Genomic DNA, 57,671 nt, shown 5'->3' with positions numbered 1-57,671 from the left:
GTTTTTCCTTTCTTTTTAAGCTCTATACCATTATTATTTGTAAGGTTTTTAGCCTTAATAATATTTAAATTTCAATTGCTTATAAATTAATCTAAATGATTAAAGCTAAGTTAATAGTTTGTAAATATCAAATGGCGCTTCATTAACAAATTGGAAGATTCATTAAATGAGTGATGCAATTCAAGTACACCCCGAATATAATTATAAGGTTGTTCGGCAGTTTGCAGTGATGACCGTTATTTGGGGGATCATTGGCATGAGTCTAGGCGTTTTAATCGCTGCTCAGCTGTATTGGCCTGCCCTAAATTTCGATACCCCCTGGTTAACCTTTTCACGCCTTCGTCCTCTTCACACTAATGCGGTGATTTTTGCATTTGGTGGTTGTGCCTTATTTGCTACTTCTTATTACGTTGTGCAACGAACATCACAGGTACGAGTGTTCAGTGATAAGTTAGCTGCCTTCACGTTTTGGGGTTGGCAGACAGTTATTGTATTGGCCGTCATTACTTTGCCACTGGGTCTTACCTCTTCTAAAGAATACGCGGAACTTGAATGGCCAATCGATATACTGATTGCTTTAGTTTGGTCAGCTTACGTAGTGAACTTTTTTGGTACTATGGTTATTCGTAAGGTTTCACACATTTATGTAGCAAACTGGTTCTTTGGGGCCTTTATGTTAACGGTGTTGGTATTACATGTCGGTAACAGCATGGTTGTGCCGGTGTCACTTACTAAGTCTTATTCAATATACGCTGGTGCTGTTGATGCGATGATGCAGTGGTGGTACGGACACAACGCAGTAGGTTTTTTCTTAACTGCTGGATTTTTAGGTATGATGTATTATTTTGTGCCTAAACAAGCAGGTCGTCCGGTCTATTCGTATCGCCTTTCTGTTGTTCACTTTTGGGCCCTTATTTCTTTGTACATCTGGGCTGGCCCTCACCACCTGCACTACACTGCTCTACCTGACTGGACTCAGTCCCTAGGCATGGCAATGTCTGTCATTTTATTTGTTCCCTCATGGGGAGGTATGATCAACGGTATTATGACCTTATCAGGCGCATGGCATAAGCTACGCACCGATCCAATCTTACGCTTCTTAGTGGTTTCCTTATCGTTTTACGGTATGTCGACTTTCGAAGGCCCCATGATGGCAATTAAGACGGTTAATGCTTTATCGCATTATACCGATTGGACAATCGGCCACGTTCACTCAGGTGCCTTGGGTTGGGTGGCTATGGTATCTATCGGTTCCATCTATCATCTAATTCCGGTGTTGTTTAATCGCGAACGCATGTACAGCACCTACCTGATTAATGTGCATTTCTGGTTAGCCACTATCGGGGTTGTTCTTTACATCGTAGCTATGTGGATGTCAGGTGTATTACAAGGTCTTATGTGGCGCGCCATTAATGCTGATGGCACTTTAACTTATAGTTTTGTTGAGTCTTTAGAAGCGTCTAAACCGTTCTATCTGGTTCGTTTCATCGGTGGTGTTTTTGTAGTGGTTGGTATGCTGATAATGGCCTATAACTGTTACCGCACTATTAAAGGTGATACGCAAGAAACTGCTGACGACAAAGCTTTACAGGCCGCATAAGGAATTTAATCGATGAAAAATGCACATGAATTAGTTGAAAAAAATGTCGGTTTGTTAACAATTTTGATTTTGGTCGCCATTAGCTTAGGGGGCGCAGCTCAAATTACGCCCCTGATGTTTCAGCAACAAACTATGACACCGGTAGATGGATTAGAGCCCTACACAGCCCTGCAAATGGAAGGAAGAGATATTTTCATTCGCGAAGGCTGCGTAGGTTGTCACAGTCAAATGATCCGCCCGTTTCGTTCAGAAACAGAACGTTATGGCCATTATTCAGTGGCGGGTGAATCTGTTTGGGAGCATCCTTTCTTATGGGGTTCAAAACGAACAGGGCCTGACTTAGCCCGTGTCGGGGGACGTTACAGTGATGAATGGCATAGAGTACATTTAATCAATCCCCGCAATGTAGTTCCTGAGTCTAATATGCCTGGCTTCCCTTGGTTGGCCGAAAACAAATTAGACGGTAACTTGACTGCTAAAAAGCTCTCAGTATTCAGAGATTTTGGAGTGCCTTATACCGATGAGGATATAGCTGGTGCCAAAGAAGCTGTCGTGGGAAAAACTGAGATGGAGGCAATCATTGCTTATCTTCAGTCTCGCGGCACTGCGTTGAAATAATATGGATTACGCAGTTAGCGGTAGTATTTTTACAGTTTTAGTATTTGTTTGTTTTATCGGCATAGTGGTGTGGGCATTTAGCAAGAAATCAAAAAAGCGTTTTGATGAAGCACAAAATTTGATTTTTGATGATGAGCCATCCACTAACAAGCAGGAGTCAAAGCTAGATGAGTAGTTTTTGGAGCATTTGGATCTCAGTGATTACACTGGGTAGTATATTAGGTTGTTTTTTATTGTTACGTTGGTGTCTCTCCAATAAAACTGGTGTAGACGAAGGCGATGATATGCATCATGAATTTGATGGTATTATCGAAATCAATAATCAACTGCCCCGTTGGTGGACGATCTTATTTTATATTTGTATTGTCTGGGCCTTGTTGTATTTATTACTTTACCCAGGTTTAGGTAACTTTAAAGGTTTATTGAATTGGCAAAGTTCGAACCAAACAATCTTATCTTTGGCCGAATCTAAGGCAGCCGTTGAACAAAATAAGGTCGATAGTGTCATCAGTCAATATGACCGTGAAGTCGATCAAGCTAATGCTTTGTTTGAACCTATCTTTGATGGCTATTTTGCTAGACCGATAACTGAATTGGCTCTCGACCCTGAAGCTTTGAAAGTCGGACAGCGATTATTTAGTCAAAACTGCTCCCAATGTCATGGTTCTGATGCTCGCGGTCAACGTGGCTTTCCTAACCTGACAGATAATGATTGGTTATATGGTGGTTCTCCAGAAAAAATCACTGAAACTTTGATTAATGGTCGCAATGCTATGATGCCTGCTTGGCTCGATAGCATGGGCGCTGATGGCATAGAAGAAGTGGTCCAATACACTTTGAGCCTGAGTGGTCGTAAGGTAGATGAATCCCTTGCTGCTAAAGGAAAGGATCGATTTGTTGCTTGTGCTGCCTGCCACGGTGCTGATGGCAAAGGGAATCAGTTAGTGGGTGCTCCTAACTTAACAGATGATGTTTGGTTATATGGTAATTCTCATGAAAAAGTAACGGAAACCCTAACCTATGGTAGAAACGGAGTTATGCCTGCCTTCAAAAACACCCTAGGCGAAAAGAAGATCCATTTAGTCGCAGCCTACGTTTACAGTTTGTCACAAGATAAATAGTGAATAGAAACGATAACAAGCCTCGGTTTAGCCGGGGCTTTTTTTATTAATATCAATCAACAATTATAGTTAATTCTGGAAATCAAACATGCAACATAAAGCTGAAAAGCGCCATTGGTATAAACAGTTTTGGCCTTGGTTTCTAATCGCCTTCCCTCTTTCTTCTATGGTACTGAGTTTTACTATGATGAAATTAGCATTTACCGGTAAAGATAGCTTAGTCATAGACGATTATTACAAAGAGGGCCGGTCAATAAATATGGATTTACATAAGTTCCAGGAAGCAAAAGTACGTGATATTGAAGCCAAACTATTATTTGCTAGTAATACGATAGAGTTGGTATTTCTTAAGGGTAACTTGGATGATGGTTCTGCATTAACTCTAGATTTTTTTCATTCAACACAGGAGTCCAAAGACTTTAAAACGGTATTATTCAAAGATGCTTCTGGAAAATATACAGGTTCTTTCGATCAAGACCTAGCAGGAAAATGGCGTATTAGTTTGCACCCACATGATGAGCTTTGGAAAATACAGCAGCTGGTATCGCTACCACAAAGTGAAGCCGTGGACTTTAAACCCTGAGTAAAACATGCAGCAACCTTGTTATCATTGTGGTACCCCAAATCCAAATACTCAATATCAGGCAGTTGTACTTAATGAACTACGGTATTTTTGTTGTCCAGGATGTCAAGCGGTTGCCGAAGCCATCGTCAGCAATGGACTTGAAAATTACTACAGTTTTCGCAGTGAAATGGCTGAGAAAGTGGCAGACAATAACAGCGAAATTTTCCAATCCCTGCAACTTTTCGATGATGATAATATCACTGAAGAATTTGTTCATCACAGTGGCGACAGTAAAGAAGTTCAGCTAAGTATAGCCGGCATCAATTGCGCGGCCTGTGGGTGGTTATTAGAAAAGCAATTATCTAAACTTGAAGGAATTAACAAGGTTGGAGCTAATGTCACCAGTAAACGGCTAATAATACAATGGGACGAGAAGCAACTAAAGTTAAGTCAAATACTACGTAAAATTCAACAGATTGGTTACATAGCCAAGCCTTTTCAAGAAGAACAACACGAAGCTCTGCACCAACAAGAAAACAAAACATTACTCAAACGCTTAGGTTTGTCGGGTTTAATGACCATGCAAGTCATGATGCTAAATTTGGGAGTATTTTTTGACGTATTTGGCCAGATTGATGCAGCAACCAAACAGTACTTTAATTGGATTAGTTTGATACTAAGCACGCCTGTTGCATTCTATTCTGCCATGGGTTTTTACTTAAGTGCCTGGCGTGCGCTGAAAGCCCGAACAGTGAATATGGACGTGCCTATTAGTTTTGCACTGATTTCAATCTATGTTTCCGGTTTATATGCGACATCAACTGCCAATGGACAAACCTATTTTGAATCCTTGTGTATGTTTGTGTTTCTGTTGTTAATCAGCCGTTTTTTGGAACAAAACGCGCGTTTCAAAGCGGCACAAATTTCAGCAAATTTGTTGAGTCATATGCCAACAACCGCAACATTAGTCTGTGACGAGGGCCATAAGACTGTGCTGGCTAAACAATTAAAAATAGGACAACGGGTTTTGGTCAAGGTCGGCGACGTGGTACCTATTGATGGTTTAGTGCTTGAAGGTATGGGTCAGGTGAATGAATCGATGTTAACCGGTGAGTTTCAGCTGATAAGCAAACGCGCCGATGATCCTGTGTATGCCGGCACTATTAATCAAGTAGGTACGATGGTAATAGTGGTACAAAATGAATTAAAAGACTCAGTCGCCAGCCAGATAAACCAGTTGCAGAACCGAGCTTTATTGGCAAAACCAAAGGTAGCAAATTTTGCTGATAGAACAGCCCATCATTTTGTCTTATTTGTACTGATTATTGCCGCTTTAACCTATGTAGCTTGGTTATTTATTCAACCTGAAAACGCTTTTTGGGTCATGATTTCAGTCTTAATCGCAACCTGTCCTTGTGCTCTCGGTTTAGCCACGCCTGTCAGTTTAACTTGCACGGTAGGTTATTTGAATAAACGGGGCGTATTAATAAAACGAGCTGATGTCCTAGAACAGTTGACTACGGTTGATTGGGTGGGCTTAGATAAAACAGGCACACTAACAGAGGGACAATTTGTTATAAAAAAATTGGTTAATTATAGCGAGTTAACTGATGATCGTATTCTAAGCTTAGCTGCGAGTTTAGAGCAATTTTCGTCGCACCCTATCGCTGCTGTATTTAAACAATACAGTAACATACTAAAAGTCGAACAAGCTCAGGAACATATTGCCAAAGGGATCAGCGGTATTATTAACGATGTAAATTATAGCATCGGCTCAGCACGCCTGCTGCCAAACCCAAGTGACCCGTCTCTGGCACAATTTAATGTCTTTCTATTGCAAGAGCAGCAGCTCTTGGCAGCATTTATACTAAGTGATGCCATTCGCCCTGAAAGTGCTGCGGTGGTCAGTCAACTTGCTCCTTTACATATTAGTTTACTCAGTGGTGATAATAGCCAAACGGTAGAATTAGTCGCCAATGAATTGAATATAGACGATTGGCACGCCCAACTTGATCCGCAACAAAAATTAGACTTCATCAAACAGGCACAAGCTTTAGGTCATCAAGTACTGATGATTGGCGATGGAATCAATGATGCTCCAGTGCTCGCCCAAGCCGATGTATCTATTACTTTAGGCATTGGCACTGATTTGGCAAAATCATCCTCAGATATTATTTTGCTTGAAAATTCCTTACAAAAAATACCACTTATTATCAGGCAAGCGATAAGAACTCAGCGTAACATAAAGCAAAATATTGCTTGGGCAACAGCGTATAATTTATTAGTGTTACCATTAGCAATTAGTGGTTCGTTAAGCCCCTTAATCGCGGTGATTGGTATGTCAGTGAGCTCACTCATAGTGGTAGCCAATGCCACTCGTTTATTAAAATAATTAGGCTATCGTTATGAATGTTATTTATGTGCTGATCCCCTTAGCCATCATTTTGGTGTGTATCGCAATTGCTGTGTTTTTTTGGGCAGTTAAGACAAATCAATTTGATGACTTAGAGCGTCATGGCCACAGTATTTTATTTGACGATGATATAAAAAAGGCCGAGCCTCAAACAAAGCACAATAAAGACAGTGTCGATAACGCGGAAAATAATGACCGACCTTAGTTTTATCTCAGCTTTTTTGATAGGCATAGCAGGTAGCGTTCATTGTGTGGGAATGTGTGGTGGTATTGTTGGGGCGTTAAGCTTTGCCATTCCTAAACAACAATCCAACCATTTATATATATTGTCTTATAATATTGGCCGAATATTGAGTTATGCCCTAGCTGGTGCCCTTGTCGGCTTACTTGGCCAATTAGTTAGCCATAACAGCCACACTGGCGTCATTGTTTTGCAGCTAATTAGTGGAATATTTTTAATTTTATTGGCAAGTTATATAGGCGGTTGGTGGCACGGCTTACTCGTCGTCGAGAAAATGGGGAAATATCTCTGGAAGTTTATCAGTCCACACTCCAAGCGCTTTATTCCGTTTAAATCGCCTTTAAGTGCCCTACCTTACGGTATGTTATGGGGCTGGTTGCCCTGTGGATTAGTTTATTCTACTTTAACCTGGTCATTAGCTAGCGGCAGCGCATTTGATGGTGCGATTATCATGTTTGCTTTTGGTCTAGGCACTCTACCTGCCATGTTTTTAATGGCTTTGGGCTTCAAGCAAATCCAGCAGGTCGTTACCCATGTATTGTTTAAACAAGCTATTGCTTTCAGTTTGATGCTTTACGGCTTATTTACCATCGTTAAGGCATTAGGATTGCCATTTTAAACATAAAATGTTTTCTCCAAGTTATTGGCAAATAATAGGATATCTTCATACACTTAGCTTAAATTTAATGTTAATTCAAATATTTCAATAGGACACATTGTATGAACTTTCAAAAAATTCTAGCGGTGATTGATAGTAATATTGAACAACAAAAATCCTTGGCAAGAGCCATAGAGATATCGCAAAAAACAGGTGCCAGTATTACCGCGTTTTTGACCATCTATGATTTCTCTTATGAAATGACCACAATGTTGTCTATGGATGAACGTGAAACAATGCGGCAAGCGGTAGTCGATGACCGTACCGAATGGCTTGCTAGTTTAATCAATGCTGATTTTGCCACTAGCCAGTGCACTATTGACATAAAAGTGGTGTGGCATAATCGTCCCTATGAAAGCATTATTTATGAGGTAATTGACAAAGGCTATGACCTTATTGTTAAAGGTACGCAACAACATAGCATATTACAGTCGGTTATTTTTACGCCTACTGACTGGCACATCATGCGCAAGGCTCCCGTGCCAGTATTGTTGGTCAAAGAACATGATTGGCCAATCGGCGGCAAGATCCTCGCAGCTCTCAATTTGGGTGCGGATATAGATGAACATAAATCTCTTAACCAGCAAATTACCAACCATGCCCTGCAATTTGCATCGCTATTGAAATCTGAACTGCATTTAGTCAACGCTTATCCGGGCACACCTAGCAATATCGTGATTGAAATCCCTGAATTTGACCCGACCCATTATAATCAAACGATCCGTCAACATCATGTTGATGCCATGCAAGCTCTAGCTCAACAACACAATATTTCATTCCAACACTGCCATGTTGACGAAGGTTTACCCGAAGACGTTATTCCAAAGTATGAACAACAACTTGACGCTGAACTTGTGGTACTAGGTACCGTAGGGAGACAAGGCATTTCAGCCGCATTAATTGGCAATACAGCTGAACATGTTATTGATAAATTAAATTGTGATGTATTGGCCATTAAACCCGATGGTTTTGTATGCCCTATTCGCTTATAAACGTTAGCTAAGTGTCAAACTATGCTAAATCTCCGTGCTTTAGAGCTAAGTATTGAGTGCTTTAATACGCTTTCTAACTTCTTAATATATCAAGAGCATCTGAAGTTAGATTGTTATGCGAAATCTGGCTAAACACAGGAAAGCAACTATTTGAGCTCCCCCGTGGCAAACCAATGTGCACATTCGGGACCGAGCTTTGATTCTGCAGACTGCTCATAATTCGTAACCTGTTTTGCAGAAAGCGTTTCACGCCACCGACCATTAGTGCCTTTATGAATAAATGTCTCTGCGCCCCCTTCCCAAAACGCCCCTCCAAGAGGAACACTCTTTGAAGCATTGGCCTTCATATAGTCGAAACTACAATGCTTTAATATATTTTCCCACTTCGATTCTTCGATGGGTGTGCCAATGAATTTTGCAATGCGGCGAATTTCACCCGGCATATCTGTCTTTAAATTTGCAAAATGCACCATGTGCACGTTTGGCAAATTCCGAACGGCCCACCATGTGCGGGCATTGTCCCAGAACGACCAAAATGGAAAGCCGTCTTTTTCCAACCAACTGTCGAAATACTGAGAGATCGACGAGCATGGTGGTTCGATTCCTGAACCAATTCTGCCTGGCGTATTATTAAGGGCGTCATACCATGCTCCGTTAGCATTAAGATGATGGTTATGAAGGCTCCAAATAACATCACGCCCGTCTCGACCGATGTAGATGTACTTAGCCTTTGGTGAGAATACCAGGGCATCCACAGGCAAATGGGTTTTTACGAATCGACGATGGGTCTGTGCTTCGACCTCAGGCAACTTGACATCTTTCGGAGGCACTCGCAAGTCCATCCAGGGCGACATCTGAGCAACTTCTAAGCCCTTCTCTCCTGAGAACAGTAGCTGAGACACAATTTGCTGCATCCAAGTCGTCCCTGATTTGGCATAGGTTGAAATGACAATGTCGTCGTCACGAAATACAAAGTCATTCCAGATTGTCGAATCAAAATGATGGTTGTGAAACTCTCTTGTCTTCACTGGAAAAATAACTTTATTCATGAGGTCAAAACCTTGTCTACAGATTGCGGGCCAAGCCTAGCACAAGGAAGTTGTGATGTTAGTGAATTTTGTGTATTTTTTACGCAAGAGGTGCCAATATTAGAAAATCCTTTGGTGGTTGTAGTGGGCGCACTGCTTATTCTTCGGTCAAATGCATGAATGCATTTCATAAATCTGCGTAGTGAAGAAGACTCGGAGTATCCTCAAGACAACTTATGAAGCGCAAGCTTTAATGAGTTGGCAGAGTTAACCTAGTGCGACACCTTGTGTCCAAGATATAGAAATCACGTGTTCGAACACCGCAAATGATGTAGCTAGGCGAATATGCGCTATTTGGATTTCTATTGTTCTGTAAAATGAAGCCCGACGGCCTGTAATTGATGCTTGCCGGAGTAGTAGTCTTACTCCTGAACAGAGGTTTTGGTTAAAAAATTAAACATTAGCTTAACGTTGCGCATGCCTTTTTGTTTAATCAACTGAGCTATTAATTGATGCAAATGCTACTTAGCTGCCCGCTACAATTATAACGACTGCCTTGGCCCCCTCAACCAGCTTAAAAACGAAATTCAAAGAAAGGTAGTTTCTTGTAAACGATGAAACTAATTGATCGGATGTGACACTTTGTTAGTCAGCAAATACTAAGTTAAGCGCAGTCCCCCTGACAGGCTTTTTCTATAACTACTTAAGGCAGGCACTAGGGCCAGTAAACACGCAAAACCTACAGCCAAGCCCATATAAGTCATTGTAGCCATGGGATCAGGTACGGCACTAATAACAAAAGCATAGTGCTGTATTAAATAAGGTTGCACAAAAACCAAAGCGATGATTAGCATAATATAACCGGTGATACAGCCAAATAGAGTGATCAAAAAGGCTTCACTTTCAACTAAAAAGACGATGACCCAAGGGCTAGCACCTAGTGCTCTGAGGATAGCGAGCTCTCTTTGACGCTCACGCATAGAGGCTAACAACATCGTCATCATCCCGATTAACGATGCAACCAGCACTAAAATAGCGATTACTCTTAAACTCATTTCTACCGCAGACATAAGTTGCCATAGCTCACGCAGGGCTACGCCTGGCAATATAGCGCTTAATGGCTCCATGGAGCTTTGACTTATGCTGCGTTGTAAACTGAGAAGACTAATCTTATTGCTAACCCCAAATAAAGCGGCACTAATAACACTGGGTGGTTCAGCCTCAGCCTCATGTTCTTCTGCTTCATGAGAATGATGAGCCCCCACATCATGCAGCTTATCTACTGATCCAAGCGGTATATATATCGCCCGATCGATTGGTGTTCCCGTGGTGTTGAGAATGCCTACTACTTTAAAAGGGTGGTCTTTATGCTGAGTAAAACTTACCTTGCCAGCCCCATGAGAAAGAATAATTTGTTGATTGAGTTGATAGCCAAACTCTTGAGCGACAGATGCACCTATTACCAACTCATCACCGTGATCAAACAACTGGCCTTTATTAAGGCTTAATGCTTCTTTTTCTGCAAACTTCACGTGTTCAAAATAGTCTGAAGTAGTGCCAACTACTGCATAACCCCTATGTGAATCGCCTAATACAATGGGCACAGCCCATGATACTTTGGGATCAGATGCCAAAGTTGTAAAGCTTTGCCATGAGACATTATTACTGGGATATCCTATTCTGAATATTGAAAAAAGTAGTAAATTTAACTGACTGGTACGACTACCCACGATGAGATCAACGCCTGACACTGAACGCTCAAAGCTTTGCCTGACCTGTAATTCGATGTGACTTACACTAACGAGTACCAACATACTAATCGCGATAGAAAAACAAGTAAGAAGCACCATCCATTTACGTGAAAATAAACTGGCTAATATCAATTTAAATAACATCATGTTAATCAATTTTCCTGTTAGACAATCAGATTAGATAAATCAAGCTGCTGCGAAAAATGATGTGCAAGACCTCGATCATGACTAACAAACACCACAGTACTGTCTTGAGCGCAATCTAACAATAACTGGATAAATTGGTCACGTAACTCACTATCTAAGGCTGATGTCGGCTCATCGGCAATAATAAGCTTGGGTTGGTTAAGTAAGGCTCTAACCAGTGCAATTCGTTGTTGTTGTCCGACACTCATTTGACTGGCTGATTGACCAAGTAGCTCTGCACTTAGCTGCAATTTTTCACATAACTGAGTGAGTAAATCTGCCTGTTTGGCTTTATCTTTTGAACAAAAATAACTACCTAACTGAATATTTTGTATTCCACTGAGGTAGGGCAATAAATTGAACTGTTGGAATATCATGCCGATGTTGTTTGCTCTAAATTGATCTCTCTTCGAAGCAGACAACAAATTTAATTCATGGCCTAGCACCTTTAATTGGCCTGAATACCCGCTTATAACACCACTTAAAATATTTAATAAGGTGGATTTTCCACTGCCAGATTGCCCATACAAAAATAGTTTTTGTCCCGTTTTAACTTGCCAAGTAGGTATATTCAAGGCAAAGGAACTGTGATTATCCCAATTAAATTTTAATTCTGTGATGTCTATCGCTAGTTCCATGGCAGGCCGCTACAACGTTGATGTGTTTGTGGATTAATCAAATTTAAACAATAACTATTAAAAAGGAAGTCTAAATCACTGATTTTTATTAACGTATTTTCCGTTATAATTGCACAACGCTAGATGCAATAACAGTATTTTTAAGACGAGCAAATGAGTCAGATTTCAGCCCTAGACAGCAAAAAGAAATATAGTTTCAACAAATTAGAAAAAAGACTACGTCGTTCTACCGGTCAAGCAATCTCCGACTTTAATATGATTGAAGACGGTGACAAAGTGATGGTATGTTTATCTGGCGGCAAAGACAGTTACACCATGTTAGATGTGTTGCTGTATATGCAAAGAGTCGCGCCGATTAAATTTAGTATCATTGCCGTAAACCTTGATCAAAAACAACCTGGCTTTCCTGAACATATATTGCCAAATTATCTTACTCAATTGGGGGTCGACTTTAAAATAGTAGAAGAAGACACCTACTCTATTGTGTTAGATAAAATTCCAGCAGGTAAAACCACTTGCTCATTATGTTCGCGGCTCAGAAGAGGTATTTTGTATCGAACAGCAACTGAGTTAGGCGCGACCAAAATTGCCTTAGGCCACCATCGTGATGACCTACTAGAAACTCTATTTTTAAATATGTTCTACGGTGGTCAATTAAAATCAATGCCGCCTAAACTGGTTAGTGATGACGGCAAACAAATAGTGATCCGTCCCCTAGCCTACTGTAGTGAAAAAGATATAGCCCGTTATTCAACTGTCATGGAATTTCCAATCATTCCGTGCAACTTATGTGGCTCGCAAGATAATCTACAACGCGTTGCCATAAAAGCGATGTTAAATGATTGGGACAAGCGATTTCCAGGCCGAATTGAGTCAATGTTCAGATCACTGCAAAATATAACGCCTTCACATTTAGCGGATAATAAGCTGTTTAATTTCAGTGGGCTTAAAACCCAATTAACACCATTTGAAGATGGTGATATTGGCTTTGATCCCCCATTAATTTCTCCCATGGAACATCTCGAGGATAATTTGGACACAACAAGCGTGCAAATCATTAATCTATAAAATGCACAAGTTGCGAAGGCAAGGAATATTCAAATGAAAATAGGGTTAGCATTAGGCAGCGGAGCATCGAGAGGTTGGGCTCACATTGGGGTGATTCAAGCACTTGAAGAGTTGGGCATTAAAATTGATATTGTTGCAGGGTGCTCCATCGGCGCCTACGTCGGGGCGGCGTATGCTTCAGGTAAATTAGAACCCTTATCAGATTGGGTAAAAAGTTTAACAGAATGGCAAGTATTTGCACTGATGGGTGTGGGCTTTTATCGAGGCGGTTTAGTCAGTGGTTTAAAAGTATTCAAAGCCTTAGAAGATAATTTTGCCTTTGATGATTTTAATAAACTACACAAACCATTTGCGGCAGTTGCCACAGATTTATACAGTGGGCGTGAAGTTAACTTCACTCAAGGTTCGGTTATTGAGGCGGTGAGAGCGTCATGCGCTATCCCTGGTTTATTTCCGCCAGTTTGCATAAACAAGCGCTGGTTAGTTGACGGTGGTGTTGTTAATCCAGTACCCGTCAACTTATGCCGTTTACTGGGTGCAGATATTGTATTCGCGATTAACTTAAGTGCTGATTTTCGTCCCCAGTCTTTGTTGCAAGACCAGTTGGAGCACGAGAGAAATCAACAAAAAACCTCTGACTTTTTTAAACGTAGTCAAAATCAAATTCAAAATTGGTTTAAAAAAGGCAGCAAGTCAAATGACGAAAACTTGGATTATGCGCCGGATGCTGAACCGCAAGATTTAACAGCAGAAAGTGAAATAAACATATTAGATCAGGCCAATGCTGAAGAACCTGTCTCTGAAGATAATCCTACTACAGTTGCCTTACCTACCCCCTCAATACTCAATGCCATGTCCGGTTCCTTAGACATATTGCAAGGTCGAGTAACACGGTCGAGGCTAGCCGGCGATCCTCCCGATATACTGATAGAGCCGCAATTGCGTGATTTTGGCATGATGGAATTTTACCGAGCAAACGAACTGATAGAAGAAGGCCGCAATAGCGTTACGCGTATCGCCGATCAGATCAAGTATCAACTTAGATTAAGCACTTAACCCCAATGTGAGTAAGCATAAAGCCTTGGTCTTCATCCAAGGCTTTACATACATAGATATTGAGCAAATCACTTACAAATCTCGAGCTAAAACGAGCCGCTTACTGCCTAACGAGTCCATTGATTCTGATAGGTGTTTGGCTAAAGTTCAGCCCTTGTTTTGCTTGTTCAATCGCTTCATCTGAGACATCAACTTCCTGCTTTTTTATGACCACATCTTTATTGTGTTCAAGTAAGGTTGGTGTTTCAGCAAAGGTAAATTTAAGCCCGTCACTACTTGGCATCATAAAAGACAAAAAACTGCCCATATCACTAAAAAATTGCTTATATTGAGCTGACAATAAAATGAGTTCTTGCTGCTTATAGCTAGATTTCAAATATTCAGCTTTGGTTTCAAGCTGCACCGACATATCGCATTGGTTTGCTGGCTGTTGTAAATCTATCGTGACAAATGCATTAGCTAGTTTTAAGGCTTTTTCAGTAGGTAAGGTAAAACGATGATATTGATCAATGGTCAGCGGAATAGTCATTTTTTGGGTCACAATCGTTGCTTGATTAATATCACACAAGTAACTTTCCCCCGCTTTTTTAAAACCAAAAGAAAACTGCAAGGCGTTTAGTTCTTCCTTATCAATTTTTTTTAAGTGGGTATAAAAACGCGAATACTCCACGTCAATCTGCTCTGCGACAGTCGTTTGCGCCAGTAAAATAAGGGTTAGCAGTAACTTTTTCATGCGGATAAATTCATATATTTACGATTCACTCTTATCATGCTTAATATTTCGTCAATGTAGTCTTGACCTCTAATAGAATAACTATGGAGCCCTTGGGCCAGTGCTTCAGCAGTTATAGGACGATTTCTAGCTCTCAACTTCGCTCTTACATCGCGCAGCTCAGCGTAGGCATAATGCCTATTCAAATTTCTAATATATGTCATCACAGCATGAGACATATTGCGAAACTTTGCCACTTCGTGAGCCTCATCATCTCCCCTTAGAGTTGGCACAAATCCACAGCCTTTTTTAAAACACCACAAGCCAAAAAAATTGTAGCCATTTTGTGCAAACCGCGAAGTTCCCCAAGCAGATTCGTTTGCTGCTTGAACCAAAATTAATGCTGGAGGAATAATATCAACGCGCTTGACTAGCTCTTTTAATAAAGCCGGTGTCGATTCTTCGTCTTCTAACTGATATTTAATCGCCAATTTATCTAAAACTTGGCGATGTCGAACACTCAGGGTTGGCGATTGGGCAAATTGATTAGACAGAGACAATACAATCTCACGTTCTCGAAGTACTATAGTATTCTGGCGTCTAATTTCAGGTAATAAATAGCTAAAAAATTGTTTCTTTTTCTCTGTTATATCTTCAATTTCTGCAAAATTGGGTACTTTTTTATAGATAATCTCCAAAGGTGGCACTTCCATATGTTCCATACTGACTATGTCATTTGAAACATCTTCGGGTTCAACCTTGGTTTTAAAAAAAATAGCAGCGAGACCAATGATTAAGAAACTAATTAAAATAATCAGTCGATAATTTACTTTCGCTTTGTGCTTGCTTTTATGTTTAGGCATCAAAGACTGAGTCACTTTCTTTTTCATTAATTACCTCTGTATCTTGCCGCTTTACTTGAATGCCAAACAACTCACGGTATAGAACCCCTTTCAAATTAAAATAAAATGGAATAATCCAAATATAAGCTAATCCAAAAGTAAACATCCCTGCGATAAACATCATAAAAGCAGCCATATAAAATATACTGAGATGCAACCAGTATCGATTAAATACTCGAATAGATTGCAATATAGCTTGGCTCGGTGGCAGCTGTTTTTCTACATATAACATCATCGAAAAACCTGTGGCTAGTCCAAGATAAAGGCCTGGCAAAAGAAATAATGCAAAACCCAAGTAAACTATGACTAATATCAATACCGCTATAAAAATAACCAGTGCTGAATTTATAATCCGGCGTAATACCTTAGAAAATGCCGGGCGCTCACCTACACTGTGGGATATACCAGTCATAAACATAGCAGCCACTAATGGTGCTGTTATAACGGTCACCACAATCTGTAAAGCAAGCTGAACATTGGGTGGTGCGACTGCCCAATCTTGAACATCAAAAATCTGTTCCAAAATTGCTATGCACAATAGTACTACGCCGAAAATAAGTAGGGACCCTTGCAGCAAGCTGCCCTTGCGTGTTTGACTGATGTTCCAAGCTTCTTTTGCAAGCGCCGTCATATCAAGATTAGCCTTGCCCTGTAGGCTGTTTTCAATACTACCACCTACATTGTCATATTTATTATGTTCCACGCTGTCGCCTTTATAAAAATTTAAATCATTGAAAATATTGACAATTAGGCTGTCATTGCCAATTTAACTGCTAATAGTATTAGTACAGTACCCATTACTCTATCAAACCAGTAACCTTTGGCCGACAAAAAGCTGCGCACTTTTTTAGAGCTTAAAAAATAGGATAAACAACAAAACCACAAGCCTGTTGCAACGCAGAGATACAAGCCATAAATCATTTTGACCTGGTTAGGCGTGTCTGGAGAAACCGCAACGGCAAATACCGATAAGAAAAATAAAGTCGCCTTGGGATTTAAGCCATTGGTTAGTAGACCAACCCAAAATGCTTTTTTATCTGAAATAATCAACTGATTCGTTTGCTGGGGGTCGTGTTTTAAATTCGTCTGTGGGCCACTTTTTAGTGCCCCCCAACCGATATATAACAAGTAAGCTGCCGCGGCATAACTCAATAAGGTAAATACGCCTGGCGTGTTTTTTATTAATAAACCTATGCCTAACAATGAATACGCAACATGCACTAAGATACCAAGGCCAATACCAACACTGGTATACATTGCGGCTCTGCGCCCGTAGCTAATGCTATGCTTTAATACCACTGCAAAATCAGGACCTGGACTTGCTACAGCCAAAAGATGCACGCTGGCAATGGTTAAAAATTCTAGCCAATATTGAGAAAAAAGATCCGACATTAATGCTGCTCTAATTAGTAATTGTGTTAAAGAAACGCGGCACTATAACACTTGCTAGACCATAATGGTGCTGGGCAAACTGATTTGTACCTGAGCTAGGTTCTAAATTTAGTTCTACGCTATGTGCGCCAGCTCGATTGGCAAGTGCCACAAAACCCGCTGCAGGATAAACATTACCCGAAGTACCGATGGAAACAAATAGATCACAGTTGCTTATCGCCTCTGCTATTTCATCCATATAATGCGGAATTTCACCAAACCAAACTATATCGGGCCGCATTCTATTGCTGGGATAACAGCACGTACAATCCAATTTTTGATCAAAATCTCCCGTTATATTTATGGCTTTACCACTCACAATACAACGAGCTCGCTGCAAAACACCGTGCATATGTCGCACATTTTTACTGCCTGCTCGCTCATGCAAATTATCAACATTTTGCGTCACAAGTAGTAAACCATTTCCGATCATTTTCTCAATATTGGCCAGTGCGAAATGAGCTAAATTAGGACTGACATCAGCAGACAACAGTTGTTTGCGCCGGGCATTATAAAAGTCATAAACGAGCTGCGGACAACGCTCGAAACCTTGTGGCGTGGCAACATCCTCAATCGTATGATCATTCCACAAACCATTACTGTCACGAAAGGTTTTTATACCAGATTCCGCTGAAATACCTGCCCCAGTTAACACCACTATGCGTTGATAATTCATCAATTAATTACGCTTTATTTTTTAGATAATGTTAACACTTGGAGTTTATAAAAAATAGCCAAGCCCCCTTAAGCATTGTAGTCCTGTTAAAAGCATTTTATGCTGCCTGTATTCTTCGTTATGGTTATCAACATTTTGTCTACATCAACTCTGCCCTTTACTCAAAGAATCGAGCGACTTTATGGGGAATTATCGCCTAATGGTCGAAAGTTAGCCGATCATTTGTTACATAATTCACAAGATATTATTACCTGTACGGTAGCTGAACTAGCAACAATCACGCAAACATCAAAAGCCACTGTAAGTCGTTTTTTTAGGCAACTTGGTTACGATTCTCATTTTGATGTAAAACGTGAAATGAATGAATTAAGAGCGTCCGGTTACCCTATCAGTACTTACAGTTCAGATATCACAGGGTATAAAGCAGAACTTAATAGGCTAAAACAGACTTTTGATAATATTGATAATCAGCAATTGTTACAATTTATCGACGACATTGTGCAGGCCAAGCGCATTACCTTAGTTGGTTTTCGCAATAGCTATCCTGTGGCTTTGCATTTTCGCCAACAACTGCTGCAAATAAAAACTGGCGTAAGGGTACTGCCCTACCCAGGTCAAAGTATCAGTGAAGACCTAGAAGATATCGCTGCTGATGAACTGATTATTTTTATAGGTTTCAGGCGGCGTCCAAGAATTTTTGCCAGTTTGCTAAAACAATTTAGCCAACACAAAGTCGCTCTTTTTGCTGATCCTTCGGGTCAGGTCTATAAAGACAACACACATTACTTATTTATTTGTCAATTAGGCCAAGAACAGGCATTAGATAGCTATGCGGCGCCGATGAGTTTAATTTCAGTCATCTGTAATAAGGTGTTAAGTACTCAAACCAGCCAGGGCCAAAAAAGAATTGCAAATATTTCTGCACGCTTTAGTTTGCTTGATGAACTCGAATAAGGGGCTTGATGTTATATTTATTGCCTGAAACCACTTGTTTCACTTGACTATGGCATGAAACAATTGTTTCATTAGACTATATTTTAACAAACACTAACTCCATAATGCAGCATAAAAGCGTCAGCAGTCCTTATATACTGAAGTTTACTCCCCCCTTACGCGGAGAAGGACAACCTTTAGCTCAACTTAGTGTTGCAGTCAAAGATCTATTTCACATAGCAGGTTATCCAACCACAGCAGGTAATCCCGATTGGTGTAGTACTCATGCTATACCAAAAACAACATCGCCTATCGTGACTGCTTTACAAAATAATGGCGCTAGCATAGTGGGTAAAACCATTACAGATGAATTAGCCTATAGTTTAAATGGTCAAAATATACACTATGGCACCCCCATTAACCCCCGCAACTCAGCACTTTTACCCGGGGGCTCGAGTAGTGGATCAGCAGTTGCAGTGGCGCAAGGCAGCGCTGACATAGGTCTTGGCACAGATACCGGTGGCTCAATTCGGGTTCCAGCTAGTTATAACGGCCTATTTGGTTTACGTCCAAGTCATGGTGTTTTGTCTACTGAACATATGGTTGGTTTAGCACCTAGTTTTGATACGGTTGGCTGGATGACCCGAGATCTAGTGACATTAAGTAAGGTTGCTAACGTACTATTAACTGCGTTAGAGCAAAAGCCCATCGGTCAAATTGTGCGCTTGGGCTACAGTCGTGAGATTAATTCGGCTTGTGCTCAGCAATCAAGCATCAATAAGGTACTTGATACAACTAAAACCAAGGCGAGTTTGACTTGGGTAGAATTGTCCTCAGTGCTAAATTTCAGCAACTTAGAAGAAGTTGCTGGAGCATTCAGAACTTTGCAAGGGGCTGAGATTTGGGCGACCCATGGACAATGGATTGAAAAGCACCAACCAACGTTTGCTGCGGATATTGCCGCGCGATTTGAGTGGTGTCGCGGCATTACACCCAAACAACAGCATCAAGCACTAACAATACAACATCAATTTAAACAACAAATTGATAAGGTATTTGCATTAGTAGACTTTGTTGTGCTTCCCACTACACCAGGCAGAGCGCCAGCCTTAAACCTTAATGACGCTGATTTGGCTCGCTACCGAAATACCTTGTTGTCTATGACTTGTATCGCGGGAATGGCTGGATTGCCTCAGTTACACCTGCCGTTGCAAGAAGAATTAAATGAGCCCATGGGTATTTCAATTATTGGCGCTAAATATCATGATCATCAACTACTCGAATTTGCAAAAACTTTTCTGGACCTAATGTAATGAATAATAAAAATAAATCAGTTGCCTTTACGGCTCCTCACTATGCTGCAAGTCAAGTCGGTCAAAAGATCTTAGAGCAAGGCGGAACAGCCGTTGAAGCAATGGTAGCCGCAGCGGCCTCTATTGCCGTGGTTTATCCACATATGAACAGCATGGGCGGCGATGGGTTTTGGCTTATTAGCGAACCCGGTAAGCAGCCTATTGCAATTGATGCCAGTGGCACCGCGGCTAAAGGAGCGACCTTAGATTTTTACCAACACCATGACAGCATTCCTGCCCGTGGAGGTTTAGCGGCTTTAACGATGGCCGGCGCGGTTGCTGGTTGGCACAAAGCACTTGAACTTAGCCAACACTGGCAAAGTCCTATTCCCTTAGCTGAATTACTGTCACCAGCTATTGGTCAAGCAGAATGGGGGATTGAAGTTACGCAAAGTTTACAAGATGCCAGTGAAAAAACCTTTGAGGACCTCTCTTCTTTGGCTAATTTTGAGCAATTTTTAATCAAAGGGCATACCCTTAGAAAAGGCAAAATTCTTAAGTTACCGAAAATCGCACAGACTCTCAGTCGTTTAGCTGAAAGTGGCTTAATGGATTTCTATCATGGCGAAATTGCAAAAGACTTAGCCGCAGATTTAGCTGAGGCTGGGTCCCCCATCACCCTGAGCGATTTAAATGCCTATGTTGCCAAGCAAGTTGAGCCATTGAGTGTAACAACCTCAGTAGCGACCTTATATAATCTACCTGCGCCTACTCAAGGCATAGCCTCTTTATTAATTTTAGCTTTATTCGACAAAGTTAAACATCAAGCTAAAAGTGATGCTGACTTCATTCACTTATTGATTGAATGTACCAAACAAGCCTTTATTGTTAGAAACCAATATTTAACTGATCCCTCGCGTTTATCTCGTCCGCTTGAGACATTTTTGACTGCAGATGAACTGAGTAAGTTACTTGAGGCCATTTCTCTAGATACCGCTTTAGTTTGGCCGCACGAAGCAAAATTAGGCGACACGGTCTGGATGGGCGCATGTGATCAAGAGGGCCGCATGGTCAGTTATATACAAAGTGTTTATTGGGAATTTGGCAGTGGTGTGGTCTTGCCCAAAACCGGCATAGTCTGGAACAACCGTGGCACTTCTTTTAGCCTGAAAGCAGAAAACATTAATAGTTTAGTTCCAGGATTAAAACCCTTCCATACCCTCAATCCTGCTTTTGCTGATTGTCATGATGGGCGACGCATGGTTTACGGCACTATGGGGGGCGAAGGTCAACCACAAACACAAGCGGCGTTATTTTCTCGTTATATGTATCAACAAAAACCCCTGAATCAATCCATTGCAGAAGCTCGATGGCTATTGGGCCGGACATGGGGCGACACCAGTAATAATCTCAAAGTAGAAGAAGACATGCACACTGACGTTATAGGACAACTTATTGCTAGAGGCCATGACGTAGCAGTCGTTGCTGCCTGCAATGAACTCATGGGTCATGCTGGCGCCATTGTACTCGATAAGAATAACGACCTTAGTGCAGCAAGTGATCCACGTAGTGACGGCAAAGCATTAGCGACTCTTTTATAAATATTAACCAGGAAGTAATATGAACGTTTTGTTGGAAAACCTCCCCACTATTTTGGCCTTAGCCACTACTGGGGTTTTCGCTGGAATACTAGCTGGTCTCTTAGGCGTGGGCGGTGGTATCGTCATCGTGCCGGTATTATATTTTTTGTTTCAACGCTTTGGCGTTTCTCCTCAAAGCGCCATGATGATCGCAACTGCCACCTCTTTAGCAACGATTATTCCTACCTCAATTAGTTCGATTCGAGCTCATATGAACAAGGGCAATGTTGATCTTAGTTTACTTAAAGCATGGGGCTTTTTTATTCTCATCGGTGTGTTAATTGGTAGTAGTGTTGTTACCTTTATTGGCGGACAGTGGTTAAGTGCATTGTTTGGCATTGTAGCCAGTTTATCCGCCTTAAATATGCTATTACGCACTGGGAAATCGGCTATTGTTGAACAACTACCAGGACGTGTTGGGCAAAGTATTATGGCCAGTTGTATTGGTTTTTTTAGCTCAATGGTAGGTATTGGTGGCGGCACATTGTCAGTACCCATTTTGACTGCCTGCAACTACCCTGCCCATAAAGCGGTGGGAACAGCGGCCGCCATAGGCTTAATTATTTCGTTTCCAGCGGCTCTTACCATGTTAATGCTGGGCCAAACGCCCGCTGACGCCCCCTTAGGCACTTATGGTTTAGTCAATTTTGTTGGTTTTATCTGTATTGTTCCTCTCACCGTTTTGTTTGCTCCTGTAGGTGCCAAACTGGCTTCAGTAATGGATGCCAACTTACTCAAAAAGGTATTCGCAGTGGTATTACTTATCACCGGCGCACGCATGTTAATCCAGTCTTTTATTTAGGAATATCGTTATGAATCGACTTAATCCCCCTCCCCGTTTACTTATGGGCCCCGGCCCGATTAACTGCTACCCACGGGTACTAAGCGCTATGTCGACTCAGCTTATTGGCCAATATGATCCAGTGATGACGGGTTATATGAACGAAGTTATGAGTTTATATCGTCAAGTATTTAAAACTGAAAATAAAGCCACTTTATTAATCGATGGCACATCTAGAGCAGGTATAGAAGCGGTACTGGTATCGTGTATTGAACCAGGCGACAAGGTCTTAGTGCCTATTTTTGGTCGTTTTGGTCACTTACTGAAAGAAATCGCAGAACGGGCTGGGGCTGATGTGCACTGCATTGAAGTTGATTGGGGTCAAGTTTTTTTGCCAGAACAAATAGAGGATGCTATTCAGAAAATAAAACCTAAGGTTTTAGCAATAGTTCAAGGTGACACATCCACCACTATGCTGCAGCCTCTAGATCATCTCGGTGAGATCTGTCGGCGACATAATGTATTGTTTTATTCTGATGCAACGGCATCCATCGGCGGTAATCCTTTTGAAACCGATAAATGGCAATTAGATGCGGTTTCGGTTGGTTTGCAAAAGTGTCTGGGGGGACCAAGTGGCAGTGCGCCGATTACATTGAGTGAGCGTTTCGTCGACTTGGTGCGCCAACGCAAACATATCGAAGCCGGAATTAAAGCTGCGCATCACACCGAAGGCCAAGGACGTCGAATTGCGTCAAATTATTTTGATTTGTCTATGATCCTCGATTACTGGGGTCCTGAGCGTCTTAATCATCATACCGAAGCCACTTCCATGCTCTATTGTGCCAGAGAGTGTGCCTTTACCTTGCTTGAAGAAGGCATCGATAAATCAATCATCAGACATAAATTACATGGTGATGCGATGCTAGCTGGAATAAAAGGCTTAAATTTACTACCCTTTGGCGATCTCAAACACAAAATGAATAATGTGGTGGGTGTGTATATTCCCTCAGGGATCAATGGTGATGCTCTGAGAATGCAACTTTTAAACGATTTTAATATTGAAATCGGCACCAGCTTCGGTCCATTACATGGCAAAATTTGGCGCATAGGCACAATGGGCTACAACGCTAGAAAAGATACCGTATTACATACACTGCAGTCTTTGGAAACCCTACTGCGCCGAGCAGGTCACAGCATGTCTCCTGGCCAATGTGTTGATAATGCTCTAGCGGTATATGCCGCGAGTAATCTATGAATAAATTACAAGCCTATGCTTCTTTAACCTATCAACGCTGCGATCAACTTGCGCAATTGAGTCAAAATCCAAGTTGCATGGACAGACGGTATTTAACCAAAGAGCATAAAAGTGCCAATCTTCAAGTCGCTCAATGGATGCAACAGGCTGGTATGAGTGTCTGGCAAGATGAAGCTGGTAATCAATGGGGTGCATTGCAATCTACAATATTAGGAGCTCCCACTCTGGTAATAGGCAGTCATTTAGATACTGTACCAAATGGCGGTAAATATGACGGAATTCTTGGCGTTTTGCTCCCCATCGCCTTGTTACAATATCTCCATGATACGATGCAAACACTACCCTTTAATGTACAGATTGTCGGTTTTGGGGATGAAGAAGGTACGCGTTTCGGCGCTACTTTGCTGGGTAGTCATGCGGTTGCTGGATCTTGGCAAGAAAAGTGGGCAGAACTAAAAGATAATGAAGGCATTGCGCTGGAGCAGGCAATGGAAGAATTTGGGCTTGATATCAATAAGCTAAAGCATAGCAAACGAGAGGATATTGACGCTTTTATAGAAGTTCACATAGAACAGGGGCCAGTTTTAGAAGCCTTAGACCTGCCAGTAGGTATTGTTAGCGCCATTGCGGGTGCACGACGTTTTAAATGTGTACTCACGGGGATGGCAGGCCATGCCGGCACTGTTCCAATGACAATGCGCCAAGATGCGCTTGCCGGCGCAGCAGAAATGATATTAGCTATTGAAGCGTTAGCCCTTAACCATCAGGTTGTAGCAACAGTTGGCAAGCTGACATGTTTATCTGGGGCAACCAACGTAATCTCAGGTAAAACTGAGTTCTCTATCGATATACGCAGTGATAACGATGAACAAAGAAATACCGCTTTTACCGATATTGAACAAAAGATCCAGCAGATAGCCAAGCAAAGAAAGCTCAACCTCCAAATTACACAGACCCATGCAGCCAATGCAGTACAATGTAATAATGACTTACAAACCCAACTTAGCCAAGCTATCAATAAATATGGGATTAAATCTCATACACTAAGCTCTGGTGCTGGTCACGACACCATGGCGATGGCCAATATTTGTCCTGTAGCCATGCTCTTCATGCGTTGTGAAAAAGGCATAAGTCACCATCCAGCCGAAGCCATTTTTAGTCGGGATATTGAAATCACCATGGAAGTCTTGTTAAATTTTTTAAACGATTATTCACGTTAAACAACTGTATTTAACAAACCTTTTGGCTAAAACAGGATATTAACTGACTACCAAACACAGACTAATTTGCCGGTGTTGAGATTATTTTCCATGCGCTCGTGCGCAAGGCTAACGTCAGTAATCGAATAAACGACATCAATATTGCTACTCAGGTCTTTGTTCTCTAGTTTATCCGCAAATTGCTGTTTAAAGCCTTCCACTAAGTTGGCCTTATAATCAGCAGTGCGGCTGCGTAGCGTTGAACCAATCCAGCTTACGCGTTTACCGAGTAACAATGCCGTATCAATATTGGCGGCATAACGACCGCCCAACATGGCTAACTGAATAATGCAGCCATCTAAATTAATGACAGCAAGATTGCGATTTACATAATCCGCGCCAATAAAATCAATGATTAAATCACGCTTAGCATGCACATTGAGAGCCTCAACAAAATCAGTCTCGTGATAATTAATTAATAGATTTGCACCATTATCGCTACAAGCCTTTAGCTTTTCTGCGTTCGAAGCAGTAACGGCAATGTGACAATTTTGCTGTTTAGCCAATTGGATAGCGGCTAACCCCACTCCACTGGCACCAGCATGGATTAATACCTGACTGCCTTTAAGCAATTCATATTCAACAAACATTGCTTGATAAGCAGTTAGAAAACATTCAGCCACACCTGCGGCTTCGGCGTAACTCATCTGCTCGGGTTTGGGCAATAAATGTCTTATATCCACAGTGACATATTCAGCATAAGCGCCACCTGCAACCAACCCAAAAACCTTATCACCAACGCTAAACGAACAGGAATCTGTCAGTTCGCTAGATAGCTGCACTATTTCACCGGCCATCTCTAATCCAAGGATGAGACTTTCACCTTTGGGCGGTGGATATAGCCCTTGGCGTTGCAGTGTATCAGCGCGGTTAATACCAAATGCAGCGACCTTGACCAATGCCTGCCCTTTTTTAATATTAGGAAGGTCAGTTTCACTCATAAACAAACCTTGCGCACCACATCCTGCTTCAAAATCAATAAATCGCATTTAATTACCTTATTTTGTATAGCTTGACCGAAACCTTCGGTACAATTTGGCAAAATTTAAGAGTGCACTACTTTATGTCTTCTAGCGTTATTTTGCAGCCCGAAAGAGAAAAATCTTTATTACGCCGTCATCCGTGGATTTTTAGCCGCGCCATCGACAAACAAGTTGGTCGTTTAAATTCTGGCGATACGGTTGATGTCTTCAGTTCAGAGGGAAACTGGTTAGGTCGTGGCGCGTGGTCGCCTGAATCCCAAATACAAATAAGAATTTGGACTTTTGAACAAAATGAAAGTATCGACAACGGTTTTTTCCAACGCCGTATTGCCCGTGCGCAAAAGGGCCGCTTAGATATTATCGACCGCCATGGTTTAACTGCTTATCGCCTGATCGCCGCAGAATCAGATGGCTTACCTGGCGTAACCATAGACCGTTATAACCATATTTTTGTGTGCCAACTTTTGTCTGCAGGGGCAGAAAAACACCGTGAAAAAATTGTCTGGGCGCTGTTAAAAGAATTTCCAGACGCAGTGATTTATGAGCGTAGTGATGTTTCTGTGCGTAAAAAAGAGGGCTTGCCTGAGTTGATGCAAGTGCTGCACGGCGAAGTACCTGATGAAGTGGTGATTGAAGAAAACGGCATAAAAATAATTGTTAACGTAAAACAAGGACATAAAACAGGTTTTTACCTCGACCAACGAGATAACCGCGCCATAGCGGCCAAGTATGCCAAAGACAAAGACGTATTAAACTGTTTTTGTTACACCGGTACCTTTGGCAGTTATGCACTTGCCGCTGGCGCTAAACATGTCACTAATATTGATGTCTCTGACTTAGCCCTAGAGACAGCTAAACGTAATGTTGAAATTAACGCCTTAGATGTGTCGAAAAGTGATTTTGTTAATGCTGATGTATTTGAAGCATTGCGTGATTACCGAGAGAAAGGCCGACAGTTTGACCAAATAATTCTGGATCCGCCTAAATTCATCGAATCTAAAAACTCTTTAGTCAGAGGTTGTCGTGGCTATAAAGACATCAACATGTTGGCTATGCAAATAATGCGTCCTGGTGGGATACTCTGTACCTTTAGTTGCTCTGGTTTGTTGTCTTTTGAGTTGTTTCAGAAGGTTGTGGCCGATGCAGCTCTAGATGCAGGTCGAGAAGTGCAATTTATTGAACGTTTAGGACAAGCAGCTGATCACCCAGTAGGCTCTGCTTATCCTGAGGGATTTTACTTAAAAGGCTTAGTCTGTCGCGTCCTATGAGGTCATAAACCTCATAGGCTGGCGTTGGGTATCATTTCATTTCTAGTATCTCAACGCCAATGACACAGGAGTTTTCACCATTTGATTCACAGCGCACCACTTTGGCGCTGGCTGACAAAGAAGGGATTTGGCTGCTTGTAGAAGCAATATGAACACTGACCAAGGTTCCAATTTCAAGTGAGCTTTCATCTAATTCAAACGACATCCCAGTCGCACTGATGTCTTTGCAAACTGTTTGCAGAGTTCGAGTTGACTCATCGTCATTTACCACTATTTCGCATGGGGAATTAATCATCATCCGAAAAAAATTGCGTTTATCGTCATAACCTAACATCAAATACCTCTTCCTGTTTTATTTTTGCACACATTGTTTATAGGGTGACTACAAAATAAAGTCAACGACTTAAGCTATCAATTTAGAGACTCGCCAGCTGATTAGCAATACGTTTTGCTGAAATTGGCACATTTGTGCCTAATTGTTGGGCAAAAAAGGAAATACGCAATTCTTCAATCAACCACCTAACCTCAGCAAGTTCACTAGGGATTTCCTTACCTAGAGGAAGTTGTTGGCATTTCTTTTGGTACTCTCCCTGTATTTTTTCAATATTAAGTTGATGAAGTTTATCTTTTATAGGATCAATCGGTAATTTTTCAAAACGTCGTTTGATCCCCTCAATATATCGCTGCCAATCAACTAGCCTTTTCACGCCAATAGCACTAACAAAATTAGGAAATACCAGAGAATCGAGGTGTTGCTTAATATCACTGTGTGCATGGATCATGGTGAGAGGTACATTTCCCTTCATTTTTTTATTAATACCATGGGCGGTGGTCAAGCCTACTTCAATTTTTTGCGCAATATCTAACACTAAGGGATTAATATCTTGACGCACAAACTCACAACAAGCTTGAAATTCAACTTTACTGCGAATAGAAGTCGAAAACTTTTGTGCAAATTCTGCAATTAAAGCATCCACCCCTGCATTGATACAGTCATCAATTAAGGTTTGTATCTGGCCAAACGGATTAAAGTACAAACCCAATTTTGCTTTGTTGGGTAGTTTTTCTTGCAAGTACTTAATGGGCGAAGGTATGGCCAATACCACTAACTGACGTAGACCTAATTTATGCGCGGTTTGGGCTAAGTGTGCCTGCTCATACAACTTTATGCCAACAGTCTTGCCTTCATTAACCAGGGCTGGAAATGCTTTAATTTCATAGCCTGCGCTCTTGCTGACGTATTCTTTAGGCAAGTCATCAAAAGACCATTGACTTAAGCCTTGTTGTTCTAACTCTGGCGTCGCCACTTTTTGTAAATTTTGTTTTACTTTACCTTGCAAACCGTGTTGTAAGGTATTTAAGTCTCGACCTTGGCGGATCACCTTGCCATTTTCATCTAATACTTTGAAATTAAACCGCAGATGTTTAGGTAAAGAGTCTAACTGCCATTCGTCTTCACTGACTTCAATACCCGTCATGCGTTTTAGTTTATGGGTCAAAGCTTGAATAAACGGCACAAATTGCCCTTTTTTATCAAGCTGACTTAAATCAGATAAACAGGCATCAGCATAATTGGGGGCAGGCACAAAATTTCGTCTTAGGCGTTTGGGCAAACCTTTAATCAAGGCGACGATTAATTCGTGACGTAAGCCGGGAATAAGCCAGTCAAAACCCACATCATCGAGTTGATTCAATAAAGCTAAGGGAATAAGTAAGCTGACCCCATCATCTTCATCAACGGGTTCGAAATGATAACTCAGCGCCAAACGCAAATTATTTTGCCTAAAGGTTTCTGGAAACGAGTGTTCATCAATATGTGAGGCGTCTTTTTTTATCAGCGCTTGGGGATCAAAATCTAAAAAATCCGCTTGTTGATTTGTTTGTTTTTGCCACCATTTTTTAAAACCGGCTTCGCTACAAACATGCTCAGGTAGTCTTGCTGAGTAAAATTCAATCAGAGTTTCTTCATCGACCAATAAATCCCGACGACGGCTTTTTTCTTCTAAAGCTTCAATGTCAGCAATTACTTTTTGATTATGAGTCAAAAAGGCAAATTTTAACTTGGTATCAAGGTTCACCAAAGCTTCTCGAATAAATATCTCTCGGCTTACCACAGGATCGATAGCGCTATAGGTGCGTCGTCGTTGTGATACCAAAACCAAGCCGTACAAAGTCACTTTTTCAAAAGCTTGCACTACGCCCTGTTTTTTAGACCAGTGAGGCTCTGAATATTCCGTTTTGGTTAAATGACGGGCCAGATCTTCAATCCATTCTGGTTCAATTTTAGCGGCAACTCGGCCAAATAAATTTGATGTTTCTACCAGTTCAGCCACCATCGTCCACTTGGGTTGTGATTTGGATAAACCGGAACCTGGAAAAATCATAAAACGGCTATTGCGCGCACCTAAGTATTCGCGATCTTTATCTTTGAATCCTAGATGTGATAACAGGCCTGCCGCCATTGCTTGGTGAATGGCTTGATAATCGGCCTCGGTATGACTAATGCCAAAGCCTAATTCCGCCACTGATTTCTTTAACTGGCTAACAATGTCTTGCCATTCACGCATACGTAAAAAGTTAATGAAATGCTTTTTACACCAAGTACGTAATTGATTAGCACCGAGGTCTTTTTGTTGCTGCTTAAAGTCTTGCCACAGCAATAAAAAGCCTAAAAAATCTGACTCTTTACTGCGATAGTCACTGTGCATTTCATCCGCAGCTTGGCGCTTGTCCTGCGGCCGCTCGCGGGGATCTTGAATACTCAGACCAGCGGCAATAATGAGTACTTCTGATACGCAATTAAGTCGTGCTGCCTCAACTACCATACGGGCATAACGAGGATCTACCGGTAATCTGGCGAGCTGCTTACCAATTACGGTTAATTGCAGCCTGCTTTCATTCGCCGCTACGGCTCCTAACTCTTCTAATAGACGAAAACCATCATTGATATTGCGTGACTCGGGTGCCTCGACAAAAGGAAACTCATCAATTTTACCCAAGCCTAAGGCCATCATCTGCAAAATAACCGAGGCTAAGTTAGTCCGTAGAATTTCAGGATCAGTAAATTCACCCCGCGCGAGATAATCATCTTCACCATACAAACGAATACAAATTCCGTCTGAAACACGACCGCAACGACCGGCTCGCTGATTAGCTGAGGCTTGTGAGATTGCTTCGATGGGTAATCGTTGAACTTTACTGCGCACGCTGTATCGCGAAATACGGGCGTTGCCAGGATCGATTACATACTTGATACCGGGCACAGTTAAGGAGGTTTCTGCAACGTTGGTGGCCAATACAATTCGACGCCCAGTATGACTTTGAAATACTTTGTTTTGTTCACTAACACTTAGGCGGGCGTACAAAGGTACAACTTCGGTGTGGCGAAACTGCTCCTTGTTTAATGCATCTGCGGTGTCACGTATTTCACGTTCGCCACTGAGAAAAACTAAGATATCACCGGGTTTCTCATGGAATAACTCGTTTACGGCATCAATAATGCCTTGAGTTTGGTCACTATCTTGGGTATCTAAGGGGCGATATCGCATCTCAACCGGAAAGGTTCTGCCACTTACTTGAATAACAGGCGCGTCATCAAAATGTTTAGAAAAGCGCAGCGGATCTATGGTTGCTGAGGTAATAATCAGTTTCAAATCAGGCCGTTTAGGCAGAAGTTGCTTAAAATAGCCCAAAATAAAATCGATATTTAGACTGCGCTCATGGGCTTCATCAATAATAATAGTGTCATATTGAGTTAAAAAACGATCCTGCTGAATTTCTGCCAATAAAATTCCGTCAGTCATCAGTTTGATATAACTGGCTTCGCTAACGTTGTCTGAAAAACGAATTTTAAACCCGACATGCTGACCCAATTCACTGTTCAATTCTTGGGCGATGCGTTGTGCAACCGTGCGGGCAGCGAGCCTTCTTGGTTGAGTATGACCAATAAGACCTTCTATCCCCCGACCTAATTCCATGCAAATTTTGGGAATTTGTGTAGTTTTACCGGAGCCAGTCTCCCCTGCAATAATGACCACTTGATGGGCAGCTATGGCATCGGCTATATCTTGTTTCTTTTCACTTACTGGTAAATCGGGATACTCAATTTTTGGCAGACTTAATCTTTTTAACTGCACCACACTGCTTGATTGCTCTATATCAACCAGTAAATTTTGCAGTTTAGTGATGTTTTGTTCTGAGCCTAAACGCTCTGCGGCTCGCAAGCGTTGACGAAACTTAAAACGATCCTTAGACAAACATGTATTGATCTGTGCATGTATTTGTTTAGGTATGAGTTCAGAGGGGGAAAATACGCGCTCAGACAATGGAACTTCTCTTAGTTGAAATCGAAGTAGATCCTAAAAGAAGTCCCTGTAAATTACCAGTGATTAAGCGCCGTTTTTGTAGCCATCACGCAGTTGTAAATCTATAGCGTTAAGTAAGGCAGAGCGATTAATGGTGCCTAATAAATAACCATCATCATCAACAATAGGATAGACCTTGGGTTTTTCAGTCATCATACGCTGGGCTAATTCTATTACGGATAAATAAGGCTTAACTGCGATAACTTCAGTGCGCATCACATCCTTAACGTGAGCGACCTGCTCGCGATAATAACTAGACTCTATCATGCGCACTAAGCAATCTTGTTCTGATAAAAAACCAATAACTTTATTCTGCTCATCAATGACTGGTCCACCCGTTTGTCGGCTTTGTAATAACCTCTCAACCGCCTCAGCCACTGTCATATCTGGCTTAAAGGTAACAGGTCGCTGATTCATATGATCACTTACATTTAAAGATTCCATTGTTATCACCTTTTTATTTGAATAAATTAACTACTCTTACATTACCGTTTTTTTCAAAAATATTATTAAATCATCGAATTAGCAGGCTCATTAACAATTAAATTACATATTGGCGTTATAATCAACTATAGCTTAGGAGTGAGAATGTCTAGTCTATTAATCGCATTAATGATGCATTTAATCTGTGTTTTGATTAACAATGGAGTAAAAAGTGAATTTCAAAATCATCACCCTATCCTTCTCCCCTGATATCAATTATTACCAGCATTTTAAAATTCTCGTTAAAACCATTGATTTACTGAATGTCTATCGGTACTTCTTAGACTTGATTGTTTATATCGAACAACTACGAGAACTCACTAAGAATGAGTTAGACTCGCTCACGCTACGTTTACCGCAACGCTATGAAAACCTAAAAGCGAGAGCCTATTATCAAACGGGACAATTACCAGAGGCAGAACGCTACTTAGGCCAACTGATTGATGAAGCAGAACAAAACAACAAGCAACAAAATGTCAATTGGTATATTTTATTGGGTCATATCCATCATATAAATAAAAATAAAGAGCAAGAAATTGTCATATTGCTTAAGCAGTTCGAGTTGTTTCCTAGCATCAAACTTGAAAAAGAGTTGGTTTATTTACAAAAAAATTAAATTCTTGATTATGTGGAGTAATCATCTCTTCTTTTGATTTACTTACGATAAAAGCCTATTCAAATGCGTGAACGTTTACCCCATCAAGGCTTTAGTTTACTATCCTCCCCTGTGATTCTAAATTATAAACTGTGACTAAGAGAAACGACCTAGGAATGAACCAAGCATCTATTTATTGGCACGATTATGAAACGTGGGGAGTGAATCCCCAGAAAGATTACCCTTGTCAATTTGCCGGTGTAAGAACCGACTTAGAGCTTAACATCATCGACAAACCTTTGATGTTATACAGTCAAATACCTAATGACTATATTCCTCAGCCTCAGGCTTGTTTGATAACAGGTATCACTCCCCAATTAACCTTGCGTGATGGGGTTAATGAAGCCACCTTCATTAAAAAGATCCACGCTCAATTTAGTCAAGCGAATACCTGTGTAGCCGGTTATAACAGTATTCGATTTGACGACGAAGTGACCCGCTACACCTTATATCGCAACTTTTATGATCCCTACGCTAGAGAATGGCAGAATGGCAATAGCCGCTGGGACATTATTGATTTAGCTAGGGCCTGTTATGCCTTGCGTCCTGAGGGAATTAACTGGCCAGTAAACGACGAAGGTATCCCCAGTTTTAAACTGCAAGAATTAAGCTCAGCCAATGAATTAGAGCACAAGGCGGCCCATGATGCGATGTCTGATGTGTATGCCACCATAGCCCTAGCTAAATTAATAAAACAAAAACAAAGCAAACTCTATCACTTTGCCTTTGAAAACCGCACTAAGGCGAAGGTAGGCGGACTTATTGATTGTGAAAATTTAACGCCTTTAGTGCATGTTTCGTCAAAGTTACCCGCGGCACAAGGTTGTTGTACTTGGATAAGTCCAGTTGCCTATCATCCAAGCAATAAAAACGCGGTTATTGTACTGAATTTGGCCTTAGATCCTAGACCACTTGCCTTACTCAGTGTTGAACAGATAAAACAAAAACTATATCAGCCCAATAGTATGTTGTTAGAAAATGAACAGCGTTTACCTCTAAAGCTGATTCATTTGAATAAAAGCCCTTTTATTGCGCCAGCGAAAACTTTGACTGAGGATAATGCCGCGCGTCTCGGCATTGATCGCGCACAGTGTCTAGAAAATTTGCAGTGGATTAAAGCAAATTTAGGGATAGTGGAAAAACTACAAGCCGTTTATAACGAACAATATAGTGATGTGCCCCTTGATGCTGAACATGCCTTATACAGTGGCGGCTTTTTTAGTCAGAGTGATAAAGAACTTATTAATCAAGTAAATAACGCCAACGAGCAACAATTGATTGATCTCGTGTTACCTTTCCAAGATCCGAGACTCACCACCCTATTATTTAGATATCGTGCGAGGAATTTTCCGCAAACACTTAGTCAAAAAGAAATAGAAAATTGGCAAGAGCACAGAAAAACGAGATTAATGGATCCACAGTCATCTACCTCAATAACATTACCCGAGTATTTTCAACAATTAGAACAGATGAGTGCTGAACAGGCTAATAACCCTAAAAAATTGGCTATTATCACTGCACTTTACAAATACGCACAAAATTTATAACAATGTAGGTAAGGTAAACGGTAAATAAGCCGATATTTTAGTAACTAATGAAAACGTTATAATTTTGCTGGAAAGAAAGTTTTGCCCATAAAAAGGTGGTTTAAATGTTAGGTATTACCCTAAAAGTAGATGATAAACAGCAGTATTTGGATTTAGGTATTTCACCCAAACTTATTCAAAAACCTATTGATGCCAAAATAATTGTGGGATTAATTCAAAAGAGTGAATACAAACAATGGTTTATATTTGACCAAAACATTCTTGATGCCTTAAATCAATATCAAAACGCTTTAAAAAACGGCAATACTGAGGATTTTGCTCATCGCATAGGGGAGCGCAGAGAAACCGAGATAAAATGTAAAATTCAGGAAGATGAACTAGCTGCCACCTTAATATTAACCAGAGGTTATGGTGGTAAGCCTGTTAGTTATGACATGCTGTTAGCTACACTTAAAGATCTTAATATCATTAGGGGCATCAGTAAAAAGCGAATTAATGCCCTAGTGTCACAATGCAATGACGGAGTTCCCGGTCAAGTCTACCAAAACCTGATAGCTAAAGGTATGCCTCCTCGCAATGGTCGTCCCTCAAAATTACAACCATTAGTTCAAAACGCCCTTGAACGTATTTTACGACCTCAGACCGTAGGTACAGCACGAGTTGATATGAGAAACCTTGGGGACGTTATCTGTGTTAAAAAAGGGACTGAGTTACTGCGCAGACTTCCACCTAGTAAAGGACGCTCTGGCCGCACTATTACCGGTTCTATAATAACACCAAAGCCCGGAGACTGGCTAAGTTTTAGACCGGGTGAAGGCACTGTTATTAGTGAGCAGGATGAAAATTTACTTCTCGCTGATATATCTGGTATGCCCAAATTTAAAGATCAGAAAATGTGGGTTGATGACACTTTCATCTGTAAGGGCGTTAACGTTGGTACCGGTAATATTAATTACGATGGTGCGGTATTAGTCAATGGTGATGTGACTGAAAAAATGAAAATCATCGCCTCTGGTGATGTGACTATTAACGGCTTTGTTGAGTCAGCTCATATTCAAGCCGGTGGCGACATTATTATCACTGAGGGGGCAATGGGCAAAGTCAATGATAACGTGACAGAATATAGTACCCAGTTATTTGCCAAAGGTAGTGTGCATGTTCAACATGGACAAGGCCTTGATATTAATTGTAATGGCAGTGTTACTATCGGACGACAACTTGCCTATAGCCGCATAACCTGCAAGGGTGAAGTAACGGTAGGCGCTATTGATAAACCTAATGGTAATATTTTTGGCTGTATCATCAAGTGCAACAGTAAACTCACGGCTGGTACAATTGGTGCAATTTCAGGTAGCAATTTAAGCGTAGATTTCAGTGACGGTTTCAATAGTTTACTCGAAAGAAAAGATACACTTGACGAGTTGTTGCGCCAGATACGTCAAAATAATACTCGCCATCAGCAACGCATGAAGTTAATAAAGGGCAAATATATTCCGGAAGATATGAAGCATCGGGTAGATGAGGCTAATGAATTAGTGCAAAACGAATGGCAATTGTTAAAGTGGTTAGAAAATAAAGCGGAAGAAATGAAAAACTCTAAGGATAAATACCAGACTGACATAAAATTGTTAGCCCACAAACGCATTTATCCTGGGGTTATTGTTAAATTAAATAACCGCACATGGCGTGCAGAAAGAGAATATGACAAAGCCAAAGTTTCGTTTCAGGGCCACCAATGGCTATATGAGCCATTGATTTAAGCCCTTATTATGGCTGAAACTTATTTTTGTTGAAGTCTAGCCAATAAACTGGAGGTATCCCAACGACTGCCTCCTAACCTTTGCACATCCGCATAAAACTGGTCGACTAAGGCAGTCATCGGTAGTGTGCTACCATTACTTTTTGCTTCTTGCAGAGCAATATCTAAGTCTTTGCGCATCCAATCTACGGCAAAACCAAAATCGTATTTTTGTTGCAGCATAGTGGCTGAGCGATTTTCCATTTGCCAACTTTGTGCCGCTCCTTTCGAAATAACATCAATGACTGCGGCGCAATCAAGCCCAGCATTTTGACCAAATTGCAGGGCTTCAGCGAGGCCTTGAACAATGCCAGCAATACAGATTTGGTTCATCATTTTGGCCAGTTGACCACTGCCCACTGGCCCCAGCAACTGACTAAATTTAGCATAGGCATTAGTTACCTCGCTAAGCTCGGTAAACCGAGATTCACAGCCTCCGAGCATAATAGTCAATTGGCCATTTTGAGCACCAATTTGCCCACCTGATACTGGCGCATCATAAAATAACACTCCTTGAGTTTCACAAAGTTGCGCCATTTCTCTGGCCACTTTAGCAGAAGTCGTGGTGTGATCAACGATCATACAGCCTGATTTAACCCCTGCTAGGACGCCCGCATCACCGTTCATAACGCCACGCAAGTCATCATCATTACCAACACAAAGAAAAATAATGTCTGCTCCTTGTGCCGCTTCTGCAGGCGATACTGCAAGTTTCCCAGAATATTCTTCTAGCCACTGCTGCGCTTTGATAGTTGTGCGATTGTAGACTGTAACGTGGTGTCCGGCTTTGGCTAAATGACCCGCCATGGGATAGCCCATGACACCTAAACCAACAAAGGCCAAATTTTGCTTCATTTTGTGTCCTTAATTACTTGAATGTATCTCTAAAACTGACAATATATACGCATACTCTTTATGCTGGAACTACTATGACAAATAAGCTTTATGATTTTAACCTTACACTTAACAACGGCCAAGATACCACATTAGAACCCTACCAAGGTAAGGTGCTATTAATCGTCAATACTGCCAGTAAATGTGGCTTCACCCCCCAATATGAAGGTTTACAAAGCCTTTATAGTGATTTGAAGGACAAAGGTTTAGTTGTACTAGGCTTCCCCTGTGATCAATTTGGCCACCAAGAGCCCGGTAGTGATAGTGAAATTGAACAATTTTGTAGTTTAAAATTTAATGTCGATTTTCCCTTATTTAAAAAAATTGACGTCAACGGTGCACAAGCTAGCCCCCTGTTCACTTTTTTAAAGGATGAAGCACCAGGTTTATTAGGCAGTAAAGGCATTAAATGGAATTTCACTAAGTTTTTAGTAAGTAAAAGTGGCAAAGTCGTTAAACGCTATGCCTCAACTACCAAACCTGAAGACATTCGTTCTGATATCGAAGCCCAGCTCGCTAAATAATTAAGAGAAGCCAATCTAGCAGAGTTTCTTCCTTGTGGAACTCTGCCGTTTAGGTCTTTTGTCCGATTAACATAAAATATTTACCTAGCCATAGGTAAGGATGTTGTTCACCGTATTGAATTTCCAAACGTTTGAGTTGCTCAAAATGAGTAGTTTGCAGGGATTTATCTTTCAAATAATCGTGAAAACAACGAATACCAGCTTTATGCATAATTTGCATCGCTAAAGAAGCAACAAATTCTAAAATCACCTGTGGCTTTTGTGGATTATTTGGGCTGAGTCTAACCTGATTTTTAACTTTCATCCCTTGCTCTACATAATTAAAATTGCCGTAACATATATTGCTAAAACGCTGGGCATCTTGATTGAAAAAACTCAAAGACAGATGACCTGCTGGTTTAACTAATGACACTAACTTTTCAATAGCACCTAAGGGGTGTTGCAACCACTCAAGGACCGCATGGCAAATAACCAGATCATATTGAGCGTCAGGCAAACTTATAATATCTTGATGGCAGAAAAGCACCTTATCAAAGTTGGCCAGTTTTGCTTTAGCTATGGCTAAGGTTTCTGCAGATATATCTGTCAGAGTAACGTGATGACCTAGCGCTAACATCGCCCGCGTCATCTCGCCAGTCCCGCCCCCCGCATCTAATATACGCAATGGCCTTGAGTGTAAATCAATGGTCTTATGCAGATGATATAAAAACAATTCTTGGCGCAATCTACCCTTAGTTGAACCATATATATTGGCTTCAAACTTTCCAGCAATGGCATCAAAATTTTGATCCGCAGTCATAAATAGATTGCTCTCAGGCAGGGTTAGCTATGTCGATAAAGTCAACTTCAAGCTCAAATTGACTGGCCAGATAATCACCCACAGCTTGTACACCAAATCGCTCAGTGGCATGGTGACCCGCGGCATAAAAATGAATATTCATCTCTCGAGCAGTATGGATAGTTTGTTCGGATACTTCGCCTGTTATAAAGGCATCAATGCCCTCATTGGCGGCCAAATCAATATATTTCTGCCCTCCCCCAGTACACCAAGCCACGGTATGGATTAACTCCTTTTCAACCTGCTCAAATAGCGGCACTTTACCTAAGACTTGCTGTAATCTTGCAGCAAGGGCTTTTGGCGTAATAGGTGGTGTAAAGGCCCCCTTTAATGCAATACTGTACTTACCGCCCTCTAAGTTCTGAATATTGCTAATGCCCAAACGTAAGGCCAGTTGAGCGTTATTACCCAAACTTGGGTGTATATCTAGAGGAAGGTGATAAGCAAATAAGTTGATGTCATGTTTAAGCAAAGTTGCGATGCGCTTTTTCTTCATGCCCGTTAAGCAGGAGTCTTCGCCTTTCCAAAAATAACCATGATGCACTAAAATTGCATCGGCCTTACATTCAACTGCTCGGTCGATTAAAGCTTGTGACGCAGTTACCCCAGTGACCATTTTGGTGATTAATGCTTTGCCTTCAATTTGCAAACCATTTGGACAGCCATCAGCAATCAATTGGGGTTGTAAAAGTGTGTTTAGGGCATCAAGTAAGGCCATTCTGGATACAGGCATAATCAATTAATCATCGCTATTTTTAGAATATTCATAACAAAGCACTTTACCTTACTGCTGATTAAGCTCAATAAATTGTTTAAATTGTTGTTTGGTGCGACTCACTGAGCTGGCATGGTCAACGATGGGTAATCGATACCCCATTTTTTGCACATCAACAAATTTACTCGGTTGATGGATCTGTTTGGCGCTCAGTTTACTTAACTCAGGGACCCAACGTTTAATAAACTCACCCTGAGGATCAAACCGCTCACTTTGTGCGGTGGGATTGAATATCCTAAAGTACGGCGCAGCATCCGTGCCCACTGATGCACTCCACTGCCATCCTCCGTTGTTAGAGGCAAAGTCACCGTCAATTAACTGGCTCATGAAATAGTCCTCAGCCCAGCGCCATGGCAATAACAGATGTTTACAATAGAAGCTCGCTACTATCATGCGTAAACGGTTGTGCATCCATCCTGTGGCTTTCAAGGCACGCATTGCAGCATCAACAATAGGATAGCCTGTTTGACCTTGGGTCCAAGCGTCGAACAGCGCCTGATCTGTTTCCCACTTAAAATAGTGATACTGTTTTTGAAAGGGATAATTTTTATTAATATGGGTAAAATGAAAAGCCACATAACGATAAAAATCACGCCACGCTAATTCTTTTAACCACACATGAACACCATGTTGTGGCTCTGTTAGTTTTTCGGCGTATTCCTGCTGCAAAGCAAACACACATTGTTTAGCACCTAAACCACCAATCGACAATAAATGCGAAATTTGACTAGTTCCGTCAACAGAGGGAATGTCTCTAGCATGCCCATAATCAGGGGCTTTCTCTGCAATAAATGTTGCTAATCGTTGGTGCATATGCTCAAACGTTGCAGGCCAATCCTCCACCTCTGATGTTCGCATAAAAGGCTTTAAATCAATTACTTGAGGCTTAATTTTAGGTGATTGGGCCTGCGTTCTCTCAGTAGGAAAAGGAAAGGCTCGATATAATTCAGCCAACCAGACTTTAAAATAGGGCGTAAACATTTTATAAGGGCTGTTCTGCTGACTCAAAATAAGGTCGGGCTTAATGACGCAAGTATCATGAAACTTAGCGACTTGTATTTCATGTTGGTCACAGAGTTGTTTAAATTTTTTATCTCGAACTCGCTCATCCCATTCATATTCGGCATTAAAATACACCGAGGCAATCTGGTGTTGCTGACAAAAATCGACAATGTGTTGAGGAGCTAGCTCAAAATTTTCCGTATTGATGATGCACAAAGACACATTACGTTCGGCTAACTCATCTTTTAGCAGCGCTAAACGATTGATAATCAGATTAATCTTACACGGCGCGTAGTGATAGTTTTGCCACTGCTCAGGAGTCAGGCAAAATAATGCTATAACTTGTGAATGGTGCTCAATGGCATAATCTAATGGACTATTCCATTCTGCACGCAGGTCACTGCGTAGCCAAACTAAGGCGGTCATACTCTCTTCCCTTTTTTATCAATTATGGCGCTAACTACGTGATTGCCTAATGAAGTGATCAAACTCATTTGAGTCACAATTTATTTACTCGCCACAACATCACTTGCGCTGCAATAGCATCATGGTTTCTACATGGGATGTTTGCGGAAACATGTTCATCATAGTTACGCGTAGCACCTCGAAGCCTTTTGATACAAGATATTCCGCATCTCGCGCTAAAGTAGCCGCATCACAAGAAACATACAGTATTTGTTGCGGATTAATTGCAACGATGGTCTCTAAAAACTCTTTAGCACCTGCTCTTGGAGGATCAAGCAAAATTTTAGTGACCCCAAACTGACTAAATTCATTTGCCACAGCTTGGCTTAAATCAGCGGCAATAAAAGACAAGTTAACAAGCCCGTTTTGCCGGGCATTGTATCGCCCTGCTGCCACCATACTCTCTTGTACCTCAACGCCGATAACCTGTTTTGCTCGTTTAGCTAATGGTAATGAAAAATTACCTACTCCACAAAATAAGTCCAAAACCACATCTTGTTTATTTGGTGCCAACCACGCCATAGCGAGTGCGACCATTTTGTTATTCATATTGGCATTAACTTGAATAAAATCTTGCGGATGATAACGCAAAGACATGTCATCAAGTAGATAATGACGAAGCTGCCCTTCTTCTACCTCGGCCCGTGAATTATTTGCGGCTTGCCAATATAAGTCGGCGTTAACTGTCTGCGCCCACCTCTGCCATTGTTTTTTTAAATCTGGACTAATTGTCTCAATTAGGCGAAATAACAAGCTGATACCTTGATTATCCTCTAACAACTCAATATGACCGAGTTTAGATGCCAAGGGATCGGTTATGATTTTAACTTTAAGTTGCCCGTATAATTGTTGCAAAGGCTCGGTCAAAACAATGCAGTTATCAATAGCCACAATGCGATTTGAGCCCCTACCACGAAAACCTAAAGTAGTTTTACCCTCTTTGGCAATCACCGCAATCCTTGCGCGCCGACGATAGCCAAACTCTCGGTCACTTAAAACTTCAATAGCCTGATCGACAATCACTTTTCGTAACTGCCCACTGAGCCATTGATGTTTGGCAGTTATTTGCGGGGCAGCCGCTAAATGTTGAAAGCTACATCCACCGCACACAGCATAATGTTTACATGGAGCGCTTATTCTATCTTCGCTATGGCTTAGCAATCGTTTAAGGGTAGCGACATCGTAATTTTTACCCGGCTTTACTACCTGAGCTTCAACCAGTTCGCCCGGTAACGCGCCTTCAATAAAGGTGACCTTACCGTCGATGCGCGCGACACCTTTAGCATCGTGTGTCAACCCTTCAACCGTGTACTCTTGTATTGGTCCCAGAGGCTTAGGGCTTGATTGACGCCGACGATTCCTGTTTTTCAATATGATTACTCAATGTTAGTTTTCATTTTATTGGGTGCTTTGTCTACCTTAGCCTTGAGACCAAGATCACACTTAAAACCGATGTTAATTATGGTCGGTAAACACGTACATTTTGATAACCTTGTTCACGTAATAACAAAGCCTGTAATTGACTCATCACTCCTTTGACACAATAAAGGTAGTAAAATTGATCTCTATCCAAGCGACTCAGTTGATTGGCTAATTTAAAAAACGGAATGTTTAAAACCTCAATATTAGTCAATATCAGGGGCATGTGTTCATGTTCTTCATAGGCGCGAATATCAATCACTATCCCGTCCTGAGGTAAAACGCTCACTGACATCACGCTTTCAGTTTCTTCTGCGTATTCGTTCACAACACTGCGGATATCTTTAAATTCTGCTTTATCAACGGCTTGCTCAATAAGAGTAAAATCAAACTTAGTTTCTTCTTTAATTATGTTACTCAATATTGCTTTTACCGTGGGTTTACGCGATACAATGCCACAATATTCAGGCATGACTTTAGCAAAGTCTTCAGTGCCAATATGCCGTGCGATGTCAATAATGTCACTTTTATCCATGCTCACCAATGGCCTAATAATTAACTTGTCACTCGCTTGGTCTATAATTTGTAAATTACTGATGGTTTGGCTCGCTACCTGCCCAATACATTCTCCTGTAACCAAGGCATTAATAGCTAATTTATCTGCAACTAAGGAGGCCGCACGAACCATCATGCGCTTTAATACCACTCCCATTTGCTTATTGTCTATTTTATTAACAATTTCATTAACTACAGACTCAAAGTCAAGCATCACAAATTTTACTTTGTGTGACTCACTAAAACGTTTCCACAAATAATAACTCACTTGTTTAACGCCAATCTCATGCTCTCTCCCACCTAGTTTAAAAAAACAGAAATGAGTACGTGCTCCCCGACGAATAAGCTGATAACTGGCCACAGTTGAATCGAATCCACCAGACATCAGTGACAATACATCTTCTTGGCTAGGCAGAGGCATGCCTCCCAAACATTTGATACGTTGATGATTCAACACTAATTTTTGCTCGAGTATTTCCAAATCAATCGTCACTTGAGGATTATTCAATTTTATTGGGCCGGTATTACAATGCTCAAAAAGCCGCCCACCCACATAAGCAGCGGCATCTAAGGAAGTAAAAGCGTGCTGACCACGGCGCTTCACCTTCACTGCAAAACTTTGCCCGGCTAATTTATACTGCCAAACGTGTTTAACTTGCAGGTAGATATCTTCTAAGTCGACAAACTCGCTTTCTTGCACCTCGAGTATTTGATTAATCCCTGGTATACGCTTGAGTAAATCTATCACTTCATCTATCTGAGCATTAGCACTGGGGTTCACCAACAAAAGTAATTTATCCCATGAATGCCTAACTTCTACCGACAGTTGATTGCGTTTAAAGACCAAACGAATATTCCCCTCTAGTAAACGGGTAAAGCGTTTTCTAACCGATTTACTTTTGATGACTATTTCGGGGTGTAATTTGATAATAAACTTCATATTTTACCATTTTGAGCGTCTAAAATTTGGCCTCAGCCATGAGGACAGAAAACAAAGCCGCGGATTATAACCTTAGCTTTACGCATTGCAATCTTGTGGATAATAAGTCTCTGTTGTTTATCAATGAAAGTGGTGATTAGCTGTATAAATATAGATACTACACAAGCTAAAACACTGATTTACAGACATAAAAAAACGCCTGGTCATGACAACGAGGCGTTTATTTTATTTAGGAAAAACTAAAAGCTATAACTCGCTTTTACATAGTAGAAACCACCGTTGTAATCGAAAGGACCACTTTCGTAGTATTCACCGCCGACCACCGCATAGGAGTCAGGTGATAACTTTTGCGCCTTTTGATCAAATAAATTAGTGGCTCCGGCTGAAACCGTAATTTGATCAGTCACAAAATAACTCACTTCAGCATCTATAGTAAACGCTGAATCGGCCATTTCATTCCAACCACCGGCTTCTGCATCATCTGCGTGCACTGCAAAATATTCACCAAAGTAATTAGCTCGAATAAATGCACTGGCGTTATCCCAGCTTTGGGCAACAGTGAAGGTAGCTCTATGATCTGGCTGCCCCTCTTCCAATCGACGCACTTTACCTAATGATGTGGTATCAGGGTTAAATTTATCAACTGCGGTTTTATTCCAGTTATAGGCCAAATTAAAGTTAGTATCACTACTGTCAAAAATTTCAGCCTTATAACTGACGACCACATCCACACCCTGAGTTGTAGTATCAAAGTCATTGGCAAAATAAGTCACCGCAGAAATGAGTTCAGGGTTTCGAACGCCCAATGCGCGTAATTGCTCATAATCATCTGCTTCAACACTAATTTGGCTAGACTGAGCAATACGGTCTTTTACTTCAATATTGTAATAATCAACGCTGACAAATAAGTCACCTAGTTGATAGACTCCGCCTAGAGCATAACTAGTTGAATCTTCTGGTGTTAACTCTTTACCACCGTAAAACGCCGATAAGGGGTCTGTTGGCGGAGCCAAGAAACTCTGTATTAAGTCACCACCTACAATTGAGGTTTGTGTATTAACCACATTAGCTTGACCAACCGTTGGTGCACGGAAACCTGTGCTAGTTGATCCACGTAACGAAATTTCATCCGACAAAGAGTATTGAAAGGTTAGTTTGTAGTTAGTCGTGTTACCGAAAGTGGTAAAGTTTTCATAACGTAAAGCAGCACCCATTAAGAAATCATCAGTGAAGTAGGCCTCTAGATCAACATAAGCCGCCACACTGCGACGAGTATCTACGCCAGCGCTTTCTGGACCAAAGCCTTTAAAGCCGTGAGAGCCTATATTAAAACCTTGATCAGCATAAGCCCCTGCTTTCCAAGACGATTCTTCACCAGCAATAATTTCAAAAGACTCCTCGCGCCATTCTAAACCACCGGCAACGGTCAAGGGTTCTGCTAAACCAGCTTCGACAGATTTAACTAAATCTAAGTTAAACATCTTTTCTAATTGAATATATTTACCTGTATCAAACTCAGTGGGCGTTGCTAAGCCAAGTGAGGGATTAAGGGTGTTTTTTAAATTAAAAGACGATTCACTGCGGCCCACTGAACCACTAAGGTCGTAAGTAACGTCAGCTAGGACACCTTCTTTTATCTCACCCTTTGTACCAATGGCCAAGGATGTATCAACTATATTGCCACCAAAGGCAGGAGTATAACCCCCTGGAAAAATTTGGTTCATAGCAAAACAATTAGGATCAGCGACCATCGCTTGATATTCATCGGTTACTAAAACATTCGGAACATTGGCAGGAACCTCTGCACAAGTGCGGGCTAATCCTTGCGACTGACCCACATCACCAATTAATAGTGTTTCACCACCATCTGCTGAGTAAACTGAACCACGGTTATGCGGGTTACGATAATAGAACCCCCCGACCACATCACGTTCAGAATAGTTACCAAACATATAAAACTCTTTATCATCACCTAAATCTAAGCCTACATTACCGAACAAGGTAATATCGTCTTTAATTTCAGGATTACCCCAAATCTGTGCAGGATTTCCAACCGCAGTATTGCCTGCAGTAATGAGTCCCGCCGCATCCGGTCTTTGCACACTGCGGCTAGTTGCATCCGCATTTTTTAGTTGAAAACTTAGGTTAGCAAAACCATCTTTACTTAGAGGTAGGCCAAGATTGCCAGCATAAGTCGTTGTACCACCATCACCTTCGTAATACTCACCGTGCTTAACTTCAAATGAGCCACCTTCAGCGGCGTCTTTTAAAACAAAGTTCATCACTCCAGCTATGGCATCAGAACCATATTGTGCTGCAGCACCATCACGTAAAACTTCAACTTGCTTAATTGCAATACTGGGTATAACTGAAATATCTGGTCCTTGAGCACCATCATTCACACCACCACCTTGGAATGCAATAACGGAGGCTCGATGACGACGTTTGCCGTTGACTAGTACCAAAGTACTGTCTGATGGAAGGCCGCGCAAATTAACAGGGCGTATTAAGGTTGCAGCATCTGATATGGGTTGTAAGCGGGCACTAAAAGAAGGAATTGCCCCTACTAATAGATCTAACATATCGGCTGAACCAGCCTTATTTAACTCTTCACCACCAATGATATCAATAGGTACTGGAGAGTCTTGCACTGAACGAGGTGCCCCACGAGAACCCACTACTGCTATTTTTTCTACATCAGCAGCAGAAGCGTTAACTTCTTGGGCAAAAGTGGGATTAATACTAGCAAGACCTACAGCGGCAGAAGCTGCAAGGACAAAACGAACTTGCTTGGCAATCATTGAAATTGACGTTTTCATGAATAGTATCCAATTTTAATTTTATAGTGTTAACTTAGTGTTCCTCTAACTTGTCATTTCCCTATATTGCAATTTAGGTACTGGCTAAGTGGATGTGTCAGCTCAGTTAGTTTGATTCTAACTGTGCCTTTTATATATTCAAACCAACTAAATAACAATTCTTTTACCTTGACTTGGCTTAATATAGTTGAACATTCACCACTTTTAGTGACAAAAAAGACGGCAGATACAAAAAAGGCAAGCCATCTAGTGATGCCTTGCCTTACTGGGTATTAATAATAGTTTAAATGTAAATAGCTGGACTTACCTACTATGGTCTTTACGTTTGTATTTTACTAAGTCTATTTAAATAACTTATTTTGCGCGGTCCATAGTTTCATAAACAAGGATTCAAGCATCGTACTGGCGGCAAAACCGAAACGTTCAGCAAGATTCTTTTTCATCGAATATTTAACCGAATATATTTTACGCAGTTCATTAGCCTGCAACAGATAATCATCGGAGGTTAGGATTTCATCCACCAAACCTAACTCTAAGGCCTTACTACCGTACCAATATTCGCCCGTCGCAACTCTTGCAATGTCCAGCTCGGGGCGGTGTTCTTGCACAAAACCTTTGAACATAACATGCACTTCTTCAAGTTCCTCTTTAAACTTTTCACGACCTTGATCATTATTTTCACCGAACATGGTCAGGGTACGCTTAAATTCACCCGCAGTATGTTGCTCAAATTCAATATTACTTTTTTTCAGTAACTTGTTGAAATTGGGCAGTTGTGCAATTACGCCAATCGAGCCTATGATGGCGAATTTAGCAGCCAGAACCTTATCAGCCACACACGCCATCATATAACCGCCACTGGCGGCTACCTTATCAACAGCTATAGTCAATTTAATATTTTTATCTTTTAAACGCTGCAATTGCGATGCTGCCAGCCCATAACCATGTACCACTCCGCCGCCACTCTCTAAGCGTATCAATACTTCATCCTCGGGTGTTGCGACACTTATAATGGCGGTAATTTCTTCACGCAGATAATCAACTTCATGAGCATCCATTGAGCCATTAAAATCAATTACAAACAAACGGTCTTCTAGCTTATCCTCGGCACTTTTCTTTTGTTGTTTTTGAGTCTTTTTCTGCTCTTTATTAAACTTCTTTAATTGCTCTTTATTCAACAACATACTGCGTGAATAATCAGCAATATCTTCTAACTTGTCAGATAAAGAAGAAATTTCAAGATGGCCTTTACTCGTTTTTTGTTTTACCACTAAACTGAGGACCCCACCTAAGGCTACTAGTATCGCAACAACGATGGTGATTGCCTTGGCGATAAATAAGCCATACTCATATAAAAATTCCAAATTGTTAATCTCCTATTATAGTTTTCCAATTTATGGGGATGAATATTAAAAAAAAAAGCCAAGTCGTAGACTTGGCTTTTTTTATCAATGTAACTTTTTAGTTTGCAACCACCGTCGGATCACTGATGACGATATTCTGACCGTCAGTCGCAAAAAATGTAACCGCTTGTTTTTGCATTTCAGTCATCGTCGCCATACTCGGTTGAGGGAATAACAAAGATTGATGTTCGCCCGCTGTAAACCCAACAACACCGCTACCAGTAGTGGTAGAAGAAACAGCAGGTAGACCCATAATGATAGAAGCTAAGGCATTGCCGCCTGACATCGGAGCACTTGGCACAAAAACAGGGTTAACTTGGTCAGTTAGCCCCGGCGTACCATCATCATTAGTCCCACCGCCCACAACTAATTGCACCAAAGTAGGTGTATTCGAAGCAGTAAGTCCACCAAAATTAATGGGGTCTCCACTGTCTAAAATAGTTTGTGCAGCAAAATCGAAGGCAGCAAATGTGGCGTTTATAGCAGCTAAATCACTAGCGCCTAAACTCGCTTCAAAAGCTGTAAACGCTGGACGAATTGCATCATTTACAGGGATTTGATTTTCAGTCGCATATTGAGTTAAAAATTGTACGAATGCGTCAGAAGATGCGGCTAATAATGAACCTTTAATTAAAGGACCAAAATCAGCTGAAGCAAACAAAAATGAGGATATCCCACCGGCAGGTACGTTAAATACAGCTGAATTAAAGTGATACATACTGTTAAGACCCGCCAAATTTTCAGGCAAGCTTGCGTTGGATATGCCCACGGCAGCCGTACCGGTAATTGCACCCAAGCTTTGACCAATAAAATGAACATCGTTGACATTAAGATCGAGTGAGCCCGTTGTATCAACAATGGCATTTAAAGCAACACGTAAGGCCATAGTATCGACAATACTCTGACGAGAGTTGTCGCGTGCTGTCAGTAGGCTTTGTAAGTTCATAAAATCAGTAGGAGAATGACTTGATGCACCGACCACTGAACCATTTTCTAAGGTAAATTCTCGTTCACCATGCAAGGGGTGGTCAATGGCAACAGATGCAAATCCAGCTAAGGACAAAGCTGTCGACATAGCTAGCACGTTTTCTTTACTGCCCGTAATGCCATGTTGAAAGACAACAACCGGCCATCCACCTTCTGGTTTAGTTATCGCTGCAACGGCTCCACCGGTAGCTACTGACAAACTTGCGATTAACGCTTCATCAGGAATAGTAAATTGTACACCAAGCGTTTCAGTCCCTGCTTCATTATAAACAGTATCTGGATTGTCAACGTTACGACCACGCGCCATGGGGATTGGATTAACTTTAGTAATATTACGTGGGTCATCAATACCGATTACAGCTAAATTCAAGTCGAATAACTGTCCACCTGACGCGGCTTGACAAAGAGTATTATTTGGCCCAACAGCGCCTGCTGCGATTAATGCGCCGACTTGTTCAGCACCCATTGCTTGCAACATTGCACCACTAGTACAAGCCGCTCTCCACCAATCCCCTAGAGGGTTAGTTGGATTTAAGTAATAAGGTAAGTTGATCGTGCCTTCAACCCGTTTTGCCGCACATAATGGGCCAGCAGTGTTAAAGGTTGCCACTGCCGTTGCATATAAAGGCGAACTTGGGGTTGCTAAAGTTGCCGTTAGGCCGGCGCAAGTATCCAAACCAACCGCTTGCAATTGCGCAAGTTGTGCAGCAGGCAATAATAATGGAGCTAAATATTCAAATGCCGTTGCGCCTTTAGTTGGAGCTGATGCAACGATGGCTGGTAAGTATTGGGCAGCAAATTGCTGAGCTGCCGGCATGCTAGCTCCAGACGCTAAAGCGCCTTGTAAAGCTTGCGCGAAAGGACCAATTTGTAATTGTTTGATTGTTGCTAAGGTTGAAGTCGTCGATTGTGTTGAAAAATAAGCCGCATAAGAGACTTCACTCGGTTCAAGACCGGCTGGCTCCAAAGCATCGACAATAAAATTAACCAAACCTTGTAGTTGCAACTGATCTGGTGAGCTTAAGGGTAAAGTATTGATATCTTGGCGCGCCAATTCCCAAGAGCTCGAACCATGTACGGCCCGTCCATCATTGTCTTGAAGGTCGGAAGTGACCACAACCATGTAACCTTGAGCCGATTTCATTGGTTTCAACGGCACAACTGATATGGCTCCTGACCCTGCGGTATAGGCTGCAACAAAATCGACGCCATATTGCAATTCATCGCCAAGTTCACATGGAATACCAGGGGCTTGAACTTGCGCCACAATCGCTTGACATTGTGCGCTAGTCCCTTCTAAGGCTTGGGTTGCTTGGAACATACGAATTGAGTTAGGACCAATAGACGCAGCACTGATATCTACGCCAGTAGGTAAGGTCACACGAATTTGAAAAGGATGACTGGTTGACCAACCATCTAACATACTTAAAGCATGCTGAGGATTAGCGGGGTTGAAAGTGGCAGCACCTTCGGTGGCTAAGGTAAAGTCAAATAAATCACTGTTAGGGATCATCAACAGGTCATTAGGCACGTTTATATCACTATTTGCAGGATCGAAAACAACCCTAGCAAATGGTTTTTCTTTAGGTGTGTTGGCATTAAGTTCGTAAACTGAATCCCCTCCTCCACAACTTGTCAATCCGATGACAGCCGCAATACTTGAACTCAAAAGTAATTTTTTCATTGTGTTTCCCCGTAAACCTTGCATATAACCTAATTATTATTCGAATATGGAAAATAAACTTCTCACCTAATGGAAGTAGAAGCAACCATCTCAGCAAACAAGTTAGACCAGTTAAAGATGATCCAATCTTATTGACTTTATTTGAGTTTTGCAAAGCTTTGTTAATACTTTGTAAGTTAGACTGTAAGAAAAACTGTAAAAAGCGAGAAGTGCAAAACAATGCTTTTCAATGATATTATTAAATTATCAAAATCTACTAAGTAAATTCATGCTTAATTACATCCCAAAATCGAATTTTTTACGCGGTAAAGTTATTCTAGTGACAGGTGCTGGTGCTGGCATTGGTAAGGAAGCTGCGCTGCAATATGCGCGTTATGGTGCCAGTGTTATTTTGTTAGGCAAGACCGTTAAAAATCTTGAAAGCGTCTACGACCAAATCTTGGCAGAGGGTGGCAGTGAACCAGCCATCGTTCCTCTAGATTTACTCGGTGCAACACCTAATCATTACGCTGGATTAGCAGGTTCTATTGAAGATCAATTTGGTCAACTTGATGGCCTATTGCACAACGCGGCCATGCTCAGTCAATTGCGCCCTTTTGCACAAATCACAGTGGAAGATTGGCAAGCTGTCATGCAAGTCAATGTTAATAGTCAATTCTATATAACTCAGGCACTACTGCCACTTCTGAAAAAATCACAATCAGCATCTGTTATTTTTACTACCTCTAGTGTAGGCCTTAAAGGCCGCGCTTATTGGGGAGCCTATGCTATTTCAAAATTTGCCACTCAAGGCATGATGGAGGTATTGGCAGATGAGTATGAAAATTCTTCAATGAGATTTAATTGCCTAAACCCAGGCGGAACCAGAACAGCAATGCGAGCGTCAGCGTTTCCGGCAGAAGATGCTAGTTTATTGAAAACTCCGTCTGATATTATGCCCTATTACTTATACTTAATGGACTCAGAGCTATCAACCGAACAAGGCATGACCTTGCGCGCGCAGGCTTAATATCTATAGTTTGTGTGGAATGAATATTTAGCCATAAAAAAAAGCAGATCTAATGATCTGCTTTTTGCTATTTAAGGCCTTAAGATCATTAACTAGTTTTGATCGGTATTAGTCCAAGAATCACGCAATCCAACAGTACGATTAAACACCAAATTGTCAGCACTGCTGCTTTTATCTAGACTAAAGTAGCCCATTCTTTCAAATTGCAAAGACTGACCAATATGAGCAGATTTTAAACTAGGCTCAACCACAGCTTGTTTAACTATCAATGATTCAGGATTTAACGTAGCTAGAAAGTTGTCTTCTGCTGCAGGGTTTGCCACCGAAAACAAATTATCGTAAAGATTGACTTGGGCTTTTATGCCATGAGCGGCAGAAACCCAATGTATTACCCCTTTTACCTTGCGGCCATCAGCGGGATCTTTACCTAAGGTCTGCTCATCAAAAGAGCAATAGATGCAGATAACATTTCCATCTACATCTTTTTCAATACGTTCAGCCTTAATGACGTAGGCATTACGTAAACGCACTTCTTTACCTAATACTAAACGTTTGAATTTTTTATTTGCCTCTTCGCGGAAGTCTTCAGCTTCAATAAAAATCTCGCGGCTAAAAGGAATATCTCGACTACCCATTGATTCATCATTAGGGTGATTATGCGCAAACAAGGTCTCAACTTTGTCAGTTGGATAGTTTTCAATAACCACTTTAACTGGATCAAGAACCGCCATAGCTCGCGGAGCACTCTCATTTAGTTCTTCTCGAATGCAGGCATTTAACATCGACATTTCAACTAAATTGTCCATCTTAGTAACACCAATGCGCTTACAAAACTCCACAATTGAACTTGCACTAAAACCACGACGACGCAGTCCAGCGATCGTTGGCATTCTGGGATCGTCCCACCCTGCCACATGAGATTCTTCGACAAGCTGAATAAGTTTACGTTTACTTAAAACCGTGTACTCCAGGTTTAAGCGCGAAAACTCATATTGGTGCGGTGTAGCCTCGATGGTGATATTGCTAATAACCCAATCATACAAACGACGGTTATCTTGAAACTCTAGGGTGCAGAGTGAATGGGTAATCCCTTCAATAGCGTCAGAAATGCAATGTGTAAAGTCGTACATAGGATAAATACACCATGTATCACCTGTTTGATGATGATGGGCGTATTTCACCCGATACAGTGCAGGATCACGCATACACATGAACGGCGATGACATATCTATTTTGGCACGTAATAAACATTGGCCTTCTTGATATTCACCGTTTTTCATTTTTTCAAAACAAGCTAAATTTTCTTCTATCGGTGTATCGCGATAAGGACTATTTTGGCCAGGTGCTTTTAACGAACCGCGCAGTTGGCGGACTTCTTCCGGTGTTGAAAAATCAACATAGGCTAAACCTTTGCTGATAAGTTCAACTGCATAAGCATGCAACTGGCTAAAATAATCAGAGGAATAACGCACCTTACCGTGCCAATTGAAACCTAACCAACTCACGTCTTGTTGGATCGCATTGACGTAATCTATGTCTTCTTTTTCAGGATTAGTGTCATCAAAGCGAAGGTTACAATAGCCGGCATAATCTTGAGCAATACCAAAATTTAAACAGATCGATTTAGCATGCCCGATATGCAAATAGCCATTAGGTTCGGGTGGAAATCGAGTTTGTACTACCGTATGTAAACCACTTTTAAGATCGTTATCAATTATTTGACGAATGAAGTTGGTCGGACGACTGTCAGTCTCGGCCATTAAGAATGTCCTCTTAGCAATGATTAGTAAAATACAGGCCGCATATTATAACAGGTTAGAGTGACTGCATAAGGATTTTTCAACCCTGAACTTAGCTGCTATCTTGGTAAGCGCTTACACGGCTTTTTTTGCTTAATTTTCACTCAAAAATGCATAATCTTTAGCTCATTTTGTCGAATGTTAAGGAAGTAAGTTTTAAGCTGGTGTATAAAAGTACTGTTATCATTATGACAATGTAACTGCGACTAGCATTTCAGGAAATAAACACATAGCTATGAGAGATAAAGCCACTTCTTTTGATATCGCCCATTTAGCGGGGGTATCACAATCAACTGTTTCCAGAGCTCTACGAAACAGTCCTTTGGTAAATAAAGAAACAAGAGAAAAAGTCCAAGCCATCGCCGCAGAACTCAACTATAAAGTGGATAAAAACGCCAGTAATTTGCGCCGGCAACAAAGTGGCACCCTTGCTTTATTATTATTCGAAGATCCCACTTCTGACGATTCTTTGATCAATCCATTTTTCTTATCGATGTTAGGCAGTATCACCAAAGCCAGCGCTAAAGCCGGCTATGATCTTTTGGTTTCATTCCAAAATCTTAACGATGATTGGCACGCTGAATATGAAGACTCAAACAAGGCCGATGGCATAATCTTGTTAGGTTATGGTGATTATGTTGATTACCGCGACAAGTTAGCGAAATTAGAGGAACAACAAACCCACTTTGTAAGATGGGGGGCGCACGATGTAGAACATCCTGGTGTGTCAATTGGCAGTGACAATGTCCAAGGTGGCTACGATATAACCCACCACATGATTAACTTAGGTCGTAAACAGTTTGCTTTTATTGGCGGTGCAGATAAACACTGCCCAGAATTTTTTGACCGTTATATTGGATTTAGTAAAGCCTTAAAGCAAGTTGATTTAAAACATGATCCGCTAATGCAAATTGATGCCATATCAACCGAAGATTCTGGCTATCAAGCAACGTGCTCTTTATTGGCAAGCGGAAGGTCCTTTGACGCTTTGGTGTGTGCCAGTGATTTAATTGCGATGGGCGCGATGCGCGCACTGCGAGATCACCATATTAGTATTCCTGAGCAAGTAGCGATAGCAGGGTATGACAATATTCCTATTTCTAGTTTTGCCAATCCGGCGTTAACCACAGTGCAACAAAATACAAAATTAGCAGGTGAGATATTAGTACACAGTTTGATCAAGCTGATAAACGGTGAAAAGGTAGAACAATATCTCATGCCTGTGGACTTAGTCATACGTCAATCTTGTGGGCATGCGACTCAGAATCGCTAATTTCTGAGGCCTCAATTTACTTATTGCGCATTAAGTCGCTTAGCTGTTCTAGCAACTGAGTTTGGGTAATGACGCCATTATAAAGCCAAACTTGCACATCATGTGGCGCAACTTGGCTAACTAATGATGAAGTAGTGTCATTTACCCTAATACTTTTATCACTTAACTGGCTCTTCCATTGTCCTTGTTGCAAATATTTTTCAATCTCGAATTCGGCCACATTATTACCTTTATTAAGCAATACTAAGGCTATTTGTGACACTCCATCTTTAACCAGGACGCGATAAAAAGCGGCCTTATTGCCAGCTAGTTCTAGATTAACTTGTAAACCATTTTGCAAGGCCGGTGTTGTCTTGCGCACATTGGCGATGCGACTTAACGCGGCATGAATAGGATGACGTTTGGCTACTTCAATCTTCTCCTGACCTAAATAATTTCGATTACCTTGATGTTCGGCTTTTCCGCGCATAAAACCTAATTCAGAGCCTTGATAAACTACTGGGATGCCGCGACTTGTAAACAACCAGTTGTTGGCGTCAATAAAACCCTCGTCAGTGGCATTCATGCGAGGCATATCATGGTTGTCATAAAAAGTGGCTAACTCGTAAGGATTCTCATAAGGTCCGTGGCTTAAAAACAAGACTTTTTCCAACTCAGCAAAATCACTGTCTTGATTTTCAAATACCGACACGATGGCTTTTTGTTGCGGAAAATCTAATACACTGATACCACCGTTTTTAGGCAGAGTATGTTGAGCCAGAAAATTAGGATTGTAATCAAAACTCTCGCCGAACATGAAAAAATTGGGATATTGAGCTCTTATTTTATCTGACATTTCTCGCCAAAATGCATGGGGCACATGTTTTATGGTATCGATACGAAATGCATCTGCGCCCTGCTCTATCCAATACAAATACGAGTTAATCAAATATTCACGCAAACGTGGATTAGTTTCATCTAAATTCGACAACTGCATTATGTCAGGAAACTTATGGAAAAAGTCATGCAATGGATTATTAGGATCGAGATCCTCGGTGGCTAAATTTTGGTGATCAGCAACCAGTTTTCCTTCTTGATCATATAACTCACCAAACTTGGCTTGATCAACCGGCATAGAGAATGAAGGTGTGCCATGGTTGGCCACAATATCTAACACTGACTTTAAGCCAAAATTTTCACGCATTTGCTGAGTATATTGTTTGTAAGACAAGCCCTCAGAGGGCAAATGTTCATCAATTTGATAGAAATTATTTGCCCAATAGCCATGATACCCAGTTTTACCGCCATCTTTAAAGGCGCCGCCAAAGGTGATCGGTTCGCCACCACTAAAGGCTTCGTCAGGATTATCCAAAATTGGCGTTAACCAAACCGCAGTAAAACCCATATTCTTAATGTAAGCGGCATTCTTTAGCACACCTTTAAAGTCCCCCCCCATGTAGCCCACATAGGCGACTTCTCCATTTTCGCCCTTGATGGGTAAACCGAAAGTAGGATAGTCACCGCCTTGCTGCTCTTGGTTGTTAGATGGGTCACCGTCAACAAAGCGGTCGGTCATAACAAAATAAACCGCTTCTTTGGTAAAAGGCTGAGCTGAGCCATAAAACATCTGCATTTCTTGTTTTTTTGCTGGCTCGGTCGTGGCTGCGCAGGCACTTAGTGCAAAGGATAAGGCGATAGCCAATTTGCTTACTGTTTTTTGCTGCATTATTTTTTCCTCAAAGCTCAGTGGGTACTTTGACACGCAGTGTCATTAAACCTGCAATTAGCATACTACCACCGCCAACTACTAGGGCATAAATTGGTTCACTGTCAAACACTTTGGTAACCAAAAAGCCCAGAATACTCGCTGCAAGTATCTGTGGAATAACAATAAAGAAGTTAAATATACCCATATAAACTCCCAATTTTTTGATCGGCAAGGCATTAGACAATAGTGCATAAGGTACAGACAATACCGATGCCCATGCAAAACCAACCCCGACCATGGACAATACAAGCCACTTGGGATCTTTAATCAGGATAAAAGAGATAAAGCCTAGTCCACCCAAACCTAAGTTAATTAAATGGGCAAAGCGTAAATTAGTCATTTTGACAATAACGGGAATTAATATTGCTGCAAAAATAGAGGTGCCATTATAAACCGCGTAGAGCACACCTACCCAATCTGCTCCCTCGTTGTAGGCCACCGAACTAGGATCTTTACTACCAAAATGAAAGGAAGCGACGCCGGACGTCATGTATATCCACATGGCAAAAAATGCAAACCACGAGAAAAATTGTACCAGCGCTAGTTGACGCATCGCCATGGGCATGGCAAATAAATCGTTCATCACTTCGGAAAAGCCATTATTAGTCGATTTTTTGCTCGACAGCATAGCTGCAATAAGTTGACAAAAACCAAAGGCCAACAACATGCCCGCAGCAATATATAAATTTTTATCTAATCGCTCAATATTGGCCGCAATAACAATGGCCAGCGCAAGTCCGATAGCAGCAAATAAAGCCCCCCCTTTTAAGTAACTGGCGGTACTGCGTATATTGTTGACGATTTGCGAGCCCAGTCCTATGTCGATTTCAGCTTGTTCAAATTCAGCTAATTCTTCAGGTGAATATTCTTTAGTTGAATAAACTGTCCACAAAACACATAACAAAAATATCGTTCCACCGGCGTAAAATGAATATTTAACTGATTCAGGAATGATGCCGGCCTCGGCAGTATTTGCTACGTCAAACCAATTGGTCATCATCCAAGGTAAGGATGATGCAACAACGGCGCCTACGCCAATAAAAAAGCTCTGCATTGCATAACCAAGAGGACGTTGTTTTTTAGGCAACATATCGCCTACAAAGGCTCGAAAAGGTTCCATAGAAACATTGATAGACGCATCCATTATCCACAACATACCCGCAGCAACCCATAGTGCAGGTGAATTAGGCATTATAAATAAGGCTAAACTGGCCGCGATAGCACCAAACAAGAAGTAAGGCCGACGACGACCGAGACGGTTCCAAGTTTTGTCACTAAAATAACCGATAATAGGTTGAATAATGAGTCCGGTGATAGGTGCAGCGACCCACAGAACGGCCATATTATTGTAATCAGCCCCAAGGGTTTCAAAGATTCGACTTACATTGGCATTTTGTAAAGCAAATCCAAATTGAATCCCCATAAATCCAAAACACATGTTCCAAATTTGCCAAAAATTCAACGTTGGTTGCGACTTATTCATGTATATTTCTCTTAGTTTGAAATCTAACGCCTAACGACCAAAAGGTACGTTTACAAAACCATATCACCCACTGATCTAGTGACAAGCTGAAGCAATGTAAATTGCTTGTTAATTTAGGGTAACAATAAATAGCCGCTAGAC

Annotated in this window: 48 protein-coding genes; 24 read left to right on the top strand and 24 right to left on the bottom strand. The window is 41.3% G+C overall.

Annotation, left to right across the window (positions count from 1 at the left end; all coding sequences use genetic code 11):
* Positions 1-166 precede the first annotated feature (166 nt).
* From ccoN to uspE, 9 genes are all read left to right on the top strand, one after another.
* Positions 167-1,600 carry a cytochrome-c oxidase, cbb3-type subunit I gene (ccoN, locus tag ABKW31_RS07080; protein WP_348615593.1) on the top strand — a complete coding sequence of 478 codons (1,434 nt, stop codon included), beginning with the start codon at positions 167-169 and terminating at the stop codon, positions 1,598-1,600.
* Between the two features lie 12 nt (positions 1,601-1,612).
* Positions 1,613-2,218, top strand: a complete 606-nt coding sequence (ccoO, locus tag ABKW31_RS07075) for a cytochrome-c oxidase, cbb3-type subunit II (protein WP_348615592.1) — start codon at positions 1,613-1,615, stop codon at positions 2,216-2,218.
* Between the two features lies 1 nt (position 2,219).
* The gene (locus tag ABKW31_RS07070) at positions 2,220-2,393 is read left to right on the top strand and encodes a cbb3-type cytochrome c oxidase subunit 3 (RefSeq protein ID WP_348615590.1); all 174 of its coding nucleotides are present in this window, start codon (positions 2,220-2,222) and stop codon (positions 2,391-2,393) included.
* Positions 2,386-3,339 carry a cytochrome-c oxidase, cbb3-type subunit III gene (gene ccoP / locus ABKW31_RS07065; protein ID WP_348615589.1) on the top strand — a complete coding sequence of 318 codons (954 nt, stop codon included), beginning with the start codon at positions 2,386-2,388 and terminating at the stop codon, positions 3,337-3,339. Before ABKW31_RS07070 ends, ccoP begins: the two co-directional genes overlap by 8 nt.
* A gap of 88 nt (positions 3,340-3,427) precedes the next feature.
* Positions 3,428-3,922, top strand: a complete 495-nt coding sequence (locus tag ABKW31_RS07060; protein ID WP_348615588.1) for a FixH family protein — start codon at positions 3,428-3,430, stop codon at positions 3,920-3,922.
* A 7-nt stretch (positions 3,923-3,929) separates the two neighbouring features.
* A complete protein-coding gene (locus ABKW31_RS07055) occupies positions 3,930-6,296 on the top strand; it encodes a heavy metal translocating P-type ATPase (protein ID WP_348615587.1) in 2,367 nt (788 codons plus the stop codon).
* A gap of 13 nt (positions 6,297-6,309) precedes the next feature.
* Positions 6,310-6,522 carry a cbb3-type cytochrome oxidase assembly protein CcoS gene (gene ccoS, locus ABKW31_RS07050; protein ID WP_348615586.1) on the top strand — a complete coding sequence of 71 codons (213 nt, stop codon included), beginning with the start codon at positions 6,310-6,312 and terminating at the stop codon, positions 6,520-6,522.
* Positions 6,509-7,177, top strand: a complete 669-nt coding sequence (locus tag ABKW31_RS07045) for a sulfite exporter TauE/SafE family protein (RefSeq protein WP_348615585.1) — start codon at positions 6,509-6,511, stop codon at positions 7,175-7,177. Before ccoS ends, ABKW31_RS07045 begins: the two co-directional genes overlap by 14 nt.
* Before the next feature lie 101 nt (positions 7,178-7,278).
* Positions 7,279-8,208 carry a universal stress protein UspE gene (gene uspE, locus ABKW31_RS07040; protein WP_348615584.1) on the top strand — a complete coding sequence of 310 codons (930 nt, stop codon included), beginning with the start codon at positions 7,279-7,281 and terminating at the stop codon, positions 8,206-8,208.
* A 146-nt stretch (positions 8,209-8,354) separates the two neighbouring features.
* On the opposite strand, the gene ABKW31_RS07035 is transcribed toward uspE, so the two are convergent.
* The 3 genes from ABKW31_RS07035 to ABKW31_RS07025 form a co-directional block, all read right to left on the bottom strand.
* Complete coding sequence (locus ABKW31_RS07035) at positions 8,355-9,257, bottom strand: sulfotransferase domain-containing protein (protein ID WP_348615582.1); 903 nt, start codon at positions 9,255-9,257, stop codon at positions 8,355-8,357.
* A gap of 638 nt (positions 9,258-9,895) precedes the next feature.
* Positions 9,896-11,134, bottom strand: a complete 1,239-nt coding sequence (locus ABKW31_RS07030; protein WP_348615580.1) for an FtsX-like permease family protein — start codon at positions 11,132-11,134, stop codon at positions 9,896-9,898.
* Between the two features lie 17 nt (positions 11,135-11,151).
* Complete coding sequence (locus ABKW31_RS07025) at positions 11,152-11,811, bottom strand: ATP-binding cassette domain-containing protein (RefSeq protein WP_348615579.1); 660 nt, start codon at positions 11,809-11,811, stop codon at positions 11,152-11,154.
* 153 nt (positions 11,812-11,964) lie between these two features.
* Between ABKW31_RS07025 and ttcA the strand changes: the two genes are divergently transcribed.
* Both ttcA and ABKW31_RS07015 read left to right on the top strand, forming a co-directional pair.
* Positions 11,965-12,879, top strand: a complete 915-nt coding sequence (gene ttcA / locus ABKW31_RS07020) for a tRNA 2-thiocytidine(32) synthetase TtcA (protein WP_348615578.1) — start codon at positions 11,965-11,967, stop codon at positions 12,877-12,879.
* A 33-nt stretch (positions 12,880-12,912) separates the two neighbouring features.
* Complete coding sequence (locus ABKW31_RS07015) at positions 12,913-13,935, top strand: patatin-like phospholipase family protein (RefSeq protein WP_348615576.1); 1,023 nt, start codon at positions 12,913-12,915, stop codon at positions 13,933-13,935.
* Between the two features lie 100 nt (positions 13,936-14,035).
* On the opposite strand, the gene ABKW31_RS07010 is transcribed toward ABKW31_RS07015, so the two are convergent.
* Genes ABKW31_RS07010 through cobB form a run of 5 tightly spaced genes read right to left on the bottom strand, consistent with a single transcriptional unit; the run spans position 14,036 to position 17,656 of the window.
* Positions 14,036-14,668, bottom strand: a complete 633-nt coding sequence (locus tag ABKW31_RS07010) for a DUF2987 domain-containing protein (protein WP_348615574.1) — start codon at positions 14,666-14,668, stop codon at positions 14,036-14,038.
* Positions 14,665-15,537, bottom strand: coding sequence for a glucosaminidase domain-containing protein (locus tag ABKW31_RS07005; protein WP_348615572.1), 873 nt, complete (start codon positions 15,535-15,537; stop codon positions 14,665-14,667). Before ABKW31_RS07005 ends, ABKW31_RS07010 begins: the two co-directional genes overlap by 4 nt.
* Positions 15,503-16,252 (bottom strand): hypothetical protein, encoded by a 750-nt coding sequence (locus ABKW31_RS07000; RefSeq protein ID WP_348615571.1) that lies wholly within the window; start codon positions 16,250-16,252, stop codon positions 15,503-15,505. Before ABKW31_RS07000 ends, ABKW31_RS07005 begins: the two co-directional genes overlap by 35 nt.
* Before the next feature lie 44 nt (positions 16,253-16,296).
* The gene (locus ABKW31_RS06995) at positions 16,297-16,941 is read right to left on the bottom strand and encodes a LysE family transporter (RefSeq protein ID WP_348615570.1); all 645 of its coding nucleotides are present in this window, start codon (positions 16,939-16,941) and stop codon (positions 16,297-16,299) included.
* Between the two features lie 10 nt (positions 16,942-16,951).
* Positions 16,952-17,656 carry a Sir2 family NAD+-dependent deacetylase gene (gene cobB / locus ABKW31_RS06990; RefSeq protein ID WP_348615569.1) on the bottom strand — a complete coding sequence of 235 codons (705 nt, stop codon included), beginning with the start codon at positions 17,654-17,656 and terminating at the stop codon, positions 16,952-16,954.
* A 135-nt stretch (positions 17,657-17,791) separates the two neighbouring features.
* Here cobB and ABKW31_RS06985 point away from each other — a divergent pair, with 135 nt between their 5' ends.
* The 6 genes from ABKW31_RS06985 (at position 17,792) to ABKW31_RS06960 (ending at position 24,777) form a co-directional block, all read left to right on the top strand.
* Positions 17,792-18,610, top strand: a complete 819-nt coding sequence (locus tag ABKW31_RS06985; protein ID WP_348615568.1) for a MurR/RpiR family transcriptional regulator — start codon at positions 17,792-17,794, stop codon at positions 18,608-18,610.
* 104 nt (positions 18,611-18,714) lie between these two features.
* The gene (locus tag ABKW31_RS06980; RefSeq protein ID WP_348615567.1) at positions 18,715-19,902 is read left to right on the top strand and encodes an amidase; all 1,188 of its coding nucleotides are present in this window, start codon (positions 18,715-18,717) and stop codon (positions 19,900-19,902) included.
* Positions 19,902-21,482 carry a gamma-glutamyltransferase family protein gene (locus ABKW31_RS06975; RefSeq protein ID WP_348615566.1) on the top strand — a complete coding sequence of 527 codons (1,581 nt, stop codon included), beginning with the start codon at positions 19,902-19,904 and terminating at the stop codon, positions 21,480-21,482. Before ABKW31_RS06980 ends, ABKW31_RS06975 begins: the two co-directional genes overlap by 1 nt.
* Positions 21,483-21,501: 19 nt before the next feature.
* On the top strand, positions 21,502-22,323 hold the full coding sequence (locus ABKW31_RS06970) for a sulfite exporter TauE/SafE family protein (protein WP_348615565.1): 822 nt from the start codon (positions 21,502-21,504) through the stop codon (positions 22,321-22,323).
* Positions 22,324-22,333: 10 nt separating this feature from the next.
* On the top strand, positions 22,334-23,557 hold the full coding sequence (locus ABKW31_RS06965; protein WP_348615564.1) for an alanine--glyoxylate aminotransferase family protein: 1,224 nt from the start codon (positions 22,334-22,336) through the stop codon (positions 23,555-23,557).
* Positions 23,554-24,777 (top strand): allantoate amidohydrolase, encoded by a 1,224-nt coding sequence (locus tag ABKW31_RS06960; RefSeq protein WP_348615563.1) that lies wholly within the window; start codon positions 23,554-23,556, stop codon positions 24,775-24,777. Before ABKW31_RS06965 ends, ABKW31_RS06960 begins: the two co-directional genes overlap by 4 nt.
* A gap of 47 nt (positions 24,778-24,824) precedes the next feature.
* Here the strand turns inward: ABKW31_RS06960 and ABKW31_RS06955 are convergent, their stop codons facing one another.
* On the bottom strand, positions 24,825-25,805 hold the full coding sequence (locus tag ABKW31_RS06955; protein ID WP_348615562.1) for an NAD(P)H-quinone oxidoreductase: 981 nt from the start codon (positions 25,803-25,805) through the stop codon (positions 24,825-24,827).
* A 74-nt stretch (positions 25,806-25,879) separates the two neighbouring features.
* On the opposite strand from ABKW31_RS06955, the gene ABKW31_RS06950 reads away from it, so the two are divergent.
* The gene (locus ABKW31_RS06950) at positions 25,880-27,067 is read left to right on the top strand and encodes a class I SAM-dependent methyltransferase (RefSeq protein ID WP_348615561.1); all 1,188 of its coding nucleotides are present in this window, start codon (positions 25,880-25,882) and stop codon (positions 27,065-27,067) included.
* A 31-nt stretch (positions 27,068-27,098) separates the two neighbouring features.
* Here ABKW31_RS06950 and ABKW31_RS06945 read toward each other — a convergent pair whose 3' ends face one another.
* From ABKW31_RS06945 to ABKW31_RS06935, 3 genes are all read right to left on the bottom strand, one after another.
* The gene (locus ABKW31_RS06945) at positions 27,099-27,401 is read right to left on the bottom strand and encodes a PilZ domain-containing protein (RefSeq protein ID WP_348615560.1); all 303 of its coding nucleotides are present in this window, start codon (positions 27,399-27,401) and stop codon (positions 27,099-27,101) included.
* 82 nt (positions 27,402-27,483) lie between these two features.
* Positions 27,484-31,392: an ATP-dependent RNA helicase HrpA gene (gene hrpA / locus ABKW31_RS06940; RefSeq protein ID WP_348615559.1), complete on the bottom strand. Its 3,909-nt coding sequence runs from the start codon at positions 31,390-31,392 to the stop codon at positions 27,484-27,486.
* A 63-nt stretch (positions 31,393-31,455) separates the two neighbouring features.
* On the bottom strand, positions 31,456-31,875 hold the full coding sequence (locus ABKW31_RS06935) for a CBS domain-containing protein (protein ID WP_348615558.1): 420 nt from the start codon (positions 31,873-31,875) through the stop codon (positions 31,456-31,458).
* Positions 31,876-32,086: 211 nt separating this feature from the next.
* Here ABKW31_RS06935 and ABKW31_RS06930 point away from each other — a divergent pair, with 211 nt between their 5' ends.
* The 3 genes from ABKW31_RS06930 to ABKW31_RS06920 all read left to right on the top strand — a co-directional run bounded on the left by ABKW31_RS06930 (position 32,087) and on the right by ABKW31_RS06920 (position 35,876).
* A complete protein-coding gene (locus ABKW31_RS06930; protein ID WP_348615557.1) occupies positions 32,087-32,530 on the top strand; it encodes a hypothetical protein in 444 nt (147 codons plus the stop codon).
* Between the two features lie 155 nt (positions 32,531-32,685).
* Positions 32,686-34,116, top strand: coding sequence for an exodeoxyribonuclease I (gene sbcB, locus ABKW31_RS06925; protein WP_348615556.1), 1,431 nt, complete (start codon positions 32,686-32,688; stop codon positions 34,114-34,116).
* Between the two features lie 104 nt (positions 34,117-34,220).
* Entirely contained in the window at positions 34,221-35,876 is a 1,656-nt protein-coding gene (locus ABKW31_RS06920; RefSeq protein ID WP_348615555.1) for a FapA family protein, read from the top strand.
* Between the two features lie 20 nt (positions 35,877-35,896).
* Here ABKW31_RS06920 and ABKW31_RS06915 read toward each other — a convergent pair whose 3' ends face one another.
* Positions 35,897-36,769, bottom strand: a complete 873-nt coding sequence (locus tag ABKW31_RS06915; RefSeq protein ID WP_348615554.1) for an NAD(P)-dependent oxidoreductase — start codon at positions 36,767-36,769, stop codon at positions 35,897-35,899.
* 74 nt (positions 36,770-36,843) lie between these two features.
* On the opposite strand from ABKW31_RS06915, the gene ABKW31_RS06910 reads away from it, so the two are divergent.
* Positions 36,844-37,332, top strand: a complete 489-nt coding sequence (locus ABKW31_RS06910; RefSeq protein ID WP_348615553.1) for a glutathione peroxidase — start codon at positions 36,844-36,846, stop codon at positions 37,330-37,332.
* A gap of 49 nt (positions 37,333-37,381) precedes the next feature.
* Here ABKW31_RS06910 and ABKW31_RS06905 read toward each other — a convergent pair whose 3' ends face one another.
* The 8 genes from ABKW31_RS06905 to ABKW31_RS06870 form a co-directional block, all read right to left on the bottom strand.
* On the bottom strand, positions 37,382-38,131 hold the full coding sequence (locus ABKW31_RS06905; protein WP_348615552.1) for a methyltransferase domain-containing protein: 750 nt from the start codon (positions 38,129-38,131) through the stop codon (positions 37,382-37,384).
* 13 nt (positions 38,132-38,144) lie between these two features.
* Entirely contained in the window at positions 38,145-38,903 is a 759-nt protein-coding gene (locus ABKW31_RS06900; protein WP_348615551.1) for a Nif3-like dinuclear metal center hexameric protein, read from the bottom strand.
* A 51-nt stretch (positions 38,904-38,954) separates the two neighbouring features.
* On the bottom strand, positions 38,955-40,373 hold the full coding sequence (locus ABKW31_RS06895; protein ID WP_348615550.1) for an FAD-binding domain-containing protein: 1,419 nt from the start codon (positions 40,371-40,373) through the stop codon (positions 38,955-38,957).
* Between the two features lie 99 nt (positions 40,374-40,472).
* Positions 40,473-41,783 carry a 23S rRNA (uracil(1939)-C(5))-methyltransferase RlmD gene (gene rlmD / locus ABKW31_RS06890; protein ID WP_348615549.1) on the bottom strand — a complete coding sequence of 437 codons (1,311 nt, stop codon included), beginning with the start codon at positions 41,781-41,783 and terminating at the stop codon, positions 40,473-40,475.
* A gap of 88 nt (positions 41,784-41,871) precedes the next feature.
* Positions 41,872-43,326: a tRNA uracil 4-sulfurtransferase ThiI gene (thiI, locus tag ABKW31_RS06885; RefSeq protein WP_348615548.1), complete on the bottom strand. Its 1,455-nt coding sequence runs from the start codon at positions 43,324-43,326 to the stop codon at positions 41,872-41,874.
* Positions 43,327-43,565: 239 nt separating this feature from the next.
* Positions 43,566-46,145, bottom strand: coding sequence for a TonB-dependent receptor (locus ABKW31_RS06880; protein WP_348615547.1), 2,580 nt, complete (start codon positions 46,143-46,145; stop codon positions 43,566-43,568).
* Between the two features lie 341 nt (positions 46,146-46,486).
* Positions 46,487-47,509, bottom strand: a complete 1,023-nt coding sequence (gene sohB / locus ABKW31_RS06875) for a protease SohB (RefSeq protein WP_348615546.1) — start codon at positions 47,507-47,509, stop codon at positions 46,487-46,489.
* Between the two features lie 97 nt (positions 47,510-47,606).
* Entirely contained in the window at positions 47,607-50,219 is a 2,613-nt protein-coding gene (locus ABKW31_RS06870) for a VolA/Pla-1 family phospholipase (RefSeq protein WP_348615545.1), read from the bottom strand.
* A gap of 268 nt (positions 50,220-50,487) precedes the next feature.
* Between ABKW31_RS06870 and ABKW31_RS06865 the strand changes: the two genes are divergently transcribed.
* The gene (locus ABKW31_RS06865; RefSeq protein WP_348615544.1) at positions 50,488-51,228 is read left to right on the top strand and encodes a YciK family oxidoreductase; all 741 of its coding nucleotides are present in this window, start codon (positions 50,488-50,490) and stop codon (positions 51,226-51,228) included.
* Between the two features lie 92 nt (positions 51,229-51,320).
* On the opposite strand, the gene glnS is transcribed toward ABKW31_RS06865, so the two are convergent.
* Positions 51,321-52,988 carry a glutamine--tRNA ligase gene (glnS, locus tag ABKW31_RS06860; RefSeq protein ID WP_348615543.1) on the bottom strand — a complete coding sequence of 556 codons (1,668 nt, stop codon included), beginning with the start codon at positions 52,986-52,988 and terminating at the stop codon, positions 51,321-51,323.
* Positions 52,989-53,262: 274 nt separating this feature from the next.
* Between glnS and ABKW31_RS06855 the strand changes: the two genes are divergently transcribed.
* Positions 53,263-54,300 (top strand): LacI family DNA-binding transcriptional regulator, encoded by a 1,038-nt coding sequence (locus tag ABKW31_RS06855; RefSeq protein WP_348615542.1) that lies wholly within the window; start codon positions 53,263-53,265, stop codon positions 54,298-54,300.
* A gap of 16 nt (positions 54,301-54,316) precedes the next feature.
* Here the strand turns inward: ABKW31_RS06855 and ABKW31_RS06850 are convergent, their stop codons facing one another.
* Together ABKW31_RS06850 and ABKW31_RS06845 are read right to left on the bottom strand one after the other, a co-directional pair.
* Positions 54,317-56,005, bottom strand: a complete 1,689-nt coding sequence (locus ABKW31_RS06850) for an alpha-amylase family glycosyl hydrolase (protein WP_348615541.1) — start codon at positions 56,003-56,005, stop codon at positions 54,317-54,319.
* A gap of 10 nt (positions 56,006-56,015) precedes the next feature.
* Complete coding sequence (locus ABKW31_RS06845; protein WP_348615540.1) at positions 56,016-57,530, bottom strand: MFS transporter; 1,515 nt, start codon at positions 57,528-57,530, stop codon at positions 56,016-56,018.
* Positions 57,531-57,671 lie beyond the last annotated feature (141 nt).

Source organism: Paraglaciecola sp. 25GB23A, assembly GCF_040012495.1.
Lineage (GTDB): Bacteria > Pseudomonadota > Gammaproteobacteria > Enterobacterales > Alteromonadaceae > Paraglaciecola.
This window is presented reverse-complemented; position numbering and strand designations above follow the sequence as displayed.

Bases quoted from the DNA above. Each gene is read 5' to 3' on its own strand.
- ccoN (WP_348615593.1), top strand. From the start codon at position 167: ATGAGTGATGCAATTCAAGTACACCCCGAATATAATTATAAGGTTGTT.
- ccoO (WP_348615592.1), top strand. From the start codon at position 1,613: ATGAAAAATGCACATGAATTAGTTGAAAAAAATGTCGGTTTGTTAACA.
- ABKW31_RS07070 (WP_348615590.1), top strand. From the start codon at position 2,220: ATGGATTACGCAGTTAGCGGTAGTATTTTTACAGTTTTAGTATTTGTT.
- ccoP (WP_348615589.1), top strand. From the start codon at position 2,386: ATGAGTAGTTTTTGGAGCATTTGGATCTCAGTGATTACACTGGGTAGT.
- ABKW31_RS07060 (WP_348615588.1), top strand. From the start codon at position 3,428: ATGCAACATAAAGCTGAAAAGCGCCATTGGTATAAACAGTTTTGGCCT.
- ABKW31_RS07055 (WP_348615587.1), top strand. From the start codon at position 3,930: ATGCAGCAACCTTGTTATCATTGTGGTACCCCAAATCCAAATACTCAA.
- ccoS (WP_348615586.1), top strand. From the start codon at position 6,310: ATGAATGTTATTTATGTGCTGATCCCCTTAGCCATCATTTTGGTGTGT.
- ABKW31_RS07045 (WP_348615585.1), top strand. From the start codon at position 6,509: ATGACCGACCTTAGTTTTATCTCAGCTTTTTTGATAGGCATAGCAGGT.
- uspE (WP_348615584.1), top strand. From the start codon at position 7,279: ATGAACTTTCAAAAAATTCTAGCGGTGATTGATAGTAATATTGAACAA.
- ABKW31_RS07035 (WP_348615582.1), bottom strand. From the start codon at position 9,257: ATGAATAAAGTTATTTTTCCAGTGAAGACAAGAGAGTTTCACAACCAT.
- ABKW31_RS07030 (WP_348615580.1), bottom strand. From the start codon at position 11,134: ATGATGTTATTTAAATTGATATTAGCCAGTTTATTTTCACGTAAATGG.
- ABKW31_RS07025 (WP_348615579.1), bottom strand. From the start codon at position 11,811: ATGGAACTAGCGATAGACATCACAGAATTAAAATTTAATTGGGATAAT.
- ttcA (WP_348615578.1), top strand. From the start codon at position 11,965: ATGAGTCAGATTTCAGCCCTAGACAGCAAAAAGAAATATAGTTTCAAC.
- ABKW31_RS07015 (WP_348615576.1), top strand. From the start codon at position 12,913: ATGAAAATAGGGTTAGCATTAGGCAGCGGAGCATCGAGAGGTTGGGCT.
- ABKW31_RS07010 (WP_348615574.1), bottom strand. From the start codon at position 14,668: ATGAAAAAGTTACTGCTAACCCTTATTTTACTGGCGCAAACGACTGTC.
- ABKW31_RS07005 (WP_348615572.1), bottom strand. From the start codon at position 15,537: ATGAAAAAGAAAGTGACTCAGTCTTTGATGCCTAAACATAAAAGCAAG.
- ABKW31_RS06995 (WP_348615570.1), bottom strand. From the start codon at position 16,941: ATGTCGGATCTTTTTTCTCAATATTGGCTAGAATTTTTAACCATTGCC.
- cobB (WP_348615569.1), bottom strand. From the start codon at position 17,656: ATGAATTATCAACGCATAGTGGTGTTAACTGGGGCAGGTATTTCAGCG.
- ABKW31_RS06980 (WP_348615567.1), top strand. From the start codon at position 18,715: ATGCAGCATAAAAGCGTCAGCAGTCCTTATATACTGAAGTTTACTCCC.
- ABKW31_RS06975 (WP_348615566.1), top strand. From the start codon at position 19,902: ATGAATAATAAAAATAAATCAGTTGCCTTTACGGCTCCTCACTATGCT.
- ABKW31_RS06970 (WP_348615565.1), top strand. From the start codon at position 21,502: ATGAACGTTTTGTTGGAAAACCTCCCCACTATTTTGGCCTTAGCCACT.
- ABKW31_RS06965 (WP_348615564.1), top strand. From the start codon at position 22,334: ATGAATCGACTTAATCCCCCTCCCCGTTTACTTATGGGCCCCGGCCCG.
- ABKW31_RS06960 (WP_348615563.1), top strand. From the start codon at position 23,554: ATGAATAAATTACAAGCCTATGCTTCTTTAACCTATCAACGCTGCGAT.
- ABKW31_RS06955 (WP_348615562.1), bottom strand. From the start codon at position 25,805: ATGCGATTTATTGATTTTGAAGCAGGATGTGGTGCGCAAGGTTTGTTT.
- ABKW31_RS06950 (WP_348615561.1), top strand. From the start codon at position 25,880: ATGTCTTCTAGCGTTATTTTGCAGCCCGAAAGAGAAAAATCTTTATTA.
- ABKW31_RS06945 (WP_348615560.1), bottom strand. From the start codon at position 27,401: ATGTTAGGTTATGACGATAAACGCAATTTTTTTCGGATGATGATTAAT.
- ABKW31_RS06935 (WP_348615558.1), bottom strand. From the start codon at position 31,875: ATGGAATCTTTAAATGTAAGTGATCATATGAATCAGCGACCTGTTACC.
- sbcB (WP_348615556.1), top strand. From the start codon at position 32,686: ATGAACCAAGCATCTATTTATTGGCACGATTATGAAACGTGGGGAGTG.
- ABKW31_RS06920 (WP_348615555.1), top strand. From the start codon at position 34,221: ATGTTAGGTATTACCCTAAAAGTAGATGATAAACAGCAGTATTTGGAT.
- ABKW31_RS06915 (WP_348615554.1), bottom strand. From the start codon at position 36,769: ATGAAGCAAAATTTGGCCTTTGTTGGTTTAGGTGTCATGGGCTATCCC.
- ABKW31_RS06910 (WP_348615553.1), top strand. From the start codon at position 36,844: ATGACAAATAAGCTTTATGATTTTAACCTTACACTTAACAACGGCCAA.
- ABKW31_RS06905 (WP_348615552.1), bottom strand. From the start codon at position 38,131: ATGACTGCGGATCAAAATTTTGATGCCATTGCTGGAAAGTTTGAAGCC.
- ABKW31_RS06900 (WP_348615551.1), bottom strand. From the start codon at position 38,903: ATGCCTGTATCCAGAATGGCCTTACTTGATGCCCTAAACACACTTTTA.
- ABKW31_RS06895 (WP_348615550.1), bottom strand. From the start codon at position 40,373: ATGACCGCCTTAGTTTGGCTACGCAGTGACCTGCGTGCAGAATGGAAT.
- thiI (WP_348615548.1), bottom strand. From the start codon at position 43,326: ATGAAGTTTATTATCAAATTACACCCCGAAATAGTCATCAAAAGTAAA.
- ABKW31_RS06880 (WP_348615547.1), bottom strand. From the start codon at position 46,145: ATGAAAACGTCAATTTCAATGATTGCCAAGCAAGTTCGTTTTGTCCTT.
- ABKW31_RS06870 (WP_348615545.1), bottom strand. From the start codon at position 50,219: ATGAAAAAATTACTTTTGAGTTCAAGTATTGCGGCTGTCATCGGATTG.
- ABKW31_RS06865 (WP_348615544.1), top strand. From the start codon at position 50,488: ATGCTTAATTACATCCCAAAATCGAATTTTTTACGCGGTAAAGTTATT.
- glnS (WP_348615543.1), bottom strand. From the start codon at position 52,988: ATGGCCGAGACTGACAGTCGTCCGACCAACTTCATTCGTCAAATAATT.
- ABKW31_RS06855 (WP_348615542.1), top strand. From the start codon at position 53,263: ATGAGAGATAAAGCCACTTCTTTTGATATCGCCCATTTAGCGGGGGTA.
- ABKW31_RS06850 (WP_348615541.1), bottom strand. From the start codon at position 56,005: ATGCAGCAAAAAACAGTAAGCAAATTGGCTATCGCCTTATCCTTTGCA.
- ABKW31_RS06845 (WP_348615540.1), bottom strand. From the start codon at position 57,530: ATGAATAAGTCGCAACCAACGTTGAATTTTTGGCAAATTTGGAACATG.